Origin of the sequence: Phenylobacterium sp. RIFCSPHIGHO2_01_FULL_69_31 (genome assembly GCF_001824475.1) — a bacterium.
In the GTDB taxonomy this organism is placed as follows: domain Bacteria; phylum Pseudomonadota; class Alphaproteobacteria; order Caulobacterales; family Caulobacteraceae; genus Phenylobacterium.
Genome location: NZ_MHXN01000003.1, coordinates 204,496 through 260,978 on the forward strand (window position 1 = coordinate 204,496; position 56,483 = coordinate 260,978).

Annotated in this window: 55 protein-coding genes (2 of these 55 only partly in view); 28 read left to right on the top strand and 27 right to left on the bottom strand. The window is 70.1% G+C overall.

Going from position 1 to position 56,483, the window contains the following annotated elements:
• Positions 1–1,075, top strand: the 3' portion of a protein-coding gene (locus A2790_RS01190; RefSeq protein ID WP_293386882.1) for a sorbosone dehydrogenase family protein. Its footprint begins 284 nt before the window's first position; only the last 1,075 of its 1,359 coding nucleotides appear in the window; the start codon falls outside the window, past its left edge; the stop codon is at positions 1,073–1,075.
• Here A2790_RS01190 and A2790_RS01195 read toward each other — a convergent pair.
• Positions 1,062–1,433 carry a VOC family protein gene (locus tag A2790_RS01195; RefSeq protein WP_293386883.1) on the bottom strand — a complete coding sequence of 124 codons (372 nt, stop codon included), beginning with the start codon at positions 1,431–1,433 and terminating at the stop codon, positions 1,062–1,064. The genes A2790_RS01190 and A2790_RS01195 overlap by 14 nt on opposite strands.
• A gap of 123 nt (positions 1,434–1,556) precedes the next feature.
• On the opposite strand from A2790_RS01195, the gene A2790_RS01200 reads away from it, so the two are divergent.
• Positions 1,557–3,917, top strand: coding sequence for a penicillin acylase family protein (locus tag A2790_RS01200; protein WP_293386884.1), 2,361 nt, complete (start codon positions 1,557–1,559; stop codon positions 3,915–3,917).
• A gap of 4 nt (positions 3,918–3,921) precedes the next feature.
• Here the strand turns inward: A2790_RS01200 and A2790_RS01205 are convergent, their stop codons facing one another.
• From A2790_RS01205 to A2790_RS01215, 3 genes are all read right to left on the bottom strand, one after another.
• Entirely contained in the window at positions 3,922–6,474 is a 2,553-nt protein-coding gene (locus tag A2790_RS01205) for a TonB-dependent receptor (RefSeq protein WP_293386885.1), read from the bottom strand.
• A 167-nt stretch (positions 6,475–6,641) separates the two neighbouring features.
• Positions 6,642–7,334, bottom strand: coding sequence for an SDR family NAD(P)-dependent oxidoreductase (locus tag A2790_RS01210; protein WP_293386886.1), 693 nt, complete (start codon positions 7,332–7,334; stop codon positions 6,642–6,644).
• A gap of 78 nt (positions 7,335–7,412) precedes the next feature.
• Positions 7,413–8,585, bottom strand: coding sequence for an acetyl-CoA C-acetyltransferase (locus A2790_RS01215; RefSeq protein ID WP_293386887.1), 1,173 nt, complete (start codon positions 8,583–8,585; stop codon positions 7,413–7,415).
• Positions 8,586–8,786: 201 nt separating this feature from the next.
• Here A2790_RS01215 and A2790_RS01220 point away from each other — a divergent pair, with 201 nt between their 5' ends.
• Entirely contained in the window at positions 8,787–9,056 is a 270-nt protein-coding gene (locus A2790_RS01220; RefSeq protein WP_293386888.1) for a hypothetical protein, read from the top strand.
• A gap of 14 nt (positions 9,057–9,070) precedes the next feature.
• Here the strand turns inward: A2790_RS01220 and A2790_RS01225 are convergent, their stop codons facing one another.
• Positions 9,071–9,565: a GAF domain-containing protein gene (locus A2790_RS01225; RefSeq protein ID WP_293386889.1), complete on the bottom strand. Its 495-nt coding sequence runs from the start codon at positions 9,563–9,565 to the stop codon at positions 9,071–9,073.
• 46 nt (positions 9,566–9,611) lie between these two features.
• Entirely contained in the window at positions 9,612–10,028 is a 417-nt protein-coding gene (locus tag A2790_RS01230; protein WP_293386890.1) for a hypothetical protein, read from the bottom strand.
• A gap of 163 nt (positions 10,029–10,191) precedes the next feature.
• Here A2790_RS01230 and A2790_RS01235 point away from each other — a divergent pair, with 163 nt between their 5' ends.
• The 4 genes from A2790_RS01235 to A2790_RS01250 all read left to right on the top strand — a co-directional run bounded on the left by A2790_RS01235 (position 10,192) and on the right by A2790_RS01250 (position 14,152).
• A complete protein-coding gene (locus tag A2790_RS01235; RefSeq protein ID WP_293386891.1) occupies positions 10,192–10,353 on the top strand; it encodes a hypothetical protein in 162 nt (53 codons plus the stop codon).
• 102 nt (positions 10,354–10,455) lie between these two features.
• Positions 10,456–12,495 (top strand): S9 family peptidase, encoded by a 2,040-nt coding sequence (locus A2790_RS01240; protein WP_293386892.1) that lies wholly within the window; start codon positions 10,456–10,458, stop codon positions 12,493–12,495.
• Positions 12,496–12,587: 92 nt separating this feature from the next.
• Positions 12,588–13,550 (top strand): DeoR family transcriptional regulator, encoded by a 963-nt coding sequence (locus tag A2790_RS01245; RefSeq protein ID WP_293386893.1) that lies wholly within the window; start codon positions 12,588–12,590, stop codon positions 13,548–13,550.
• 182 nt (positions 13,551–13,732) lie between these two features.
• Positions 13,733–14,152: a helix-turn-helix transcriptional regulator gene (locus A2790_RS01250; protein WP_293387046.1), complete on the top strand. Its 420-nt coding sequence runs from the start codon at positions 13,733–13,735 to the stop codon at positions 14,150–14,152.
• A gap of 105 nt (positions 14,153–14,257) precedes the next feature.
• On the opposite strand, the gene A2790_RS01255 is transcribed toward A2790_RS01250, so the two are convergent.
• From A2790_RS01255 to A2790_RS01265, 3 genes are all read right to left on the bottom strand, one after another.
• Positions 14,258–15,805: a class I adenylate-forming enzyme family protein gene (locus A2790_RS01255; protein ID WP_293386894.1), complete on the bottom strand. Its 1,548-nt coding sequence runs from the start codon at positions 15,803–15,805 to the stop codon at positions 14,258–14,260.
• A 25-nt stretch (positions 15,806–15,830) separates the two neighbouring features.
• Positions 15,831–17,318, bottom strand: coding sequence for an MFS transporter (locus A2790_RS01260; protein WP_293386895.1), 1,488 nt, complete (start codon positions 17,316–17,318; stop codon positions 15,831–15,833).
• Between the two features lie 166 nt (positions 17,319–17,484).
• Positions 17,485–18,735, bottom strand: coding sequence for a TetR/AcrR family transcriptional regulator (locus A2790_RS01265; RefSeq protein ID WP_293386896.1), 1,251 nt, complete (start codon positions 18,733–18,735; stop codon positions 17,485–17,487).
• A gap of 110 nt (positions 18,736–18,845) precedes the next feature.
• Here A2790_RS01265 and A2790_RS01270 point away from each other — a divergent pair, with 110 nt between their 5' ends.
• Both A2790_RS01270 and A2790_RS01275 read left to right on the top strand, forming a co-directional pair.
• Positions 18,846–20,018 carry a CoA transferase gene (locus tag A2790_RS01270; protein WP_293386897.1) on the top strand — a complete coding sequence of 391 codons (1,173 nt, stop codon included), beginning with the start codon at positions 18,846–18,848 and terminating at the stop codon, positions 20,016–20,018.
• 96 nt (positions 20,019–20,114) lie between these two features.
• A complete protein-coding gene (locus A2790_RS01275) occupies positions 20,115–21,686 on the top strand; it encodes an FAD-dependent oxidoreductase (RefSeq protein ID WP_293386898.1) in 1,572 nt (523 codons plus the stop codon).
• A gap of 254 nt (positions 21,687–21,940) precedes the next feature.
• On the opposite strand, the gene upp is transcribed toward A2790_RS01275, so the two are convergent.
• The 3 genes from upp to A2790_RS01290 are packed head-to-tail and all read right to left on the bottom strand — an operon-like array spanning position 21,941 to position 25,017.
• Entirely contained in the window at positions 21,941–22,570 is a 630-nt protein-coding gene (upp, locus tag A2790_RS01280) for a uracil phosphoribosyltransferase (protein WP_293387048.1), read from the bottom strand.
• Positions 22,571–22,594: 24 nt separating this feature from the next.
• Positions 22,595–23,758: a DUF1688 family protein gene (locus A2790_RS01285; RefSeq protein ID WP_293386899.1), complete on the bottom strand. Its 1,164-nt coding sequence runs from the start codon at positions 23,756–23,758 to the stop codon at positions 22,595–22,597.
• A 2-nt stretch (positions 23,759–23,760) separates the two neighbouring features.
• On the bottom strand, positions 23,761–25,017 hold the full coding sequence (locus tag A2790_RS01290; RefSeq protein ID WP_293386900.1) for a GTP cyclohydrolase II: 1,257 nt from the start codon (positions 25,015–25,017) through the stop codon (positions 23,761–23,763).
• A 285-nt stretch (positions 25,018–25,302) separates the two neighbouring features.
• Here A2790_RS01290 and A2790_RS01295 point away from each other — a divergent pair, with 285 nt between their 5' ends.
• From A2790_RS01295 to A2790_RS01335, 9 genes are read left to right on the top strand one after another with little or no spacing between them, the layout of a single operon-like run.
• Entirely contained in the window at positions 25,303–26,064 is a 762-nt protein-coding gene (locus A2790_RS01295) for an urease accessory protein UreD (RefSeq protein ID WP_293386901.1), read from the top strand.
• The gene (locus A2790_RS01300) at positions 26,065–26,367 is read left to right on the top strand and encodes an urease subunit gamma (RefSeq protein WP_293386902.1); all 303 of its coding nucleotides are present in this window, start codon (positions 26,065–26,067) and stop codon (positions 26,365–26,367) included.
• Between the two features lie 9 nt (positions 26,368–26,376).
• Positions 26,377–26,607, top strand: coding sequence for a hypothetical protein (locus tag A2790_RS01305; RefSeq protein ID WP_293386903.1), 231 nt, complete (start codon positions 26,377–26,379; stop codon positions 26,605–26,607).
• Positions 26,604–26,909: an urease subunit beta gene (locus A2790_RS01310; RefSeq protein ID WP_363080188.1), complete on the top strand. Its 306-nt coding sequence runs from the start codon at positions 26,604–26,606 to the stop codon at positions 26,907–26,909. Before A2790_RS01305 ends, A2790_RS01310 begins: the two co-directional genes overlap by 4 nt.
• Positions 26,909–28,615 carry an urease subunit alpha gene (gene ureC, locus A2790_RS01315; protein WP_293386904.1) on the top strand — a complete coding sequence of 569 codons (1,707 nt, stop codon included), beginning with the start codon at positions 26,909–26,911 and terminating at the stop codon, positions 28,613–28,615. The genes A2790_RS01310 and ureC overlap by 1 nt, the downstream gene beginning before the upstream one ends.
• Positions 28,612–29,067 carry an urease accessory protein UreE gene (locus A2790_RS01320; protein ID WP_293386905.1) on the top strand — a complete coding sequence of 152 codons (456 nt, stop codon included), beginning with the start codon at positions 28,612–28,614 and terminating at the stop codon, positions 29,065–29,067. The genes ureC and A2790_RS01320 overlap by 4 nt, the downstream gene beginning before the upstream one ends.
• A complete protein-coding gene (locus A2790_RS01325; RefSeq protein WP_293386906.1) occupies positions 29,036–29,713 on the top strand; it encodes an urease accessory protein UreF in 678 nt (225 codons plus the stop codon). The genes A2790_RS01320 and A2790_RS01325 overlap by 32 nt, the downstream gene beginning before the upstream one ends.
• Positions 29,710–30,333 (top strand): urease accessory protein UreG, encoded by a 624-nt coding sequence (ureG, locus tag A2790_RS01330; protein WP_293386907.1) that lies wholly within the window; start codon positions 29,710–29,712, stop codon positions 30,331–30,333. Before A2790_RS01325 ends, ureG begins: the two co-directional genes overlap by 4 nt.
• A 52-nt stretch (positions 30,334–30,385) precedes the next feature.
• Positions 30,386–31,135 carry an NIPSNAP family protein gene (locus tag A2790_RS01335; protein ID WP_293386908.1) on the top strand — a complete coding sequence of 250 codons (750 nt, stop codon included), beginning with the start codon at positions 30,386–30,388 and terminating at the stop codon, positions 31,133–31,135.
• Here A2790_RS01335 and alc read toward each other — a convergent pair.
• From alc to puuE, 3 genes are read right to left on the bottom strand one after another with little or no spacing between them, the layout of a single operon-like run.
• Positions 31,132–32,121: an allantoicase gene (gene alc, locus A2790_RS01340; RefSeq protein ID WP_293386909.1), complete on the bottom strand. Its 990-nt coding sequence runs from the start codon at positions 32,119–32,121 to the stop codon at positions 31,132–31,134. The two genes, A2790_RS01335 and alc, sit on opposite strands and share 4 nt — an antisense overlap.
• Positions 32,122–32,132: 11 nt before the next feature.
• Complete coding sequence (gene uraD / locus A2790_RS01345; RefSeq protein WP_293386910.1) at positions 32,133–32,597, bottom strand: 2-oxo-4-hydroxy-4-carboxy-5-ureidoimidazoline decarboxylase; 465 nt, start codon at positions 32,595–32,597, stop codon at positions 32,133–32,135.
• Complete coding sequence (gene puuE, locus A2790_RS01350; protein WP_293386911.1) at positions 32,587–33,498, bottom strand: allantoinase PuuE; 912 nt, start codon at positions 33,496–33,498, stop codon at positions 32,587–32,589. Before puuE ends, uraD begins: the two co-directional genes overlap by 11 nt.
• Positions 33,499–33,609: 111 nt before the next feature.
• On the opposite strand from puuE, the gene uraH reads away from it, so the two are divergent.
• The 9 genes from uraH to A2790_RS01395 are packed head-to-tail and all read left to right on the top strand — an operon-like array spanning position 33,610 to position 44,022.
• Positions 33,610–33,951: a hydroxyisourate hydrolase gene (gene uraH, locus A2790_RS01355; RefSeq protein ID WP_293386912.1), complete on the top strand. Its 342-nt coding sequence runs from the start codon at positions 33,610–33,612 to the stop codon at positions 33,949–33,951.
• A 2-nt stretch (positions 33,952–33,953) separates the two neighbouring features.
• Entirely contained in the window at positions 33,954–35,387 is a 1,434-nt protein-coding gene (xdhA, locus tag A2790_RS01360; RefSeq protein ID WP_293386913.1) for a xanthine dehydrogenase small subunit, read from the top strand.
• The gene (gene xdhB, locus A2790_RS01365) at positions 35,380–37,698 is read left to right on the top strand and encodes a xanthine dehydrogenase molybdopterin binding subunit (RefSeq protein WP_293386914.1); all 2,319 of its coding nucleotides are present in this window, start codon (positions 35,380–35,382) and stop codon (positions 37,696–37,698) included. Before xdhA ends, xdhB begins: the two co-directional genes overlap by 8 nt.
• Before the next feature lie 16 nt (positions 37,699–37,714).
• Positions 37,715–38,635 (top strand): xanthine dehydrogenase accessory protein XdhC, encoded by a 921-nt coding sequence (xdhC, locus tag A2790_RS01370; RefSeq protein WP_293386915.1) that lies wholly within the window; start codon positions 37,715–37,717, stop codon positions 38,633–38,635.
• Complete coding sequence (locus tag A2790_RS01375; RefSeq protein ID WP_293386916.1) at positions 38,632–39,825, top strand: urate hydroxylase PuuD; 1,194 nt, start codon at positions 38,632–38,634, stop codon at positions 39,823–39,825. The genes xdhC and A2790_RS01375 overlap by 4 nt, the downstream gene beginning before the upstream one ends.
• A complete protein-coding gene (locus A2790_RS01380; protein WP_293386917.1) occupies positions 39,822–40,310 on the top strand; it encodes an ureidoglycolate lyase in 489 nt (162 codons plus the stop codon). Before A2790_RS01375 ends, A2790_RS01380 begins: the two co-directional genes overlap by 4 nt.
• Positions 40,307–41,629: a guanine deaminase gene (gene guaD / locus A2790_RS01385; RefSeq protein WP_293386918.1), complete on the top strand. Its 1,323-nt coding sequence runs from the start codon at positions 40,307–40,309 to the stop codon at positions 41,627–41,629. Before A2790_RS01380 ends, guaD begins: the two co-directional genes overlap by 4 nt.
• A gap of 36 nt (positions 41,630–41,665) precedes the next feature.
• Entirely contained in the window at positions 41,666–42,697 is a 1,032-nt protein-coding gene (locus tag A2790_RS01390) for a purine nucleoside permease (RefSeq protein ID WP_293386919.1), read from the top strand.
• Entirely contained in the window at positions 42,694–44,022 is a 1,329-nt protein-coding gene (locus A2790_RS01395; RefSeq protein ID WP_293386920.1) for an NCS2 family permease, read from the top strand. Before A2790_RS01390 ends, A2790_RS01395 begins: the two co-directional genes overlap by 4 nt.
• Here A2790_RS01395 and A2790_RS01400 read toward each other — a convergent pair.
• From A2790_RS01400 to A2790_RS01445, 10 genes are all read right to left on the bottom strand, one after another.
• Positions 44,019–45,485: an adenosine deaminase gene (locus A2790_RS01400; protein WP_293386921.1), complete on the bottom strand. Its 1,467-nt coding sequence runs from the start codon at positions 45,483–45,485 to the stop codon at positions 44,019–44,021. The two genes, A2790_RS01395 and A2790_RS01400, sit on opposite strands and share 4 nt — an antisense overlap.
• Before the next feature lie 52 nt (positions 45,486–45,537).
• On the bottom strand, positions 45,538–46,077 hold the full coding sequence (locus A2790_RS01405; RefSeq protein ID WP_293386922.1) for a Pycsar system effector family protein: 540 nt from the start codon (positions 46,075–46,077) through the stop codon (positions 45,538–45,540).
• 43 nt (positions 46,078–46,120) lie between these two features.
• Positions 46,121–46,723, bottom strand: coding sequence for a nitroreductase family protein (locus tag A2790_RS01410; RefSeq protein WP_293386923.1), 603 nt, complete (start codon positions 46,721–46,723; stop codon positions 46,121–46,123).
• A complete protein-coding gene (gene rutC, locus A2790_RS01415; RefSeq protein WP_293386924.1) occupies positions 46,724–47,113 on the bottom strand; it encodes a pyrimidine utilization protein C in 390 nt (129 codons plus the stop codon). It abuts the gene before it with no gap.
• 11 nt (positions 47,114–47,124) lie between these two features.
• Positions 47,125–47,847: a pyrimidine utilization protein B gene (gene rutB, locus A2790_RS01420; protein WP_293386925.1), complete on the bottom strand. Its 723-nt coding sequence runs from the start codon at positions 47,845–47,847 to the stop codon at positions 47,125–47,127.
• Positions 47,834–48,913, bottom strand: coding sequence for a pyrimidine utilization protein A (gene rutA / locus A2790_RS01425; RefSeq protein ID WP_293386926.1), 1,080 nt, complete (start codon positions 48,911–48,913; stop codon positions 47,834–47,836). The genes rutB and rutA overlap by 14 nt, the downstream gene beginning before the upstream one ends.
• Before the next feature lie 63 nt (positions 48,914–48,976).
• Positions 48,977–49,747, bottom strand: coding sequence for a TIGR00730 family Rossman fold protein (locus A2790_RS01430; RefSeq protein ID WP_293386927.1), 771 nt, complete (start codon positions 49,745–49,747; stop codon positions 48,977–48,979).
• A 57-nt stretch (positions 49,748–49,804) separates the two neighbouring features.
• Positions 49,805–51,100, bottom strand: a complete 1,296-nt coding sequence (locus tag A2790_RS01435) for a hypothetical protein (protein WP_293386928.1) — start codon at positions 51,098–51,100, stop codon at positions 49,805–49,807.
• Positions 51,101–51,109: 9 nt separating this feature from the next.
• Entirely contained in the window at positions 51,110–52,150 is a 1,041-nt protein-coding gene (locus A2790_RS01440; protein WP_293386929.1) for a hypothetical protein, read from the bottom strand.
• Positions 52,151–52,154: 4 nt separating this feature from the next.
• Complete coding sequence (locus tag A2790_RS01445; protein WP_293386930.1) at positions 52,155–54,374, bottom strand: TonB-dependent receptor; 2,220 nt, start codon at positions 54,372–54,374, stop codon at positions 52,155–52,157.
• Between the two features lie 161 nt (positions 54,375–54,535).
• Here A2790_RS01445 and A2790_RS01450 point away from each other — a divergent pair, with 161 nt between their 5' ends.
• Entirely contained in the window at positions 54,536–55,243 is a 708-nt protein-coding gene (locus A2790_RS01450; RefSeq protein ID WP_293386931.1) for a hypothetical protein, read from the top strand.
• A 248-nt stretch (positions 55,244–55,491) separates the two neighbouring features.
• On the opposite strand, the gene A2790_RS01455 is transcribed toward A2790_RS01450, so the two are convergent.
• Both A2790_RS01455 and A2790_RS01460 read right to left on the bottom strand, forming a co-directional pair.
• Positions 55,492–55,842 carry an endonuclease domain-containing protein gene (locus A2790_RS01455; RefSeq protein ID WP_293386932.1) on the bottom strand — a complete coding sequence of 117 codons (351 nt, stop codon included), beginning with the start codon at positions 55,840–55,842 and terminating at the stop codon, positions 55,492–55,494.
• A gap of 148 nt (positions 55,843–55,990) precedes the next feature.
• Positions 55,991–56,483, bottom strand: partial view of a hypothetical protein gene (locus A2790_RS01460; protein WP_293386933.1) — the 3' portion only. Its footprint extends 2 nt past the window's final position; the window shows 493 of its 495 coding nt (coding positions 3–495); only part of the start codon is in view: it crosses the right edge, with 1 base visible at position 56,483; its stop codon occupies positions 55,991–55,993.

The following is a 56,483-nucleotide window of genomic DNA, read 5'->3' on the forward strand; positions in this document are numbered from 1 at the left end:
GCTATCGGCCACCGAACCCAGCAAGGCCGGCAAGTCGAACCAGGGGATCAAAGGCTTCTTCCAGAAGATGCTCATGAAGAAGGTCGGCTCGGCCAAGCCCAGCGCCAACCGGATCGTCCTGATGCGCGACGCCGACGGCGACGGCGTGGCCGAGACCAAGACCAACTTCGCCAGCGGGCTCAAGCAACCCTTCGGCATGACCCTCGTCGGCGGGCTGCTCTATGTGGCCAATTCCGATGGGGTGGTGGCCTTCCCCTACCAGCCCGGCGCGACCGCCGTGCCCGGCTCGGGGACCAAGGTGTTCGACCTGCCGGGGCCGCCCATCAACCACCATTGGACCAAGAACGTCGTCGCCAGCCCCGACGGGACCAAAATCTACGCCACCGTCGGGTCGAACTCGAACATCGGCGAGAACGGGATGGAGAACGAGCAGGGCCGCGCCGCGATCTGGGAGCACGACCTGCGGACCGCGAAGACGCGCATCTTCGCCACCGGCCTGCGCAATCCGAACGGCATCGACTTCGAACCGACCACGGGCGTGATGTGGACGGTGGTCAACGAGCGCGACGAGATCGGCAACGACCTGCCGCCGGACTATATGACCAGCGTCCGCGAAGGCGGCTTCTACGGCTGGCCGTACAGCTACTGGGGACAAAACGTCGACGAGCGGGTCAAGCCGCAGAACCCCTCGCTGGTGGCCTCGGCGCTGAAGCCGGACTACGGCCTTGGGCCGCACACCGCCTCGCTGGGCCTGACCTTCTACCGGGCCGACGCGTTTCCGGCGGCGTACAAGGGCGGCGCGTTCATCGGCCAGCACGGGTCGTGGAACCGCAAGCCGCTGAACGGCTACCGCGTCGTGTTCGTACCCTTCGCGGGCGGGCGGCCCCAGATGCCCCCGCAGGCCTTCCTCACCGGCTTCCTCAACGACGACGACAAGATCCAGGGGCGGCCGGTGGGCGTGGTCGTGGACGCGCGGGGCGCCCTGCTGGTGGCCGACGACGTGGGCGGCATCGTGTGGCGCGTGGCGCCCGCCGCCGCAGCGGCAGGCGCCACGCCGGGCGTCAGCCCATCTTGAAGACGCAGACCTTGTTGCCGTCCGGGTCGCGGAAATAGGCGCCGTAGAAGGTCGGCAGGCGCTGGCCGGGCGGGCCGTCGCAGACACCGCCAGCCGCCATGGCCGCAGCGTAGGCCTCGTCCACCTGCTCCTTGGACGCGGCCGGCAGGCCGAACATGCTGCCATTGCCAGCGGTGGCCGGCTGTTCGTCGTAGGGCTTGCTGACGGCGATCATGCCGGGCGTCGCGCTGCTGCCGTAGAACTGCATCCGGTCGCCGTTGGCGAACGTGCGCTTGCCGCCCAGCGGGGCAAGCACGGCGTCGTAGAACTTGGTCGCCTTCTCGAGGTCGTTGGTGCCGATGGTCGCGTAGCCGATCATTTTGGGAATCCCCCTTTGAATTCGGCGACCCTAGCCGATGACCTGTGCGGAAGCGCAAGCGCTGCGTGACGGGAGGCCACGCGCCGGTCCACTATCGCCGCAACCATGCGACGGAGGGGCGGAATGAAGCGCGGCATGATGTGGGGTCTGGCGACGATGCTGCTGGCCGGATCGGCTGAGGCGGAGGTGTCCAGCGCCGTGCGCCAGGAGACGAGCGCCGTACCGGGGCTGGCCGCGCCGGCCGAACTGATCGTCGACCGCTGGGGCATTCCGCACATCTATGCGCAGTCGTCGCGCGACGCGTTCTTCCTGCAGGGCTGGAACGCCGCGCGCGACCGGCTCTGGCAGATCGACCTGTGGCGCAAGCGTGGCCTGGGCCGTCTGTCCGCGAGCCTGGGCCCCGCCTACGTCACGCAGGACCGGGCCACGCGCCTGTTCCTCTACCGGGGCGACATGGCCGCCGAATGGGCGGCGTACGATCCCGGCGGCAAGGAGGCGGTCGAGGCCTTCGCCGCCGGCGTGAACGCCTATGTGGCGGACGTCCGCGCCGGCAAGCGACCGCTCCCCGTGGAGTTCAAGCTGACCGACAGCCGGCCCGAGGACTGGAAGCCTGAGGACATCCTGCGCATCCGCAGCCACGCGCTGGTCTCCAACGTCGCCTCGGAAGTTGCCCGGGCCCGCACTATCTGCGCCGGGGGCGTGGAGGCCGACGCCCTGCGCCGCAAGCTCGAGCCGGCGCACAAGGTCACGATCCCCAAGGGGCTGGATCCTTGCGACGTGCCGGCGGACGTGCTGGCCGACTATGTGCTGGCAACCGAGCCCGTGAGCTTCAAGCCGCCGGCGCCCAGGACGCTTGCCCAGGTCATCGACGAGCGGTCGGCCGAGGGCTCCAACAACTGGACCATCTCGGCGGCGCGCACGGCCACGGGCCGGCCGATCCTGGCCAACGACCCTCACCGAGCGGTAGGGACCCCGTCGCTCCGCTATATCGCACACCTCGATGCGCCGGGCCTGTCGATCATCGGGGCGGGCGAGCCCGCCCTGCCGGGCGTCTCCCTGGGACACAACGGGACCGCCGCCTTCGGCCTCACCATCTTCTACATCGACCAGGAAGACCTCTACGCCTACGAGACCAAGGGGGACGCCTATCGCTACAAGGGCGCCTTCGAGCCGATGACGGTGGTGCGGGAGACCATCGAGGTGAAGGGCGAGGCGCCGCGCGAGGTCGAGCTGCACTTCACCCGCCACGGGCCGGTGGTCTTCCAGGACGACGCCAAGGGCCGCGCCTTCTCCATCCGAACGATCTGGAACGAGCCGGGCCTCGCCGGCTATTTCGGCTCCTCGCGCCTGTGGCGGGCCAAGGGCTGGGAGGATTTCCAGACCGCGCGCGACCGCTGGGGCGCCCCGCCGCTGAACCTCGTCTATGCGGACACCAAGGGCGACATCGGCTGGTCGGCCGCCGGCCGCACCCCGGTGCGGCCCAATTGGGACGGCCTGATGCCCGTGCCGGGCGACGGCCGCTACGAGTGGGCCGGTTTCGTGGAGGACGGCGGCCTACCCGTGGTGAAGAACCCGGCCGCAGGGTACTTCGCCACCGCAAACGCCATGAACATCCCCGCCGAACCAGCCTATCCCCGCGAGCGGCGCAAGCTGGGCTTCGAATGGGCGGACCCGTCGCGGACGCAACGCGTGCACGAAGTGCTGGACGGGCTGCCGAAGTCCACCCTCGCCGACTCCATGGCTTTGCAGGTGGACAGCGTCAGCCCGCAGGCGCGCCGCGGCGTGGCGCTGGTGAAGGGGCTGCAGAGCGCCGATCCGGACGTCGCGCGTGCGCTCGCCCTGCTCTCCGCCTGGGACGGGCACGAGAGCACCGACAGCGCCGCCGCCGCGATCTACGAGACCTGGGCGGTCAAGCACCTGGGCCGCCACACCGCCGCGGCCGCCGGCCTATCGGCCGATGCGCGGAAGCTGATCGGCGCAGGATCGCCCGACCCGGTCCTCACCTGGCTTGAGGCCCGGCCCGCCAAGGTCCGCGACCCGATCCTGCTCTCGAGCCTCGCGGACGCCGTGGGCGAGCTGAAGGGCCGCCTGGGCCCGGACATGGCCACCTGGACCTGGGGCCGCCTGCACAGGGCGACCTTCGTCCCGGCCGTCGCCGCCCTGGCCGACCCGCAGCTTGCCGCGCAGATGACGGTGGGTCCGCTCCAGGTCCCGGGGTCGTCCTCCACGCCGCGCGCCGCGACTTGGCGGGCCGAGGACTTCGCCCAGTCGGCCGGCGCCTCGGTCCGCCTCGTGCTCGACGTGGGGGCCTGGGACAACTCGATGGCGATCAACACCCCCGGCCAGTCCGCCGACCCGACCAGTCCGCACTACCGCGACCTGTTCCCGCTCTGGGCGGCCGGCGCTTACGTGCCCCTGCGCTTCAGCCGGGCCGCGGTCGAGGCGGACGCCGAGACGCTGATGCGCCTGACGCCGGCCCCTTAGAGGCTCAGCGCCAGCGGTAGGTCACGCCCACGCCCACCATCCGCGGGGCGCCGGCGATGAAGGTGGGCAGGCCCAGGCTGTCGCCCGTGTTGCCGGCGTCGATGATGTAGTCCTCATCCGTCAGGTTGGAGGCGAAGGCCTCCAGCGTCACCGGCGAGTCCTCGCGGCTCCAGGAGACGCGCAGGTTCAGGAGGCCATAGGCCTTCTGGAACTCGTCCTGGACTCGGTCGGGCACGAAGTTGTTCGCCTGGAACACCGCCCGGTCGTTGGTGTCGTCGAAGAACACCTTGGACTGCCAGGTGTAGCTGGGCCGGATCTCCAGTTCGCCGCCCGCGAGCGGCGCGCGCCAGGAGACCGCCACCGACAGCGAGTGGTCGGGCGACAGCCGGAAGCGGTTGCCGTCGTAGGCGCCGCCGTCGAACCGGGCGTGGCTGTAGGCATAGGTCGCCAGCAGGTCGAGGTAGGAGGTCACCGCCCAGTCCGCCTGGCCCTCGAACCCGTAGGCCTTGGCCTTGCCGGCGTTGGTGATGACGAACAGCGTCCCCTGCTGCTCCACGGTCTGGAAGTTGTCGTAGTCGTAGCGGTAGGCCGACAGGTCCAGGCGCAGGCGACGGTCCAGGAGGGCCAGCTTGGCGCCGGCCTCGTAGCTGTCGACCGTCTCGGCGTCGACCTGGCCGAACCGCGGGGCCGTCCCCGGCGACGCGGGGCCCGAGGCGGCCAGCACCCCGGGGCGGCGGCCCCGGGCGAACGAGGCGTAGAGGTTGGCGTCGTCCGAGGCCGCATAGCGCGCGACCAGGCGCCAGGTGACGCCGTCGTCCTTCAGGTCCTGCTCGAACACCTGGCCGTTGCCCGTGGTCGGCTGGAACGTGACGCCGAACAGCGGGAGTTGCGAGGCCGGGATCTGCTGCACGGTAGGCAGCGAGAGCGCGCCCAGGATCGCTTGCGCCTGCGCGAGAGCGGCCGGGGTCCCGGCCGCCGCGACGGTCGCCGCGCCGATGGCGCCGCCCAGGACGCTGCGACCGCCGACCACGCGCGAACCGAAGCCCGTGGTCTTGTCGTCGCGGGTGAACCGTACGCCGGCCGACACCTCCAGCTTGTCGGTCACCTTGAAGGTGCCATCGGCGAAGACGTCGAACGAGTCCAGGTCACTGGTGGAGCTGGTTTCTTCCACGTGGTTCGCGCGCAGGTTCGCGGCGATGGCCGTCGCCTGGGCCGTGCTCAGCACCACGCGGTTGCCGCTGATACTGGCCACCAGCCCGCGCAACAGGGCGCCGGTAAAGGCGGTGTTGGCGAACACCCCGGCCGGCGCCGGCGTCGTGGCGGCCAGGCCGAGACCCGCGGCGCTGGCGTTGAGCTGGCCGGTCACGACCGCCAGGCCGATGCGCTCGTCGAACTGCAGCGGGACGCGCTGCCGGTCCTTGGCCTTGAAGATGTCGCCGCCGACGAAGCCGCGGAAACGGCCGCCGTTGTCGTAGTTGAGCCGCAGTTCCTGGCTCCACTGCTCGCCGCGCGCATCGTTCAGGCCGGTGAGGATACCCAGGGCCGTCCCGTCGGGATCGAAGGTTTCCTCGCTGTCGTAGCGGCGATAGGCGCTGATGGAGTTCAGCGTCAGGGCGTCGGTCAGCTTGAACTCGGCCAGCGCCGTATAGCCGGTCACCATCCGCTCGAGGCCCAGCGGCCGGCCGCCCTCGAAGTTGGCCGGCGACGCCAGGGCCGCCGCGCTCTGCGGCCGCGTATCGCCCAGGACTTGGCCGGTGACCGGGTCGGTTGGTGAGAACCCGCCCGACTTGAACGAGGTGCCCGTGGGCTCGTCCTTCTGGTAGTTGGCGATAAGGTCGATGCCGACCCGCTCGTTCGGCTCGAACCGCAGCGCGGCGCGGAAGGCGCTGGTGTCCACCGACTGGAAGTCTTCGCCGCCCAGGGCGTTCTTCACATAGCCGTCGCGATACCGCAGCCGGCCGGACAGGCGCAGCGCCAGCTTGTCGTTCATGGGCAGGTTCACGGCCGCCTCGCCCATGCGGTAGTCGTAGTCGCCGGCCTCGACCTTGAAGTAGCCGTCGGCGCCGGCTGTGGAGGCCTTGGTCTGGATCAGGTTCACGCCGCCGATCAGGGCGCCGCGGCCGAACAGGGTGGACTGCGGTCCCTTGGCCACCTCGACCCGCTCCAGGTCGAACAGCTCCACGTATGAGCCCTGGGACTTGGAGATCGAGACGCCGTCCTGGAACACCGAGACCCGCGCCTCGGAATAGGGGTCCGTCGAGTCCGACGTGATGCCGCGCATCACGAAGCCGGGGTTGTTCGGCGACTGGTCCTGGACCTCGAAGCCGGGCGTGAACAGCGACAGATCGGCGAAGTCCTGGACGCCCAGCGCTTCCAGCCGCTCGGCGCCATACGCCGTCAGCGAGATCGGCACGTCGATGGCCTGCTGCTGGGTCTTCTGGGCCGTGACGACGATCTCCTCGACCGCCGAGGCTTCCTGGGCCAGGGCCGCGGCCGGGAGGGCGCACAGGCCAAAGGCGCTCGCCGCGGCCAGCAGCCGCGCACGTGACATGGTCATCTTCTATCCCCTACGCAAAACGCGTGGGGCGCGCCCTAGCGTGACTGTACGACGGATACGTGACGATCCGGGTGCGGGAGCCCGGCCCTGCCAAGATCGCCCACAGATGCGGCGCCAAAGCCGCAATCCCTTACGCCATAAGGTGTTGCTGCGATCCCGGCGATCGCTCAGACGCGGCCGGTGACCGGCACCAGCGCGCCCGTGACCGCCGTCGCCGCCTCGCTGGCCAGGAACAGCATCACGGCCGCCAGGTCGGCGGGCGCGACCCAGGTCGAGGGATCGGCGTCGGGCATGTCCGCGCGGTTGGCCGGCGTGTCGATGATCGAGGGCAGGACGGCGTTGACGGTGACGTTGTCGCCCTTCAGCTCCTCGGCCAGGGCCTGGGTCAGGCTGTGGACACCGGCCTTGGCGGCGGCGTAGGCGCCCATGCCCAGCGCGGCCTTCTGCGCCGCCGACGAGCCCACATTGACGATCCGCCCCGCCGCGCTGCGCTTCAGATGCGGAACGGCGGCCCGGCAGGCGGTCGCGGCGGTCAGCACGTTCAGCCGGTACATGGCCGGCCAGCTTTCGATCGCCCCGCCCTGCAGTGTCTCCCAGGTGAAGCCGCCCGCGATGTTGAGCAGCGCGTCGATACCGCCGAACCGGTCGGCGACCGCGTCCATCGCGGCGACCGCCTGGGGGGCGTCCGACAGGTCCACGCCGCCCAGCGCCAGGGCATCGGCCCCGGAGGGCAGGCCGGCAGGCGGGTCCTTGGCGAAGTCGATCAGCCCCAGCCGCGCGCCCTGCGCCGCCGCGGCCTTCGCCACCGCCTGGCCCAGGACCCCGAAGGCTCCGGTGATCACCACGACACGTCCGGCCATCCGCCCATCCCCAACACCAAGAAGGCGGCCGGGGTCTCCCCCGGCCGCCCCCTCAGAACCGCATTTCGCCGCGGAGCGCTAGAGGCGCTCGACGATCGTCACGTTCGCCATGCCGCCGCCTTCGCACATGGTCTGCAGGCCGTACTTCTTGCCGCGGGCCTTCAGCGCGTAGAGCAGCGTGGTCATCAGCTTGGTGCCCGAAGCGCCCAGCGGGTGGCCCAGCGCGATGGCGCCGCCGTTGACGTTGACCCGATCCGGATCGACGCCCAGCTTCTGGATGAACGCCACCGGCACGGAGGCGAAGGCCTCGTTCACCTCGTAGAGGTCGATGTCGTCCACCGACATGCCGGCCCGCTTCAGCGCGCGCTCGGTGGCCGGGATCGGGGCTTCCAGCATGATCACCGGGTCGTGGCCCAGCAGCGACAGGTGGTGGATGCGGGCCAGCGGCGTCAGGTTGTGCTCCTTCAGCGCCTTCTCCGACACCACCATCACGCCCGAGGCGCCGTCGCAAATCTGGCTAGAGGTCGCCGCCGTGATCCGGCCGCCCTCGCGCAGCAGCTTCACGCCGCGCATGCCGTCCAGGCTGACGTCGTAGCGGATGCCCTCATCGCTATCGTGGCGGACGGTGTTGCCCTCGGCGTCCAGGCCGTCGATGGCCAGGACCTCGTCCTTGAAGGCCCCGCCCTGGGTGGCGGCGATGGCGCGCTGGTGGCTGTGGTAGCCGAACTCATCCAGCTGGTCCTTGGTCAGGCCGTACTTCTCGGCGACCATCTCGGCGCCCATGAACTGGCTGAACTGGATGTTGGGATAGCGCTCCTCCATCCGCGGGCTCTTCGGGATGCCGAAGCCTTCCTTGGCCGGCAGCGAGACCGACAGGCCCATGGGGACGCGGGTCATGCTCTCGACGCCCGAGGCGATCACCACGTCCATGGTGCCGCTCATCACGGCCTGGGCGGCGAACTGCAGCGCCTGCTGCGAGGAGCCGCACTGACGGTCGACCGAGGTGGCCGGCACGCTTTCCGGCAGCTTCGAGGCCAGCACCGCGTTACGGGCGATGTTGGTGGACTGCTCGCCCACCTGCATGACGCAGCCCATGACCACGTCCTCGACCGCGGCCGGATCGACGCCGGTGCGGTCCATCAGCTCGTTCAGCACCACCGCGCCCAGGTCGGCGGGGTGCCAACCGCGGACCCGGCCGCCCTTGCGGCCACCGGCGGTGCGGGTTGCGGCGACGATGTAGGCCTCGGCCATTGCATAGCTCCCAATGCTCGTTCGCGCCGCATCCGGCGCTTCGCAGCGGGTCTTAGCGGGGCGCCCTTGCGTAAGACAACGGAGGTGACGGGGGCGTCATCCAACGCACGGGCGCGACCGCTAGACGCAAACCGGTCGCGGCCCGGCCGGACCTTGGGCAGCGTGAACCCCGAGGGGACACAGTTCGCCGAGGAGTTCCGTATGACCGCATTGCTGCTTGCCGTCCTTCTGCAGGGCACGGCGCCCGTCGCGACCTTCACCGCGCCGAATGTGCCCAAGCCCTATGCCGGGACGCCGGACAAGGATGGCGTGGTCTGTCGCAAGGAGGCGGTTCTGGGCAGCCGGATGAAGACGAAGGTCTGCATGCGGCCTTCGGAAGTGCTTCAGCGGGCCAAGGACGACCGCGATCTGGTGGACAAGGCCCAGGTGCTGCAGACGATCCGCGACCCATCCCTCGGCCCGCCGCCCTGATCAGGCGGGAGGCGTCACCGGAAGGTCGCGCCGAGGATCCGCTCGAGCCATTCGCGGTCCACCGCGTCGAAGGCGGCCGGCTGCTCTGAGTCCACGTCGAACACGGCGATCAGCTCGCCGCGGCCGTCAATGACCGGCACGACGATCTCGCTGGCCGAGCGGCTGTCGCAGGCGATGTGGCCGGGGAAGGCATGGACGTCCTCGACCACCTGGGTTTGGCGGGTCGCCGCCGCGGTTCCGCAGACCCCGCGTCCGAACGCGATGCGCATGCAGCCCAGGGTGCCCTGGTAGGGTCCGACCACCAGCTCGTCGCCCTTGGTCTCGTCGACCACGTAGAAGCCGGTCCAGAAGTAGTGGGGGAAACTGTTGGCGAGCATCGACGCCACTGTGGCCATCCGCGCCACCCGGTTCGGCTCGCCCTCGAGCACCGAAGCGATCTCGGCGGAAACCGCCGCGTAGCGCTCCGCCTTCTCCGCGGGCAGGGTGATCTCGTTGAAGGCTTCGGCCATGCGCGGGATGTAGCGAGGCGCGGGCGCGGCGGCCAGCCCCGGCCTGTCAGTCGACCGCGGCGACGCGCAGGGTCGCGTCCCGCAGCGGCGGCGTTGCGGCCCGCCAGGCGGTGCTGGCCGCCTTGGCCTCCGGCGCGCGCAGCTCGGCGGAGAGCGAACGGCCCTCGGTCCGGCAGGCGGCGCCGGTCTCGCCGACGACGCAGACGACGTCCTTGCCGAAGCCGACGCTCATCAGCTCCGCCCAGGTGGCGGCGGCCGGCGCGTCCTGAAGCTCCAGCTTCACCCAGGTGGCGGGATCGGGCGTCTGGGCGACGCACAGGGTGTGGCCGTCGATGACGTGAAGCACGGGTCCCCGGACCTGCTGCCCGACGGCGGCTTGCGGCGCCCGGCATGGGTCGTCCTGCGCCTGCGCGGCGCCGTGGAGCAGGACGCTCAGTCCCAGGGCGAGAAGAATCCGCTTCATGGCGTGCTCCTCCGCAAGGCCTGTGCCGCCAATTTGGCTAATGCGCGGACGGGCGATTGGCTGCGTCGTAGTGTGTCTTTTCAGGCCCAGGCGCGGCGACGGAACGCTATTGCGCAGCGCGCGCTTTAGGGGCCTCACAGTCAAGCCTTACAGGTCCCGCCGCATGTCCCTCCTGATCTTCGCCATCGTCGTTCTCGTCGTGGCCGCCCTCATCGCCTGGGCCGTCCAGAAGCTGCCGCTCCCGTCGCCCTTCAACCAGATCATCCAGGCGCTCATCCTCATCATCGCCGCGGTGGTGATCGCCCAGCGCGCTGGCCTGTTCTAGGCTCCTCCGCGCCCGGTGACGCCTGTTCGTCGAAGCGCTTCTGGACAAAGCCCGGCCGCGCCCCTCTCCTGACCGACCTGTTCGGTTCGGGGATTCCTCAATATGCGTCTGGCGGCTTTCGTCTCGGTGCTGGCTTTGGCGACGGCGGGAGCCGTCTCGGCCCAGGTGGCCGACGGCCCCTCCCGCATTTTCGGCGCGAGAGACCTGTTCGGCCTGCAGATGGCCAGCGACCCGCAGGTGCGGCCCGATGGCGGCGCGGTGGCCTATGTCCGCGTTTCCAACGACATCATGACCGACCGCGCCCGGCGCTCGATCTGGCTCGTGGACACCGCCACCGGCGCGCAGACGCCGCTGGTCGTGGACGAGGCCTCGAACCTGGCGCCCCGCTGGTCGCCGGACGGCTCGCGCCTGGCCTATGTGGCCGCCGGCCCCGACGGCGCGCAGCTCTACGTCCGCTGGATGGCCACGGGCCGCTCGGCCCGGGTCGCCAGCCTGGAGCAGGCGCCCAACGACATCGCCTGGTCGCCCGACGGCAAGACGCTGGCCTTCACCATGCTGACCGTGGACGAAGGCCGCCCCCTCGCCCCTTCGATCCGTAAGCCCGAGGGCGCCAAGTGGGCCGAGCCGCTAAAGGTGATCGATCGCATCACCTACCGCGCCGATGGCGAAGGCTTCCTCAAGCCCGGCTACCGCCAGGTGTTCGCCGTCGCGGCGGACGGTGGCCAGCCCCGCCAGCTGACGTTCGGCAAGTTCGACAACGCCGGGCCGATCAGCTTCGCCCGTGACGGACGTTCGGTGCTGTTCTCGACCAACCGGGCCGAGACCTGGGAGCGCGATCCCCAGGAAGCGGAGATTCACGCCGTCAGCCTGGAGGATGGCGCCCTCACCCGCCTGACCAACCGGGTTGGCCCCGACCTCGCGCCAACGGTTTCGCCGGATGGTTCGAAGATCGCCTACGTCGGCTTCGACGACCAGCGGCGGCGCGGCTACGAGAACCAACGCCTTTACGTGATGGACCGCGACGGTCGGAACAGCCGCGTCCTGACCGGCGGCCTCGACCGAAGCGTCGGCGCCCCGCAGTGGGCGGCCGACGGCAAGAGCCTCTATGTCAGCTACGACGACCAGGGCGTGACCAAGGTCGCCCGCGTCAGTCTGGACGGTAAGGTCGAGACGGTCCTCTCGGGCCTGGGCGGCGGCGGCCTGGACCGTCCCTACACGGGCGGCGAGTTCTCGGTGGGCCGCAACGGAGTCGTGGCCTTCACCGACGCGGCAACGAACCGGCCCTCGGACCTGGTCGTCGCGCGCGGCGGCAAGGCCCGGCGGGTCACCGACCTCAACGCCGACCTCCTCGCCGGCAAGTCCATGGCGCAGGTGGAGGCGCTGCCGGTGACGTCCAGCTACGACAAGAAGCCTATCGGCGCCTGGATCGCCTATCCGCCGAACTTCGATCCTGCGAAGAAGTACCCGCTGATCCTGGAGATCCACGGCGGCCCCTTCGCCGCCTATGGGCCCAGCTTCTCGACCGACGTCCAGCTCTACGCCGCCGCGGGCTATGTGGTGGTCTATTCCAACCCCCGCGGCTCCACGTCCTACGGCGAGGCCTTCGCCAACGAGATCGACCGCAACTATCCCAGCCACGACTACGACGACCTGATGAGCGTGGTGGACGCGGCCATCGCCAAGGGCGTGGTCGACGAGAAGCGCCTTTACGTGACCGGCGGATCGGGCGGCGGGGCGCTGACGGCGTGGATCGTCGGCAAGACCGACCGCTTCCGCGCCGCGGCCACCCAGAAGCCCGTCATCAACTGGTCCAGCCAGGTGCTGACCACCGACGGCTACACCTTCATGGCCAGCTACTGGTTCGGAAAGATGCCTTGGGAGGACCCGCAAGGGTACTGGGCCCGCTCGCCCCTCTCGCTGGTGGGCAATGTGAAGACCCCGACCCTGGTGGTGGTGGGCGAACAGGACGACCGCACGCCGCCGTCCGAGGCCGACCAGTACTTTGCGGCCCTCCAACTGCGGGGCGTGCCCACCGCCCTCGTCCGCGTGCCCGGCGCCAGCCACGGCGGCATCGCGGCGCGGCCGTCGCAGTCCGGCGCCAAGGCCGGCGCGATCCTGGCGTGGTTCGACCGATACAAATGAGGCGACCTTCCCCGTGTGTTACGGGTCGGATGCAATATCCCGCGTAACATGGTTTATTCGGCCGGCATGCCGAGGCGGGGAACATAGGGGCCATGGCGCGCCACGCGCCCAGCACCACCATCCGCGTGGCCGCGCGCCTCGCGAACGGCTTCGCCCTGGATCTGGTGAAGCTGGGCGGGTTCGGGCGCGACGTGATCGATGGCTTGCTGATGGTCGCCATCAGCCAGGCTAACGTCGCCCAGATCACCCGCAACGCCGCGCTTCAGCGCACCTACGCCACGCTCGACCAACCGCCGCCGGACGAGCTGCGTCGCCCGGTCAGCGTCAGCGCCATCGCCAATTCGCTGCGGATACCCTTCGAGACGGCGCGCCGCCGGATCTCCAGCCTCGTGGAGCTAGGCGTCGTGCGCACGGCCGAGCGCGGCGTGATCATCCCGACGGCGCCCCTCAACTCGCCCTTCTACCGGATGGGAGCGGAGGCGAACTACGCCCTGGTCCGTAATCTCTACTTCCGCCTGCGGGGCATCGGCCTGCTGGAGGACCTGCCCCGACCGACCGCCGGCGCCTTCGACCCGGAGCATCCGCCCGTCCGCCTCGTGATCCGCCTGTCGTCGGACTACCTGCTGCGCCTGGCCGAACCGATCACGATCCATATGGGGGACCTGGTGACGGGGCTCGTGCTCATGGACGTCGTCCACGCCAACACCGAACACCTGGACGACAGCCAGGGCGGCGAGGACGAGGAGGCGTGGACCGAGCGCGCCTTCGTGCCCGACAGCCTGCGCCGACCGGTCCGGACGACCACCCTGGCCGAACGGCTAGGCATCCCGCAGGAGACGGTGCGCCGCCACATCCACCGCCTGGTCGAGTCCGGCAAATGCGAACGCAGCGGGAACGGCTGCATCATCCCGGCCCGAGTCCTGGCCCGCCCGCCCTTCGTCCAGCACATGCTGGACAATCAGTCGCACCTGCATCGGTTGTACGCCGCACTGGGCGATTTCGGCATTCTCGCCGAGTGGGAACGCCAAGTTCTTGCCCTCCGCGGCGCAGCCTGACCGAAACGAGAACGTGGCATGGCCCCAAAATGGGTAGGCGTTCGTTTTCAAGCTGAGCTACGGCGCCTCAACTTATGGACGTACCTCGGGGGAGGTACGGGCGCGGGGGCTGCTCCATCGGGGGGTGAGGTGGCCCCCGCATCACCGGGTCGGGGAACATGACAAGGCCATTGGAACGCGAAATCGAGGGGGCTCCGCTCGCGGAAGCTCCCGAGGCCGGGCGGGGCGAAGGCCCCCACCCCGTCGACCGCCACGTCGGCCTGCGGATCCGCATGCGCCGCAAGGAGATGGGGGTGAGCCAGGAGCGTCTGGCCGAGGCCCTCGGGATCACCTTCCAGCAGGTCCAGAAGTACGAGCGGGGCGCCAACCGCGTCAGCGCCTCGAAGCTGTGGGAGATCGCCGCCGCCCTCAAGACGCCGGTGGCCTACTTCTACGACGGCCTCGGGGACCAGGACGCTCTGGCCGCTCAGCGCGACGCGGCGCAGGAGTTCATGCTCTCGACAGAGGGCATGGAGCTGATGGCCGCCTTCCCGCGCATCGCCGAGCCCGCCATCCGGCGCAAGATCGTCGAACTGGTCCGCGTCGTCGCCGACGAAGGCTAGAGCGCAATCCGCCGAAGTGGAAGCCGGTTCGGCGATCAGATTGCGCTCAAAATCAAAGAGATAGAGCCTTCTTATCCCCTTCAAATGATTTGAAGGGGGAAGGCTCTAGGCTGACGCTGGAGCCTTGTAGCCGTCGCGCAGCTCGCGCTTCAGCACCTTGCCAATGTGGCTGCGCGGCAGGGCCTCGACGAGCGTCAGGTCCGCCAGCCGCTGGGTCTTGCCGACCCGGCCGTTGACGAAGCCCTTCACCTCCTCGGCCGTGGCGGATGCGCCCGGCTTCAGCGCGACGAACGCCACCGGCGTCTCGCCCCAGGCGTCCGACGGCACACCCACCACCGCGGCCTCCAGCACCGCGGGGTGCTGGTGCAGCTCGGCCTCGAGGTCGCTCGGGTAGATGTTGAACCCGCCCGAGATGATCATGTCCTTCTTGCGGTCCATGAGCGTCAGGAAGCCGTCCTCGTCGAAGCGGCCGACGTCTCCGGTCCGGATGAAGCGCAGGCCCTCGGGGCTGTACCATTCGGCCTCGGACGTCTTGCCCGGCTGGTTGTGGTAGCCGACCATCATCGCGCCCGAGCGGCCGACCACCTCGCCCACCTCGCCCTGGGCCACTTCCTTGCCGTCCTCGCCGATCAGGCGGATGTCGTGGCCCGGCAGCGGCCGGCCGACCGTGTGCAGCTTGTCGGGAAACTCGTGGCACTGCAGCCCGCACGAGCCGCCGCCCTCGGTCATGCCGTAGAACTCGACCAGGCCGCCTGGCCACCGGTCCAGGACCTGCCGCTTCAGCTCGGCCGAGAACGGCGCGGAGGTGGCGAACTTCATCTGGTAGGACGCGAGGTCGTAGCGGTCGAAGTCCGGGTATTCCATCAGCCGGCGGTACTGCACCGGCACCAGCATGGCGTGGGTGGCGCGATGCTTCTGCGACAGCTCCAGGAACTGCTTCACGTCGAACTTCGGCATCAGCACCGCCGTGCCGCCGTTCGAGATCGTCGGCAGGTACGAGACCAGGGTGGTGTTCGAGTAGAGCGGCGTCGAGATCATCGTGACGGCATCCGCCGGATAGACCCCGCGCCGGATCTGGCCCCAGCGCATCCGGTGCGGCTGGACGATCCCCTTGGGCGCCCCCGTCGTGCCGGAGGAATAGATGATGTTGAAGCCCTGATCGGGCTCCACCGCGTGCAGCACGGGCTTGGCCCCTTCCGGCGCCAGCCACTGTTCGAAGGGCGTGCATGCGTCCGAGCCATCCAGCGAGACCCGCTTGGCCGTCACCTGGTCCATGACGCCGGCCATGTGCTGGGCGAGCTGGGCGTCCAGGAAGAAGACCTTGGCGCCGGAGTCCTTGAGCTGGATCACCAGGCTCTCGGGCGTGGACGACGGCGCCAGCGGCGCGACCGTGGCCGCCGCGCGCAGAATGCCGAAGAACGTCGCGCCATACTCGGCCGAGGTGGTGGCGCAGATCGCGGCCACGTCCGCGGGGCCCACGCCGTCCCGCTGCAGGGCCGCCGCGATGCGGTCCATCAAGGCGTCCAGTTCGCGGTAGCCGATGGTCCGCTTGGCATCCACCAGGGCCGGCTTGTCGCCATGCTCTGCGGCCTGGGCGCGGATGACGTCGGCAATGGTCCCGAACTCCTGGGACAGCAGCTCTTCGGCGGTCATGACAGCGAACTCCAACTTGCGGTCGTCAGGCCAGCCCGGACTTGCTGGACGCAGGCTCGCCCTCCTGCGCCAGGTCGGCGGCGGCGGCAAGTTTGCGCAGGGTCTCCATGTGGCTGGCGCGGCTGATGCCGTAGCCCATCAGGAGAAGCGCCGCGGTCCCGTAGAGCACGACCTGGGTGGGGGCGTAGATCAGGCCCAGCCCGCGCACGATCTCCTCCGGCACGCTGCCGGGCTTGGCTCCCGTCGGGAACTTGACGGCCGACACGATCAGGCCGGCCGCGAAAATGCCGAGGCCCGTGGTCGACTTGTTGGCGAAGGCGATGGCAGCGAAAAACAGGCCTTCCTGCCGCCGCCCGGTCTTGAGCTCGGCATCCTCCACCACGTCGGCGATCATCGACGAGAACAGGATGTTCGCCGTGACCCCGATGCCCACGTAGAGCAGGTTGGTCACGAAGATCGTGCCGAAGATCAGCGGCGAGTCGTTGGAGGGAAAAGCGCCCAGCAGGCGCAGGATGATCGGCCCGACCCCGAAGGCCACGCCCGTTGGGATCAGCACCATGGCCACCGGCTTCTTCTCGAAGCGCCGCGCGAGCCGGGGGGCGACGATGAAGGCCATGATCGCCGCCAGCAGGCTGGACACGCCGAACAGGGCGATCTCGCCGGTGCTGAATTCCCAGAAGTAGGTCGAGAAGTAGAGGGTCGTGGCGAAGCCCAGGCCGATGCCGGCGTAGAGGAGGAAGCCGGCTGCCAGGATCATCAGGAAATTGCGGTTGTTCAGCGTGCCGACCATCTCCCGGGCCAGACGGCCGAACGTGATCCGCTCCGACGGCGGACTGCGCAGGTGCGGGATCTGCCGATGGGTGCCCAGCGACGTCACCAGGATCGCCAGCAGCATGAGGCCGGCGCCGAACAACCCGTGCTGCGCATAGCCCTCCGGATTGAGCTGGCCGGCCGGATACTCGGCGGTGGGTTTCAGGAACACCGCCGTGGTCACGGCATAGGCGACCAGCCCCCCGCCCCAGCCGAAGAGGTAGCGGTAGCTCAGCAGCCGGGTGCGCTCGTCGTACTCGGTGGTCAGCTCTGCCGCGAGCGCCGCGGACGGGATCTCGTAGCAGCTGATGAAGCTGCGGATCAGCACCGCCACGGCGACCAGGTAGGCCACCTGCGCCGGCTGGCTCCAGCCCGCCGGCGGGTTCCAGATGAGGATGTAGGACAGCCCCACTGGGATCGCCGCGGCGTACATCCAGGGATGCCGCCGGCCCCACTTCGAGCGGGTGTTGTCCGAGAGCTGCCCCACGATCGGATCGATGAAGGCGTCGAGCAGCAGGGCGACCATGATCGCCAGACCGACGGTCTGGGCCGGCAGCCCCACCACCTGGGCGTAGAAGAAGGCCAGGAAATACGAGAAGCCGTTGTCCTTCACCCCGAAGGCGACGGACCCGAACCCATAGAAGAATCGGGTCGAGAAGCTCAGGCGGCGCGCGCCTGCCTGCGCCGGGGCGTCGGTGGACAAGGGGTATCCTCCAGGGTGCGCGGCGTTCGCCATCTGCCGATCGAGGGCGGAACCTGGGATAGCCGGCCGGCTACGTCAATCCGTTTGAGCGCGCGGTACGGATCGTTTCGCGAACCCGCGTGCGCCCTAGTTGAGCGTCTGGTATGACGTGACAGCCGCGACGCCGTCAGGCGGCGGCGGGGGACGTCAGGCCTTCGAATAACGGCCGCACATAGCGCTGGACCACGGTGTCGGGGGCCATGCCGGGGGTCCAGTAGTGCAATTCGGCGGCCGCGTTGATCGCGGTGCTGATGATCTGCGAGGCGATGTTGACGTCCACCGGCGCGATGGAGCCGTCGGCGACACCGTCGCAGAGGATCGAGGCGAAACGGTAGGACAGGCGGTTGAACCGCTGCATCAGTTCGGGCCTAAGCGGCTCCGGCACCGCGCTGAGGGCCGAGGTGCGCAGCAGCGGCGCCTCGCCGCTGATCTGATGCTCGATCAGCGCCGCAACGGCGGACGCCAGCACCTCCAGCCCGGAGCCGCCGGCGTGCTCTGCCGCGTGGATCGCCCGCCACATGATGTCGAAGGTGCGCTGGAAGCACGCCACCACAAGGTCGTCCTTGGTCTCGTTGTGGTGGTAGAAGGCGCCCTTGCTGACATTCAGCCGCGCCGAGATCCGCTCCACCGAGGCGCCGTGATAGCCCTCCTCGTTGATCAGGCAGGTGGCGGCCTTCAGGAAGAGCTCGGCCGATGCACTGGCCGCGGGTCCATCGTCGCGCACCAGGCTGAGCGGTTTCAGCGCCGGCCACGCGCCGCCCTCCGGCACGAGGCCATGGGTCAGGATCGCCGCCATCCGGTCGGCCGTGCGCGGATAGTCCGAGACCTCGATCTGGTGCTGCCAGGCCGCGGTCCAGAACATCTCCGACAGCAGGATATGCGCGCGCGCGTTCCGGTGCAGACGCGGCAGGATCTCCGGCCCGGCCAGCAGGTTCCGGAAGCTGCGGAACATGTCGACATAGGCCGCATTCACGCGCCCGGAGTTGAGCGCGCGGACATCATTGAACGCCGGCAGGGGATCGGCCTCGCCCTGGACCACCCGCGCGGCATAGTCGAACCAGCCGTGGATGAAGGCCGTGAGGCGGTCGGCAGCCGTCGCCTCCCCCGCCGCGGCGGCGATCAGGGCCTCATAGGTCTCGACCCCGGTCAGGAAGGCGGCCGCGGCCAGCTCCTCCTTGTTGCGGAAGTAGTAGATGACGCCGGTCGGAACGAGATCGAGGCGGGCCGCCACGTCCCCCAGGGTCATGCCACGCACGCCCTTGCGGTTCATCTCCTCGACCGCGGAGCGGACGATGGCGTTGCGCTTGGCCTCGAAGCGTCGCGTGGGCCGGCGCGCCCCCGCCTGACCACTCGACGAGGCCCCATCGTCGACTGTCATCCCCATGTCACCTGTCTTAGCGTGGTTCGTCCCGGGCCTCCATGGCCCCTTCCGCAAGGTCATCTGTGGCAAGCCGGGGCCGCACTTTGCTTCTGCGTCGGAGGATCCCCATGCTGCTCGAGGGCTTGAAGGTGGTGGAGATGGCCACCTGGGTGGCGGGACCCAGCGCCGCGGCGGTCCTGGCCGACTGGGGCGCCGACGTCGTCAAAGTCGAGAGCCCGATCGGCGACGCGACCCGGGTCTACTATCCCGACACCGCCGAGGAGCCGGGCAATCCCGTCTTCACCAACGAGAACCGCGGCAAGAAGGGGGTGGTCCTCGATATCTCCAAGCCCGCCGGCCGCGAGGCCCTGAAGACCCTGCTCCGCCAGGCCGACATCTTCGTCACCAATGTCCGGCCGGGGTCCATGAAGCGGCTGGGGCTGGACTACGACAGCCTGAAGGCCGAGATGCCGACCCTGATCTACGCCGCGGTCACGGGGTACGGCCTGGTCGGCCCGGAGGCCGACACGCCGGCCTTCGACATGACCGCCTTCTGGACCCGCTCCGGCGTCGCGCACGCCACGATCCCGCCCGACCAGGAGCCCTTCGCCTCGCGCCCGGGGTTCGGCGACCACGTGACGGCGCTGGCGACCGTCTCGGCGATCCTGGCGGCGGTTCACGAGCGCCATTCGACGGGTCGGGGCCGCCTGGTGGAGACCAGCCTGCTGCGCGCAGGCGCCTATGCGATCAGCTGGGACCTGGCGATCCAGCTCCGCTACGGCCAGGTCGTGACCGCCCAGCCGCGCGACGAGCGGCCGGGGCCGATCTCGGGGTTCTTCCGGACCAAGGACGATCGCTGGCTCCTGCTGCTGCCCCGCACCCTGGACTGCTTCACACAGCTGATGATCGCCCTGGACCGGCCCGACATCCTGGCCGAGCCGCGTTACGATCCGCCGGTGACCGACATGGACACGGTCCGCGAGATCCGGGCCATCGTGGACGAGGCCTTCGCGCAGATGACCCTGGCCGAGGTCGGCGAGCGGCTGACCGCGGGCGACCTGGCCTGGGCGCCGATGGGCACCCTGGCCGAGCTGGCCGAAGCGGACTTTGCCCGGGATGCCGGCTGTTTCGAGTTCGTGGACGACGGCTGGGGCCAGACCTTTCGCGTGCCGGCGTCGCCCGCCCGATTTCCGGAGGGCGCGCCGAAGGTCAGCCGACCGGCGCCCAAGCTGGGCGAACATACCCGCGAGGTGCTGGAGGCTGCGGGCCTGACCCCGGACCAGATCGAAGAGCTGCTCTAGCGGGCGCCTTCGCCCGCGATCGACCGTTGATCTCGTTGCGCCTTGTGCAACGCCCGCGCCGGCGCGAACCTCCTCGCCTCGGCAGGGGGATCGAGCATGGGCATTTCGCGGCGGGCGTTCCTGGAACGCGTGGGCAAGGCCGGCGGCTACGGCGCACTGTTCGTCACCATGCAGGGCCTCGGGCTGCTGGCGGCGCCTCGCGCCTATGCCGGTCCGCCCAAGCTGCCGGCCGGGAGCGGCAAGGGCGTGAAGGTGGCCATTCTCGGCGCCGGGATCGCGGGCCTGGTCGCAGCGTACGAACTGCGCAAGGCGGGCTACGAGGTCACCGTGCTGGAGGCCCAGGACCGTCCGGGCGGCCGGGCCTGGAGCGTTCGCCGCGGCACGGTGATCCGGCAGATGGACCGGCCGGACCAGATCGTCGACTGGGAGGATGGCCGCCACCACTACATGAACGCCGGCCCCGCCCGGATCCCCCAGACCCACCACGCGATCCTGGGCTACTGCCGCGACCTGAACGTGCCCCTGGAGGTCATGGTCAACGGCAACCGCACCGCCAAGCTGGACTTCGGCGGCAAGGTCGTCACCAACGGCCAGGCGATCAACGACACCCGCGGCGCGTTCTCCGAACTGCTGGCCAAGGCCATCGACAAGGGCGCGCTCGACCGCGAACTGACCGGCGTCGATAAGCAGCGGCTCATGGGCTATCTCGGCGCCTACGGCGACCTCGATCCCAAGCACGTCTACTCCGGCGCGGGCGCCCGGTCGGGCTTCAAGAACCACCCGGGCGGCTATGCCCATCCGCCCAGCGGCGTCGATCCCCTCCGGCTGTCCGACCTGATGCAGGCCCAGTTCTGGGGCATCTCGGGCTTCTTCGAAGAACTGATCGAGATGCAGGCCACCATGCTGCAGCCGGTCGGCGGCATGGATCGCATCAGCTACGCCCTCTACGACCAGGTGAAGCCGTCGGTGACCTTCGGCGCGGTGGTGAAGGAAATCCGCCGCGCCGGCCAGGGCGCGAAGATTGCCTATTCGGTTGGCGGCGCGGCCCGCACCCTGGACGCCGACCACGTCGTGGTCACGATCCCCCTGCCCGTCCTCGCCAAGATCCCATCCGACTTTTCGCCCCGGGTGCAGCAGGCGATCGTCGCGGGCGGCAAGACCTATCCGCACGGCACCAAGGTGGGTTGGCAGAGCCGCCGGTTCTGGGAGCAGGACGACTACCAGTTCGGCGGCCTGGGCTGGACCGACCAGCCCAGCGAGCTTGTCTGGTACCCCTCCGGCGGCTTCGGCGAGAAGACCGGCGTGATCGTGGGCGCCTACTCCATCGGCTTCTCAGGGATCCTCAATCCGCCGAGGTACGCGGGCATGTCGTTCGAGGAGCGCTACGCGGTCTCCCGTGCGGTGATCGACAAGTTCCATCCCGGCCGCGGCAAGGAGCTGGAAAAGCCCTTCACTGTCTCGTGGAAGCAGACCCCCTATGCCGAAGGGGTCTCGGTCGGCTGGAGCGAGAACCAGCGCTCCACCGACTATGCCGAGCTCTGCAAGCCGGACGGCCCGTTCTACTTCGCGGGCGAGCACATGAGCTACATCAACGCCTGGCAGGAAGGCGCGGCGCTGGCGGCGCACGAGGCCATCAAGCTGATCCAGGCGCGGGTTTCCGCGGCCTGAGCCGTCTCGATCCCGCAACGAAAAAGGGCCGCGCGGTTCGCCGCGCGGCCCGAAGTTCGAGGAAGGAGAACGCCCCGAGAGGGCAAGGCCACTGTGTGACCGGCGTTCACCTGCCGACAGGGGACACCGGTGTCGCGAGTCGGATTTGCCACAAGACGCCCAGGATCGAAGCACGATCGACCCTCGCTGCCTGAATCCACGGCAAGGCCCGGCCCCGGCGCTAGGCTGGGCCGCGAAGGCCGATCCGCGCCGCCTCAGCGCGTGCCGTACATGCGGTCCCCGGCATCGCCCAGGCCGGGCAGGATGTAGCCATGATCGTTCAGCCGCTCGTCGATGGCGGCCGTCCAGAGGCGGACCCCCGGGTGGTGGCCGTGGAACTTCGAGACCCCCTCCGGCGAGGCCAGCAGGCAGGCCATGCGGATATCCTTGGCCCCCGCTTCCAGCAGCCGGTCAACCGCCGCGATGGCCGTGTTGCCGGTGGCCAGCATCGGGTCGATCACCACGACGGTGCGTTCGGAGATGTCGGCCGGCGCCTTGAAGTAGTACTCCACGCAGGCCAGCGTCTGGGGATCGCGGTAGAGGCCGACGTGGGCGACCCGCGCGGCGGGAACCAGCTCCAGCATCCCGTCCAGCATGCCCATGCCCGACCGCAGGATCGGCGCGAACACCAGCTTCTTGCCCGCAAGCTGCGGCGCCGTCATTCGCGACAGCGGCGTCTCGATCTCGACCTCCTCCATCGGCAGGTCGCGGGTCACCTCGTAGCAGAGCAGCGCGCCGATCTCCTTGAGCAGCTGGCGGAAACTCTTGGTCGAGGTGTCCTTCTTCCGCATCAGGGTCAGCTTGTGCTGCACCAGCGGGTGGTCGACGACGGTGACGCCCTTGATCTCCCGAACCATCTTCAAGTCCCCTCAGAAAACCGTGCCGTCGGAGATGACGGCGATGGGCGGCGACAGGTCGGGCCGCTTCGCCTGGGCGATCCGCCGGCCCGCAGCCCATGATCCGCCCTCCAGGACCCGCGCCAGCGGGAAGTCCTCGGCGCTGACGCCCAGGCGTTCGCGCACCAGGGGCGCCAGCTTGTCGAGGAGGGCCACGGTCAGCGAGCGCCAGCCCACGACCAGCGGGCTGTCGACGGCATGGCCGCGGGATGCATCCTCGGGGCGCTTGAGGACCAGCACGCCCGTGTCTACGAACAGGCCGCCGTTCCGGTACTCGGCCAGGCCCGTCAGGCCGTCGATCTCGACCACCTGGACGCCCGCCGCCTCCAGCGGCTCGATGAGGGAATAGCTCATCCACTGGCTGAGCTTGTGCAGGGGCACGTAGCCCTCGACGGCGGGATGGGTCCAGCAGTCGCCCAGCGGCACGCGGCCCAGGGTCAGGCGTCCCGGCCAGATCGGGCCCAGCGCCTGCAGCAGGACCTCGAGGATGACCGGCGCCGGAAGCCGGCCGTCCACGGCGCGCCCGGCCATGACGTCGAACAGCGCGCCCGGCCGACCCACCGCCTCGCCAAGCCGCCGCAGAAGCGCCGCGCGCCCCTCCAGGCCGACGAGCGGGTTGTCGGCGGAGACCTGGAACGCCGCCCCGATCATCGCCGCATCCACCTTGTCCAGCGCATCGGCGCGCAGGGGATCGGCCGGGTCGGACGACAGGGCGCCGGACTCGAAGAACCGCAGCGAGGCCACGCCCAGCCCTTCGGACCGGCCCAGCACCGCGCCGGTGGCGGCGTCGCGGTAGCGCCAGGCCGCGCCGGCGCCGGCGTCCAGCAGCACCGAGGGGATCACCAGGTCGAAGGCCGCGCGTCCCAGGGCCGCCGGATCGGACGGCTTCGCCCGCTCGGCCCACAGGTCGCGCCCCTCGACCACGAAGTGCCGCCAGCGGGCGTGGAACGGGACCTTCAGGTCCGGATAGTTCAGCCGCACGGTCTCGGCCGTCAGGTCGGCCGCCGCCGCCAGCCGCCCCATGTCCACGCGCCATTCCGCCAGGCCGCCCGCTTCGGCGATGGCCAGCATCTCGTGGGCGCGGCTTCGCACCGCCGCCGCGGACAGCAGCCCGCGGGCGGTCTCGCTCTCGTTCACGCCTAGAATTCCTTCAGGTCCCGGCCGACGGTCTTCTTGAGGTCCTCCTCGGACGGCGCGCCCTCCGGCGTGAAGTAGCCGGCGGCCTTCTTGGCCTCCATCTCCACGCTGGCGTCGGGCGGGACCAATTCGTCGGGGATCGGGACCCGCTCGCCGATCTCGATCCCGCCGCCGACCAGGGCGTCGTACTTCATGTTGGACATCGAGACGAAGCGGTCGATCCGGCGGATCCCGAGCCAGTGGATGATGTCCGGCATCAGCTGCTGGAAGCGGGCGTCCTGGACCCCCGCCACGCATTCGGTGCGCTCGAAGTAGGTTGCCGCCTGATCGCCGCCCGGCTGGCGCTTGCGCGCGTTGTAGACCAGGAACTTGGTCACCTCGCCGAGCGCCCGGCCTTCCTTGCGGTTGTAGACGATCAGGCCGGTCCCGCCGTCCTGGGCCTGCCGCGTCGCCTCCTCGATCCCGTGGGTGAGGTAGGGCCGGCAGGTGCAGATGTCCGAGCCGAAGACGTCCGAGCCGTTGCACTCGTCGTGAACCCGGCAGGTCAGCGGCACGCGGCGGTCGCCCAGCTTCGTGGCGTCGCCGAAGATGTAAAGCGTGATCCCGCCGATGGGCGGCAGGAACACCTGCATGTCGGGCCGGGTCACCAGCTCGGGATACATGCCGCCGGTCTGTTCGAAGAGCGTGCGGCGCAGGGTCTGCTCGTCCACGCCGAACCGGGCCGCGACGCCGGGCAGATGCCAGACGGGGTCGATGGCGGCCTTGGTCACGGCGATGTCGCCGGTTTCGTACAGCACCTTGCCATCCGCCTTCAGCCGGCCGGCGCGCATGGCGTCGGCGATCTCAGGTAGCGTCAGGCGCGCCTTGGTGACCGCGATGGTCGGCCGGATGTCGACGCCCTCGGCGATCTCGGCGGCGAAGTCCTCGGCGATGCGGGCGCCCCAGGGGTCCAGCGAGACAATCTTGCCCGCCTCGCTCCACTGCGGGTGCGGGCCCACCGGCACGACCGGATGTGTGTTCACCAGCTCCGGGCGGATCATCGGATCCATGGCGCCCGAGGCCACCGCCAGCGCCCGGTAGACGGAATAGGCGCCGCCGTGGGCGCCGATGGCGTTGCGGTCGGTCCCGGCGTTCGCCGTGGCGATGACCGGGCCGCGCTCGCGGGCGGTGGGCGCATCCCAGACGATCGGGAAGCGGCTGGCCGCGCCCGTGCCCGGGTGCGACGTCAGGCGAATATGCGATGTCCTGTTGCCGGACATAGGGCGCGAACCTCCAGAGTCGAAAAGGCCCTGTCGCCGGGTTCGCCGGCGCAGGGCCTTTGAGAGACGAGCATGATCCTGGCGCCGCGACTTGGCAAGAAATCCCGAAGCCGGGCGCGGACGCGGCGCCTAAAAACCGGGCGCCGGCGGTTGACGCGTGTGCGCACCCCAGCGTTGTCTGGACACCTTCGACGCGCGCCTCAGGGTGAGCCGGTGATCCAGGGGCCAGCTTCTCTGCCGGAACTGCCAAAACTGCAGCGCGCTCGCGGCGCTGGGCGCATCGTCGTGGCCGCCGACGGCGGGCGCACGCGGTTGGTGCGCCTGTTCCAGGACGGCTGCGGCAAGGTCCGCCTGCCGCGGGACGCGCGCGCCGTCGGGCTGGAGGCCGTGCTCATCAATTCGTCCGGCGGCCTCACCGGCGGCGACTACATGGAGTGGCTGGCCACCGTCGGCGACGGCGCCCGCCTGACCCTTTCGACGCAAGCCTGCGAGAAGGTGTACCGCGCCCGCGATGGCGAGGCCCGGCAGCGGGTCGGCCTGATCCTGGGCGATGGGGCCCGCCTGGACTGGCTCCCCCAGGAAACGATCCTGTTCGACGGCGGCGCCCTGTCTCGCACACTGGAGGCGGACCTGACCGCGGACGCGCGCCTGCTGGCGGTCGAGGCGGTGATCCTCGGCCGCACCGCCATGGCCGAGACCGTGCGCCACGGCCTGCTGCGCGATCGCTGGCGCATCCGTCGCGAAGGCCGGCTCGTGTTCGCCGACGACCTGCGCCTGGACGGCGCCATCGCCGAGCTCACCGCCAAGGCGCCGGTGCTGGGCGGCGGCCGCGCCTTCGCCTCGCTCCTGCTGGTGGACGACGGTGCGGGGCGCTTGCTGACCCCGTTGCGGGCCGTACTGGGAAGACATGGCGGGGCCAGCTTTTTCGATGGCAAGCTGTTCGCCCGGGTCGTGGCGCCGGATGGCTTCATCCTCCGCGAGGCGCTGCTGCCGGCGCTGGAGATCCTGCGCGACGGCGAGCCCCTGCCCCGGGTCTGGAGGACCTGAATGAACCTGACCCCCCGCGAGAAGGACAAGCTGCTGGTCGCCATGGCCGCCGAGGTGGCGCGCAAGCGCCTGGCCCGCGGCGTCAAGCTGAACCATCCCGAGGCCATCGCCCTCATCACCGACTTCGTGGTCGAAGGCGCCCGCGACGGCCGCAGCGTCGCCGACCTGATGGAGGCCGGCGCCCACGTGGTCGGCCGCGGCCAGGTCATGGAAGGCGTCGCCGAGATGATCCACGACGTCCAGGTCGAAGCCACCTTTCCGGACGGCACCAAGCTGGTGACCGTCCACCACCCGATCCGCTGAGGAAACGCCATGCAACGCAAGACCTGGAACAGGATCATTCCCACCGTCGCCGCCCTGTCGGCTACGGTCGTCGCGGCCCTGCCCGCTTCCGCCCACGAAGGCCGCCACGAGCAGATGCAGACCCTGCAGGCGCTGCGCCATCTCGTGTCCCAGCCGGACCACCAGATCGCGTTCGCCGCGCTCGTCGGCCTCGCCGCGGCCGCGGGCTGGGGCTGGCGCCGGGCGAAGGCGCGCAAGTGATCCCGGGCGAGGTCATTCCGGCCGACGGCGAGATCGAGCTCAACGCCGGAGCCCCCGCTGTGACTCTGCGCGTGGCCAACACGGGCGACCGGCCGATCCAGGTGGGCAGCCACTACCACTTCTTCGAGACCAACCCGGCCCTCGCCTTCGATCGGGCCGCCGCCCGCGGCATGCGCCTGGACATCCCGGCGGGCACGGCCGTCCGTTTCGAGCCGGGCCAGGCGCGTGAGGTGACCCTCGTGCCGTTCGGCGGCGCGCGCGTCGTCTACGGCTTCCGGCAAGACGTCATGGGCGGACTCTGATGGCCCGGATCCCGCGCGCCGCCTACGCCGACATGTTCGGCCCCACGACGGGTGACCGGGTTCGCCTGGCCGACACCGAGCTGTTCATCGAGGTCGAGCGCGACCTGACCATCTACGGCGAGGAGGTGAAGTTCGGCGGCGGCAAGGTGATCCGCGACGGCATGGGCCAGAGCCAGGCGACCCGGGCCTCGGGCGCCGCCGACACCATCATCACCAACGCCCTGATCGTCGACCACTGGGGAATCGTGAAGGCGGACGTGGGCCTGCGGGACGGGCGCATCCTGGCCGTCGGCAAGGCTGGCAACCCCGACGTCCAGCCTGGCGTGACCATCGTCATCGGTCCCGGCACCGAGGTCATCGCCGGCGAGGGCAAGATCCTGACCGCGGGCGCGATGGACGCCCATATCCACTTCATCTGCCCCCAGCAGATCGAGGAGGCGCTGATGGGCGGCGTCACCACCATGCTGGGCGGCGGCACCGGCCCGGCCACCGGCACCAACGCCACCACCTGCACGCCGGGCGCCTGGCACCTTCAGCGGATGATCGAGGCCGCCGAGGCGTTTCCGATGAACCTCGGCTTCGCGGGCAAGGGCAACGCCAGCCTGCCCGAAGCGTTGGTGGAGCAGTTCGCCGCCGGCGCCTGCGCCCTGAAGCTGCACGAGGACTGGGGCACGACGCCCGCGGCCATCGACTGCTGCCTGTCGGTCTGCGACGACCTCGACGTCCAGTGCATGATCCACACCGACACGCTCAACGAGAGCGGCTTCGTCGAGGACACCATCGCCGCCTTCAAGGGCCGCACGATCCATGCCTTCCACACCGAGGGCGCGGGCGGCGGGCACGCCCCGGACATCCTGAAGGTCGCGGGCCTTCCGAACGTGATTCCGTCGTCCACCAACCCGACCCGGCCCTACACCCGCAACACCCTGGCCGAGCATCTCGACATGCTCATGGTCTGCCACCACCTGGACCCGTCGATCCCGGAAGACGTCGCCTTCGCGGAAAGCCGGATCCGCAAGGAGACCATCGCCGCCGAGGACATCCTGCACGACCTGGGCGCGCTCTCGATCATCTCCTCCGACAGCCAGGCCATGGGCCGGGTGGGCGAAGTCTCGATCCGCACCTGGCAGACGGCGGACAAGATGAAGAAGCAGCGCGGTCCCCTGCCCGGCGACGGCCCGGCCGACAACAACCGGGTGAAGCGCTACATCGCCAAGATCACCATCAACCCGGCCATCGCCCACGGGATGAGCGCCCACATCGGCTCCATCGAGCCGGGCAAGCGGGCGGACCTGGTGCTGTGGAGTCCCGCCTTCTTCGGCGTGAAGCCGGACCTGGTGCTGCTAGGCGGATCCATCGCCGCAGCCCCCATGGGCGACCCCAACGCCTCGATCCCGACGCCCCAGCCCGTGCACTATCGGCCGATGTTCGCCGCCTACGGGCGCAGCGTGACCCGCTCGTCCGTCGTCTTCACCTCCAAGCTGGCCATCGAGAGCGGTCTGCCGGCGAAGCTGGGCCTATGGAAGGAGCTGGTCCCGGTCGAGAACGTCCGCGGCGGCCTCTCCAAGGCCTCGATGCTCCACAATTCCGCGACCCCGGCGATCGACGTCGATCCCGAAACCTACGAGGTCCGCGCCGACGGCGAGCTGCTCACCTGCGAGCCTGCCGAGGTGCTGCCCATGGCCCAGAGGTATTTCCTGTTTTGACCACGATCACCGACATCCTGCCCGCCGGCGCCTGGACGGGAGATCCCACCGACCGGGTCACCCTGGACTACGACGGCCGCCATCGTCGGCGGATCGTGCTGACCGGGGCGTCCGGCGCCGAATACCTGCTGGACCTCGCCGAGGCGACGCACCTCAAGGATGGCGATGGGCTGCAGCTGCCGGGCGGCGGCGTGGTGGCTGTGGTGGCGCGGCCCGAACCGCTTCTGGAAATCACCGCCCATACGCCGGCCGAACTGATCCGCCTCGCCTGGCACATCGGCAACCGGCACCTCGCCGCCCAGGTCTTCGCCGACCGCATCCTGATCCGCCGCGACCACGTGATCGCCCACATGCTCCAGCACCAGGGCGCGCATGTCTGCGAGGTCATGGCGCCGTTCGATCCCGAGGGCGGGGCCTATCATGACCATGGGGCCCACGATCATGCCCACTGAAGCGCGGCTGCTGCGCCTTCTCACCTGGCTGTCGCCGGCCTTTCCCGTCGGCGCGTTCGGCTTCTCGCACGGGCTGGAGACCGCAATCCGCGAGGGCGTCGTCAGCGACGTGCGCTCGCTCACCGGCTGGATCGCCGCCCTGCTGGAGAACGGCTCAGCCTGGACGGATGCGGTCCTGGCCAAGGCCGCCTGGACCGCCGTGACGGCCGAGGACCATGTCGCCCTCGACGAGATCGCCGAACTGGCCGAGGCGATGGCCCCCTCCCTGGAGCGTCGGCGCGAGACCATGGCCCAGGGCGAGGCCTTCCTGACCGCCGTGGCGGCCTGGAGCCCGCCGCCCATCATCCGCGCGCCCTATCCGGTCGCCCTCGGCGCCGCCGCGGGCGCGGCGTGCCTGCCCCTGGAGCCGGCCCTGATGGCCTGGTTGCACGCCTTCGCCGCCAACCTGGTGAGCGTGGCGGTCCGCGCCGTGCCGCTGGGCCAATCCGACGCCCTGCAGGTGATCGCCGCCCTGGAGCCCGTCATCATCCGGGCAGCGGCCCGCGCTGCGGAGTCCACCCTGGACGACCTCGGCTCGGCCACGCTCAATTCCGACATCGCCGCCATGCGGCACGAAACCCTGGACGGAAGGCTGTTCGGCTCATGAGCAACGGCCCCCTGCGCGTCGGCATCGGCGGCCCGGTCGGCTCAGGCAAGACGACCTTGACCGAGAAGCTGTGCAAGGCGATGCGCGACCGCTGGTCCATCGCGGTGGTCACCAACGACATCTACACCCAGGAGGACGCCCAAATCCTCACCCGCCTCCAGGCCCTGCCGGAGGATCGGATCCTCGGGGTGGAGACCGGCGGCTGCCCGCACACGGCGATCCGCGAGGACGCCTCGCTGAACCTGGCGGCCATCGCGGATCTGAACCGCCGTCATCCGGACCTGGACGTGATCTTCATCGAGAGCGGCGGCGACAACCTGGCCGCCACCTTCAGCCCCGATCTCGCGGACCTCACCCTCTACGTCGTCAGCGTCTGCCAGGGCGAGAAGATCCCCCGCAAGGGCGGCCCGGCCATCACCCGCTCCGACCTTCTGATCATCAACAAGACAGACCTGGCCCCGCACGTCGGCGCGGACCTCTTGGTCATGGACCGCGACGCCCGCGCGGCCCGCGGCGAGCGGCCCTATGTGTTCACCGACCTGACCCGCCTTCTGGGGGTCGACGACGTCATAGCCTTCCTCGCCAAGGCCGGGGGGCTGCCGGTCGCCAAGGCGGCCTGACGAGAAGCGCTGCTGCCAGGAAGCTGTCAGCAGGCCTGCGCGAAAGCAGGTCATGACCGACCCCCTGCCCAACCGCCGCACCTTGCTCGCCGCCGGCGCGGCCCTGGCCGCCACGCCGTCGAGAGCCGCAGCCGACGATCACGTCGTCGAATTGCGCCAGTACACCTGCCACCGGGGCGGGCGGGATCGCCTGATCCAGCTTTTCGAGCGCGAGTTCGTCGCACCGCAGGACGCGCTGGGTGCGCATGTGCTCGGGACCTTCCGCGACCGGGACGACCCCGACCGCTTCGTCTGGCTCCGCGGCTTCGAGGATTATGCGGCGCGGCCGGAAGCCCTGACGACCTTCTACCGCGGCCCCGTCTGGAAGGCCCATCGCGAGGCGGCCAACGCCACCATGCTGGATTCCGACAACGTGCTGTTGCTCAAGCCGGTGGACCCGTGGCGCAGGTTGCGGTCCGCCCTGCCGGGCGAAATCCTGGTCTACATCCACTATCTCGACGACGCCCTGGTCGCGCCTTTCGCGGCCTTCTTCGCGGGGACGATGCGGCCGCAGATCGAGGCGGATGGCGGGGAGATCCTGGGAACCTTCGTCAGCGAGACGCGCGCCAACAACTTCCCGCCTCTGCCGGTGCGCGAGCGCGACCGGGTCTTCGTCTGGGCGGCGTATTCGAGGGGCGGTGAAGCCGCTTTTCTGGCCCGCCGCCACGCGCGGACAGGCTGGCGCGAAACGGCGGGCGAGGCGTTGCTCCCGGCGCTGATGCGCAAGCCGGAACGGCTGCGGCTTGCCGCGACGCCCGGCTAGCGAGCCACGGTCCCCATCAGCCGCAGCCGGCTGACGCCCCCGTCGGGATAGATGTTGAGCCGGACGAACCGGATCGGCCCGAGGTCGGCCACCTCGTCCCGGAAGGTGTGGATGTGGTCGGGCTGCAGCTTCACCTCCGGCAACAGCACGGGCCAGCTCTCGGCCTGGGCGGCCAACTCGTGCGGCGCGCCGTGGGCCCGGGCGGTGGCCTGGATGGAGCAGCGGTCGGGATAGTTGCCCTTGAAGTGCGCCGTATCGACGATGACCTCGCCGACCCGGCCGAAGGTCCCGAGTTCCAGGATCGCCCAGTCGTGGCCCGGCTCGCGTCGCCGGCGCGTCTCCCACCCATCGCCCATGTCCACGCCGCGGCCGGGCGCGGTCATGTTCTCGACCCGGCCGAAATGTTCGTCGTTGGCAACGATCCCGCGGCCGCCCCAGGCCATGGCCATCAGGTCGATGACGTCGCCGTCCGCGACCTTGCTCCAGTCGGGATCCACGCGGCCCCAGACCCGCAGCCGCGCGACCCCGCCGTCCGGATAGATGTGCAGCCGCACATGGGTGGCGGAGGTGGCGTGCTCCACCGGGAACCAGGCGCGGTCGTTCCCCTTCAGCTCCAGCCGCCCCGTCGCCTTGACCCAGCCGGCGTCGTCGCCGGGGATCGTCTCGTCCGAGACGCACAGCTCGACCTCCGCGCCGGGCGGGTAGTTGCCGGTGAAGTGGCGCGTGTCGATCTCGAAGCCCGCGACGATGCCGGGCCCGCCCAGCTTGATCACGCACCAGTCGTGGCCGGGCACGCGCTTGCGGCGGCTCTCCCAGCCATCCATCCATTTGCCGTTCTCGTCGTACTTGCCGGGGATGAACACCGGCTCGGTCGGCGCGATCAGCCGCGACTTGTCGGCGAAGAAGTCGTCCGTGGCGTAGACCACCTCCGAGCCCAGGCGGGGCTGGGCGAGATCCACGAACTGGCGGCGAAGGTCATCGAACATGGGCTTGGTCTCTAGATCAGGTCGGCGAGGCGGAAGCCGGCGATCCGGTGGATCTGGGCGATAGCCGTCTCGAACTCGGTTTCCGGGTCGTTGGCGAGGCGGCTCTCGAACGCCGCCAGGATATCGCCGCGCGTCGCCCCCTTCACCGCGAAGATGAAGGGGAAACCGAAGCGGGCGTTGTAGGCGGCGTTCAGACGCTGGAACGCCTCGAACTCCTCCGGGCTGCACTGGTCGAGCCCGGCGCCCGCCTGCTCCTTGACCGAGGCGTCGGCCATCTTCGTGCGGCTGGCCAGTTCCGGGTGGGCGCGGATCAGGGCCAGCTTCCGTTCCCGCGGGGCGGCGTCGACCACCGCCGCCATGGCCTTCGCCAGGCTTTCGCGATCGGCCGGCGGATCCGGCCACACGCCCTCCGCCACCCAGGGCGAGGCCTCGTAGACCGGCCCGAACCGGGCGACGAAATCCTCCTTAGCGCCCATGCGGATGCCGCTCCCGCCAGTGCCTGGCGATCTCTACCCGCCGGCAGAACCAGACGTCCTGGTGACCCAGGGCATAGCGGATGAACCGCTCCAGCCCAGCCATCTTCCCCGGCCGCCCGACGATGCGGCAGTGCAGCCCGATGGACAGCATCTTGGGCCGCTCCTCGCCCTCGGCGTAGAGCACGTCGAAGGCGTCCTTCAGGTAGGAATAGAATTGCTCGCCGGTGTTCAGGCCCGTCCCCGAGAAGCGCATGTCGTTGGCCTCCAGGGTGTACGGCACGATCAGGTGCGGACGCCGCCCCACCTCCGTCCAGAACGGCAGGTCGTCGGAATAGTCGTCGGCGTCGTAGAGGAACCCGCCCTCGGACGCGACCAGCGCCCGCGTATTGGGGCTGGTCCGGCCGGTGTACCAGCCCAGCGGCCGCTCGCCCGTCAGCCGCTTGTGGATGTCGATGGCGCGGAACAGGTGCTCGCGCTCCACCCGCTCGGGCACGTCCTGGTAGTTGATCCAGCGCCACCCGTGGCTGGCTATCTCGTGGCCGGCCTCCAGCATGGCCTCGACCACGGCGGGGTTGCGCTCCATGGCCATGGCCACGCCCAACACCGTCACCGGCGTCTTGTACCGGTCGAACAGCCGCAGCAGCCGCCAGACCCCGGCCCGGCTGCCGTACTCGTAGATCTGCTCCATGCTCATGTGCCGCGCGCCCGGGATGGCGGGCGGATTGATCATGTCGGAAAGGAAGGCCTCGGACGCTGGATCCCCGTGCAGGATGCAGTTCTCGCCGCCCTCCTCGTAGTTCAGCACCATCTGGATCGCGATGCGCGCCCCGCCCGGCCAGTCGGCGTGCGGCGGGTCCTTGCCGTAGCCGATAAGGTCGCGCGGATAACTGGGCTCGGGCATGACTGACCGCTTAGCAGGCTTCGCAGGGGCCGCACCGTCGCAATCCTGCGCCACGGTTGCAATTCCTGGCCTCAGGGCGGATTCTGGGCGGCTGGATTTTCGGAGTCTTCCTTGAGCGGCCTCACCACCCACGTCCTCGACACCATGCACGGCCGCCCGGCGGCGGGCGTCGGTCTGCGTCTGTCTCGGGGCGGGCTGGCGCTGGCGTCGGTGGTGACGAATTCCGACGGGCGCGTGGACCAGCCGCTTCTCGCCGGGGAGGCGCTAACGCCCGGCGCCTATCGGCTTGAGTTCGACGTCGGTGAGTATTTCCGGAGTCTCGGCGTCGCCCTTCCGCGGCCGGCGTTCCTGGAGACCGTGGTCATCGACTTCGGCGTCTCCGAGGCGGGCGCCCACTACCACGTCCCCCTGCTGGTCAGCCCCTTCGCCTACTCCACCTATCGGGGTAGCTGACCATGGGCCGCCCGATCCGATTCCTGCTGGACGGCGAGGTGCGCGAGCTGCCCGCCGACACCGACCCGACCCTGACCGTCCTGAACCTCCTGCGCTACCACCTGCGCCGGACGGGCACGAAAGAAGGCTGCGCCGAGGGCGACTGCGGCGCCTGCACCGTGGTGCTGGGCGAGCTCACCGAGGACCGGGTCCGCTTCCGCGCCGTGAACGCCTGCATCCTCTTCGCGCCCATGCTGGATGGGCGTGCGCTGTTCACGGTGGAGAGCCTGGGCCGCGAGGGCGCGCTGCATCCCGTGCAGCAGGCCCTGGTGGACCACCACGGCAGCCAGTGCGGCTTCTGCACTCCGGGGTTCGTCATGAGCCTCTACGCCGTGCAGCGCGAGGGCGCGCCGACGGACACCGCCAGCCTGAAGGATGCCCTCGCAGGCAACCTCTGCCGCTGCACCGGCTACGGCCCGATCCTGGCTGCGGGGCAGGCCATGGGCGAGGCGCCGGCCACGGACATCGCCACGGCTCTCGAGGCCATCCAGCCGACTGAGGGGCTCGCGCTTGAGTACAAGGGCCGGCGGTACTTCGCGCCGCGTTCGGCCGACGAACTTGCGGCCGTGCTCGCGGCTCATCCCGAGGCCACGATCCTCGCCGGCGGCACCGACGTCGGCCTGTGGGTGACCAAGCAGCAGCGCGTCCTGCCGACCCTCGTCTCGTTGAACGACGCTGCCGACCTCAAAGGGGTCGAAGACCTTGGCGACGCCATCCGGATCGGCGCCGCCGTCCGCTACGTCGACGCCCAACCTGCGCTGACAGCGCTCCATCCCGCGTTCGGCGACCTCATGCGCCGGCTGGGCGGGCTGCAGGTTCGCAATCTCGGCACCGTCTGCGGCAACATCGCCAATGGATCGCCCATCGGTGACATGCCGCCGGCGCTGATCGCGGCGGGCGCCACGCTGGTCCTGCGGCAGGGGGACGCGCGGCGCGAGTTGCCGCTGGAAGCCTTCTTCCTGGCCTACGGCAAGCAGGACCGCCGGCCCGGCGAGTTCGTCGAGGCGGTGATCGTCCCGAAGATTGGCAGGGGTCGGATTTTCAAGATCGCCAAGCTTTCCAAGCGCTTCGACCAGGATATTTCGGCGGTGTGCCTGGGCCTGTCCGTCGGCGTCGAAGCCGGCCAGGTGACCGACGCCCGCATCGCCTTCGGCGGCATGGCGGCGACGCCGAAGCGTGCGGCGGCGTGCGAAGCGGCGCTGGTCGGCAGGCCCTGGACCCGCGAGACCGTGGAGGCCGCCGCCGCCGCCCTCGCGGAGGATTTCACGCCGATCAGCGACATGCGCGCCTCGGCCGGCTACCGACTGGACGCCGCGCAGAACATGGTCCGCCGCGCCTTCCTGGAGAGCGCCGGCGCATCGCGCGTCCCCGACGCCGAGGCGGTGGCGTATGGCTGACAGCGGCGGCGCCACGCGCCAGATCCCGGTCCTCCATGCGCCCATCGGCCACGACAGCGCGCCCCGCCATGTGAGCGGCGAGGCGCTCTATATCGACGACATCCCCGAGCCGCCGGGCCTCCTGCATCTCTATGTCGGCCAGGGCGCCAGGGCCCATGCCCGAGTGACGAAACTCGACCTCGCTGCGGTCCGCGCCGCACCCGGCGTCGTGGCGGTGCTGACGCCTGCCGACGTCCCCGGCAAGAACGACATCAGCCCCTTCGCCGGCGACGACCCGCTGTTCGCGGAGGGCGAGGTCAAGTTCCGGGGCCAAGCGCTGTTCTGCGTGGTCGCCGAGACCCTACCCAAGGCCCGCGCCGCCGCCGCCCTGGCCGTGGTGGAGTACGAGGACCTGCCGGCCCTGCTGACGGCGGACGCCGCCGTGTCGGCCGGCGCCTTCATCGAGCCCACCCAGGCCATCCGCCTGGGCGACGCCCGCGCCGCCATCGCCGCGGCGCCGCATCAACTTTCCGGCCACCTGCAGGTCGGCGGCCAGGAGCACTTCTACCTCGAAGGCCAGGTGGCCCTGGTGGTCCCCGGCGAGGGCCGGGACCTGCACGTCTGGACCTCCACCCAGCATCCCACCGAGACCCAGCACATCCTGGCCCGGGTGCTGGACTGCCCAGACGTGGACATCACCGTGGAGGTCCGCCGCATGGGCGGCGCCTTCGGCGGCAAGGAGACCCAGTCGGTGCAGTGGGCCGCCATGGCCGCCATCGCCGCGAAGCTGACCCGGCGCCCGGCCAAGATCCGCCTCGACCGCGACGACGACATGGTCATGACCGGCAAGCGGCACGACTTCGAGATCGACTGGACCCTCGGTTTCGACGGCGACGGCCGGCTGCACGGGGCCGCCTTCGAATTCGCCTCCCGCTGCGGCTTCTCCGCCGACCTCAGCCACGCGATCAACGACCGGGCGATGTTCCATGCGGACAACGCCTATGCCCTGCAGGCGGCCGAGATCGTCAGCCACCGCGCCCGCACCCACACCGTCTCCAACACCGCCTTCCGCGGTTTCGGCGGGCCGCAGGGGATGATGGCCATCGAGCGGGCGCTGGACGCCGTGGCCCTGTCGCTAGGCAAGGATCCGCTGGATGTGCGCCTGGCCAATCTCTACGGCGTCGTAGGCGACCTGACGCCCTACGGCCAGACGGTCACCGACGCGGTCGCCCACGAGATCATGACCGAGCTGGAAGCCAGTTCGGACTATCGCGCCCGCCGCGCGGCCATCGCGAAATGGAACGCCGCCAACGACCACCTGAAGCGCGGGATCGCCCTGACGCCGGTGAAGTTCGGCATCTCCTTCACCACCACCTATCTGAACCAGGCCGGTGCCCTGGTGCATGTCTACACGGACGGCTCGATCCATCTGAACCATGGCGGGACCGAGATGGGCCAGGGGCTCAACATCAAGGTCGCCCAGGTCGCCGCGGACGCCTTCCAGGTCCCGCTCGCCAGCGTGAAGATCACCTCCACGCGCACCGACAAGGTGCCCAATACCTCTGCCACCGCCGCCTCCTCGGGCAGCGACCTCAACGGCATGGCGGCGCTGGACGCCTGCGAGCAGATCAAGGCCCGTCTCGCCGAATGGGCGATCCGGAACTATGGCCATCCGCCCGTCTACACGGGGGGCGGCGTGCGCCTGGGCGCCGAGCTCTTGAGCTTCCGCGACTTCGTGCACGAAGCCTATGTGGCCCGCGTCTCGCTGTCGGCGGCCGGCTTCTACAAGACGCCGGACATCCACTACGACCGGGTCACCCACAAGGGCCGGCCGTTCTACTACTACGCCTATGGCGCGGCCTGTTCGGAGGTGGTCGTCGACACCCTGACCGGCGAGAACAAGGTCGTCCGCGTCGACATCCTCCACGACGTGGGCCGGTCACTGAACCCGGCCATCGACCTGGGCCAGATCGAGGGCGGCTTCATCCAGGGCATGGGCTGGCTCACCACCGAGGAGTTGGTCTTCGACGACAAGGGCGCCCTGCGCACCCACGCCCCGTCGACCTATAAGATTCCCACCGCCGGCGACCGGCCGGACGCGTTCAACATCGCCATCTGGCGGCCGGGCGAGAACCGCGAGAACACCATTCACCGCTCCAAGGCCGTGGGCGAGCCGCCGCTGATGCTGGCGATCTCCGTCTTCTCGGCGCTCACCGACGCGGTGGCGAGCGTGGCCGGCCACAAGGTGATGCCGAACCTCGACGCCCCCGCCACGCCGGAACGCATTCTGGCCGCCGTGAACGATGTGCGCAGGCGGGCGGCCAATGCCTGATTGGATCGCTGAAGCTGTGGCTTCCGCCCGACGGGGCGAGGCGCTGGCGATGGTGACCATCGTGGGCGCCCAGGGTTCCACGCCGCGCGAGATCGGCGCGCGCATGCTGGTCTGGCCGGACCGTTTCACCGGCACCATCGGCGGCGGCTCCCTCGAACGCCAGGGCTTGGACCAGGCCCGCCGGCTGCTGACCCAGACCGCGCGCCGACACGCCCTGCAGGACTACCCGCTCGGCCCCCTGCTGGGCCAGTGCTGCGGCGGCCATGTGCGGCTGCTGGTCGAGCGCGTGGACGCCGAGAGCCTGCCCTGGCTGGAACCCGCGGCCGACGCCCGGGCCCCCTTCGCCCTCACGGCCCGTTTCGAGGACGGCGGCATGATCCGCGCCATCGAGGCCGAAGCTCCGGCCTCCGACAGCCCGCGCATTCCGATCCCGGAGGTCCGCCGCGTGTCCGAACTGATCCGTCCCACCCTGCCGCGCCTCGTCATCTTCGGCGCGGGCCATGTGGGCCAGGCGGTGGCGCGCGCCTTCGCCCCCCTGCCCTTCCACCTGGACTGGCTGGCCAGCCGCGAGGACCTGCGGCCCGAGGCCAGCGGCACGCGCGCCACCATCCTTAGCGAGGACGAACTGGTGGAGGCGGTGGAGGCCGCGCCGGCCGACACCTTGTTCGCCATGTTCACCCACAGCCACGACCTGGACTACCGCCTGACCCGGGCGGTCCTGGCCCGCGGGGACTTCCGCTACCTCGGCCTGATCGGCTCGCGGACCAAGCGCGCGCGCTTCGAAAGCCGCCTGCGGGCCGATGGCGTCGCCGACGCCGACCTCGCCCGCCTCACCTGCCCCATCGGCATCGCCGAGCTGAAGAGCAAGGCGCCCGCGGTCATCGCCGTGGCCCTGGCGGCCGAGCTACTGAAACTGACCGAAGACCCCGCCGAATGATCGCCGACATCGAAGCCTGGGCGAACCTGGCGATCCGCTGGCTGCACCTGGTCGCCGGCATCGCCTGGATCGGATCGTCCTTCTATTTCATGTGGTTGGACAGCCATCTGAAACCACCGAAGGTCCCGCGCGGCGAGGGCGTGGCCGGCGAGCTGTGGAGCGTCCACTCCGGCGGCTTCTATCACCAGATGAAGTTCATGGTGGCCCCGGCCGACATGCCGGAGGAGCTGCACTGGTTCAAGTGGGAGGCCTACACAACCTGGATCTCGGGCTTCCTGCTGCTCAGCCTGATCTTCTACGTCGGCGCCGACCTCAACCTTATCGACAAGACCAAGGCCGATCTCGCCACCTGGCAGGCGATCCTGCTGGGCCTCGGCAGCCTGGCGGCGGGCTGGCTGGTCTACGACGGCCTCTGCCGCTCGCGGGTCGGCCAGAACCTGAGGTTGTTCGGCGCGGTCTGGTTCCTGGTCCTCACCGCCGCCGCCTACGGCCTGACGCGGGTCTTCTCCGACCTCGGCGCCTTCATGCACGTGGGCGCCATCATCGGCACGGTCATGGCGGCCAACGTCTTCCTGATCATCATCCCGAACCAGCGGAAGGTGGTGGCCCAGGTCCTGGCCGGCCAGGCGCTTGACCCGTCGCTGGGCAAGCAGGCCAAGCAGCGCAGCGTCCACAACAACTACATGACCCTGCCGGTGCTGTTCATCATGATCAGCAACCATTACCCGATGATCTTCGCCGCCCCGCTGAACTGGCTCTGGCTGGCGGGGCTGGGGATCGCCGGCTGGACCATCCGCCACTTCTTCAACCTGAAGAACGCCGGGCGGGTGGAGCCCCAGGTCCTGCTCTATGGCGCCCTGGCGTTCGTGACCGTGGCGGTGCTGAACGAGAGCGCGCGGCCCAAGCCGCCCACCGTGGCGGAGGTCCCCGCCTATGCCACCGTCCGCGCCATCGTCGACAAGCACTGCATCACCTGCCACGCCGCCCATCCGACGCACCGCGGGGTGCCGGTCGCGCCCAACGGTACGATGTTCGATACCGACGCCGGCCTGCAGCAGCACGCCGAGAAGATCTACACCCGCGCGGTCGCCACCCAATCCATGCCACTGGGCAACGAAACCCAAATGACCGAAACCGAACGCGCCCAGCTCGGCGCCTGGATCAAGGCCGGCGCGAAGGTGGGTTCGTGAGGACCATCACCCCCGAGCCCCTGACCGCTGACGCCTTCGCCCCGTTCGGCGATGTGATCGAGGCTTCCGACCGGGCCGAGGTCATGCCGATCAACTACGGCTGGACCACCCGCTTCAACGCCCTGGCGGACGTGGCGGTGGGCGACGGGCACGCCATCCTCAGCATTTTCCGGTCCAAGCCTCTGACGCCGCCGGTGCTGAAGATCTTCGAGCGCCATCCCCTTGGCAGTCAGGCCTTCATGCCGTTGAACGGACGGCCGTTCCTGCTCGCGGTGGCGCCCCCAGGCGAGTTTGATCCCGCCGCCGTGCGGGTCTTCCGCGCCGCCCCCACCCAGGGCGTGAACTACGCCAGGGGGACCTGGCACCACTTCCTGCTGGCCCTGGAAGCCGAGAGCGACTTCCTGGTCGTCGACCGCGAGGGACCCGGCGACAACCTGGACGAGGTCGAACTGGCCGAGGCGGACTGGATCGCCGTCGCCCCATGACCCGCCACGCCTACCGCGCCGCCCTCCTCCACATGCTGGACGACCCCTCGCGCGTCCCGGCGGCGGAGGCGCACGCCTACCATCCCGACGGCCTGCTGGTGGTCGAGGACGGCCATGTGGCGGCGTTCGGCGCCTGGGCGGACCTCGCGCCGAGCCTGCCTGAGGGGACGCCGGTCGAGCACCTGCCGGGCCGGCTGATCACGCCCGGGTTCGTGGACGCCCACGTGCATTATCCGCAGGTGGACGTGATCGCAGCCTGGGGGACACAGCTCCTCGACTGGCTCAACACCCACACCTTCCCCGCCGAACAGGCTTTCGCCGACCGGAGCCATGCGGACGCGGTGGCCCAGGTGTTCCTGGACCAGCTCCTGGCCAACGGGACCACCAGCGCTCTCGCCTTCTGCACCGTCCACAAGACGTCCGCCGAGGCGCTGTTCGCGGCGGCCCTGGACCGCAACATGCGCCTCATCGCCGGCAAGGTGCTGATGGACCGCGCGGCGCCGGCCGGCCTGACCGACACTGTCGACAGCGGCCGCGAGGACACCGAGGCCCTGATCCGCGCCTGGCGGGGCCGCGGCCGGCTGGGCTACGCGGTTACGCCCCGCTTCGCCGTGACCTCCACCGACGCCCAGCTCGCCATGGCCGGCGAGGTGCTGGCCGCCCATCCCGACGTCCTGCTCCACACCCACATGTCCGAGAACCGCGCCGAGATCGCCCGCGTCGGCGAGCTGTTCCCCTGGGCGCGCGACTACCTGGACGTCTACGACCGCTTCGGCCTCGTGGGTCCGCGCTCGGTCTTCGCCCACTGCGTCCACTGTGACGAGGCAGTCATGGGGCGTATGGCCAAGGCGGGCGCCTCGGCCGCCTTCTGCCCCTCCTCCAACCTGCTGCTGGGCAGCGGCCTCTTCAGCCTAAAGCGCGCCTGCGCGTGCGGGCTGCACACGGCGCTGGCCACCGACGTGGGCGGGGGCGGCAGCTTCTCCCTGCTCCACATGATGGGCGAGGCCTACAAGGTCGGCCAGCTTCAGGGCGACAACCTCGATCCGCTCCACGCCTTCTACCTGGGCACGCTGGCGGGCGCCCGGGCGCTGCACATCGACGGACGCGTCGGCAACCTCCTGCCCGGCAAGGAGGCGGACTTCGTGGTCCTGGACCTGGCCGCGACGCCATTGCTGGCTCGTCGCACCGCCCGAACAAGGACCCTGGCCGAGACCCTGTTCGTGCTCGCCGTGCTGGCAGACGACCGCCTGGTCGAGCGCACCTACCTGATGGGCCGGCCGGCGCACCAACGAGGACTTGCGGCGCAGCCTACGGCCTGACGACTATGGCCCCGCTGTTTCCCGGGGGGAGTCCGCTTGCTTCGTTTCGCCGCCATCGTCGCCCTCCTCCTCGCGCCCCTGCCGGCGCTGGCGCAGCCCACGCCGATCCCGATCAAGGTGGTGGTGATCGCCGCGTTTGAGATCGGGGCGGACACGGGCGACAAGCCCGGCGAGTTCCAGCATTGGGTCGAGCGCTACCCGCTGGCCGAGACGGTGAAGATCCCCAGCGTCGAGCGCCCGGCGCGGCTCTCCAAGGACGGCGTCCTGGGAATCACCACGGGCATGTTCGGCCGGGCGCGGGGCTCCATGGCCGCCCTGCTGTCCGACCCGCGCTTCGACTTTTCGCGGAGCTACTTCCTGATGGCCGGCATCGCCGGGGTCGACCCGAAGGCCGGATCGATCGGCAGCGCGGCCTGGTCCGACTGGGTGGTCGACGGCGATCCGGTCTACGAGATCGACGACCGCGAGATCACGCCCGGCTGGCCCTGGGGTCTCTACGCCTTCAACGCCAACAGCCCGGCCGAAAAGGGCAGCGGCGAGGGCGCCAGCGGCATGGCCTGGCGGCTGGACCCGGGGCTGACCCAATGGGCCTACCAGCTGACCCGCGACACGCCCCTGCCGGACGGTCCCAAGCTGGCCGCCGAACGCGCCGGCTTCCGGGCTGAGCCCACGGCCCAGAAGCCGCCCCACGTCTTCGTGGGCGCCAGCCTGGCCACGGTACGCTTCTGGCATGGCCCCCGCCGGACCCAATGGGCGCGCGAATGGGTCCGGCTGCAGACCGACGGCGCCGGCGTCTTCGCCATGAGCGACGGCGAGGACCAGGCTGTGCTCGACACCCTCGCGCTGTTCGCCCAGGACGGCCGGGTCGACCCGCGCCGGGTGCTCGTGCTGCGCACGGCCAGCAACTACACCTGGCCCGGCGAGGGCAAGCCGATGCGCGTCGAGTTCGCCGACGGCGGGTCGGACGCCGCGTTCGAAGCCGCCTATCGCGTCGGCGCGCCGGTCGTGAAGGCCCTGGTCGCGGGTTGGCCCACGTACGAAACCACCCTTCCGAAGGCCCGGCCGTGAGTTTCCTCGAAAAGACCTTCCAGCTCCGCGAACGCGGAACCAGCGTCCGGACCGAGGTGCTGGCGGGCGCCACCACCTTCCTGACCATGGCCTACATCGTGCTGGTGAACCCCTCGATCCTGGGGACCACCGGGATGCCCGTGGCCGGCGTGGCGGCGGCGACCTGCCTGGCGGCCGGGGTCGGCTGCCTGCTGATGGGCTTCCTGGCCAACTATCCGATCGCGCTGGCCCCCGGCATGGGCCTCAACGCCTACTTCGCCTTCACCGTGGTGGGGGCCATGGGCGTGCCCTGGCAGACCGCGCTGGGGCTCGTCTTCATCTCGGGCGTCCTGTTCATCGTCCTGACGGTGGCCGGGGTCCGCCAGCTCATCGTCAGCGCCATACCGCGGGCCCTGTTCTCGGCGATCGCCGCCGGCATCGGCCTCTTCATCGCCTTCATCGGCCTTCGCGGCTCCGGCCTCGTGGTCGGCAATCCGGCCACCCTCGTCACCCTGGGCGACGTCCATGCGCCAGCCACCCTGTTGGCGCTGCTAGGCCTGGCGATCCTTTCGGTCCTGCTGGTGCTGAAGGTGCGCGGCGCGATCTTCATCGGCATCGTCGCCACGGCCGTCCTCGGCTGGGTCCTGGGCCTCGCCACCTGGGCGCCGCAGCCTTACAGCCTGGACGAGATGACGGGCACGGCCCTGAAGCTCGACATCCCCGCCGCGCTCGGCATCGGCGGCCATGGCTTCGGCCTGGCCCTCCTGGAGATCCTCTTCGTCTTCCTGTTCGTCGACCTGTTCGACAACGTCGGCACCCTCGTCGCGGTGTCCAAGAAGGCCGGGCTGATGCGGCCGGACGGCTCGATCCCGCGCCTGAACCGCATCCTCTTCGCCGACGCCGGCGCGACGGTGGTGGGCTCGCTGGCCGGCACGTCCACCGTCGTCAGCTACATCGAGAGCGCCTCGGGCGTCTCCGCCGGCGGCCGGACGGGCCTGACCGCCGTCGTCACGGGCCTCCTGTTCCTCGCGACCCTGTTCGTCGCGCCCTGGGCCCAGGTGATCCCGGCCGCGGCCACGGCCCCCGCGCTGATCCTCGTCGGCGCCATGATGATGGGGCCCCTCACCGAGATCGACTGGGACGATCCGGTGGTGGCGATCCCCGCCTTCCTCACGCTGGTGACGATCCCGCTCACCTTCTCGATCGCCAACGGCCTGGCCTTCGGCGTCATCGCCTATGCGGTGCTGAAGCTCGCCAGCCGACGCGTCGCGAAAGCCGACTGGCTCCTCTTCGCCCTCGCCGCCCTGTTCATCGCGCGGTTCGTCTACATGGCGGTGGAGGGCTAACGCGCGGCTTCGAACGCCTTCAGCAGGTGCTCGTGCCGCCATTGCTCGCGGGCCTTGTCGCTCTTGGCGACGAACGCGGCGCAGGCGCCCTTGGGCTCGGCGTTCCCGACTTGGCCCCGGCAAGCCGCCACAGGCTTGCGATAGACGTTGGGGTCGCTCCACAGCCCCTCGCCCGCCAGGAAGCTGTAGGCGATGCCATTGCGCGCCGCAGTCTTGAGGTCGGCGTAGGTCGCGCCGGTCTTCACCGCCAGGACGTAGTCCGCCGACAGGTCGCTGCGCAAGATGCCGGCATCATCGGTGGACAGCGCCACCGGCACGCCCCGCTGCCGCAGCCAGGCATAGGGGTGCTCCTCCGGCTTCACGCCCAGGATCTCGCGGTTCGAGATCGGATTGACCTCCACCAGCACGCCCTTGGCCGCCATTTCCGCCGCCAGCGCCTCGGCGCCCGTCTCGTGGGGCAGCGCCACCCCGTGCCCGATGCGCCGCGCCCCCGCCACCCGCACGGCGGCGCCGACGTGGTAGCTGAGGGTCTCGGGCGTGGCGACGTCGAGGCTCAGTTCGCCGGCGTGCAGCGCCACGGGTGTCTTGCGGCCGCGGTCGGTCAACAGCTCCACGATCTTCATGTGGGTGTCGTAGTGGGTCACCGCGTCCTGGCTGTCCTCGGGCGCCACGAGCTGCAGGCCGACCCAGCGCGGGTCGGCGGCCACCGTGGCCACGCCGAGCTGGAGCTGGGCCATGGTCTCCTCGGGCCGACCCTGGCGGATGGCCTGGAAGAGGAAGCGCACGGTCACCCGGCAGCCGGGCCGGGCCTCCGCCGTGCCGCACTTCAGCACCTCGCGGGCGCGGGCCTGCATGGCGTCGGTGTTCGCGATCACCGTGGGAACGAGCCGCTCCAGCCCCGCCTCGCTCAGCGCTGTGCGGGTCGCCGCCGGATCGCCCTTCCACCCGACCCGCGCGCCCAGGCTGCGGGACGGGAAGAACTGCGGCGTCACCATCAGCTCGAGGTAGAAGGTATTCTGCCGCGCGAGGTCGCCCATCACCACCGCCAGGGCGTCGCCCTCGCGGCTGGGCTTCATGCCCATGCGGCCGAAGGACGAGAAGAACTGGTCATGGCCAGAGCGATCCCGAAAGCCGGGGTGGCGGGTGCTGAGGCTGTCCACCACCAACGACCGCAACGCCTCGTCCGCAATGACGGCCGGCGCCGGCTTGGAGTCCGGCCCCGCGCACGACGGCCGGATCGCTAGCTCCCGCATGTCCACGCACAGGCCGTCCTCGGCCGCCCAGTTGAGCAGGGTCTCGCCGTAGATCGCGCCGGACAGGTGGTTGTGAAGCTCGCCGCCCTTGGGGAACGCCTTCATGAAGGCGGTAAGCTCGCCGGCGGTCATCTTGGCCAGGTCCGGCGCCGCGGCGGCGGGCGCGGCCAGGGCCAGGGCGGCGGACACGCCGATCAGGATTCGTTTCATGGGGCACGAAGGCGCCTGACGTCGCCCTCGCGGTCAAGCCACGCCCCGATGCTTACCGCGCGAAGAGAGGCAGGACGTAGGGCGCCACGAAGGCGAACAGGCTGGCCACCAGCCCCGCCAGCAGGATGCGGTAGGCGTAGCCCAGGTAGAGGTACTTCTTGAACGCGAGCACCTTGCCGTTCTGGTAGATGTCGCGCGCGAAAGCCTCGTAGACCGTCCTCGGATCGCCCAGCACGGTGAACAGGCGCTCCAGGAATTCCTCCTCCGGGACCTGGGTGAACGAGCCGAAGAACAGCAGGTTGGCCGGCCCGTCGGGCCGCGGCGGCGTCTTCACCGACGGCAGCACCGCCAGGATCGCCAGGAAGGCCGAGGCGAACGCCGCGCCGCCCAGGATGAACAGGGGCAGCGGCCGGGCCACGTTGTGGATCTGGCTGATCGAGACGGTGAAGATCACGAAGGTGGCGGCCAGCACCATGTTGGCCTTCTGATCGGCCATCTGGCTGAGCTGGTACTGCACCTGCTGGGCGGTGCGCAGCAGGTGGACCCCGTCGACCGCGAAAGTGGGCCGTGGCCCGGCCGCTTGGTCTTGCATCGTATTCCCCCAGAACCCCGGCGATTGGCGCGAGCCCTCGCCTCTATGCCCTGAACCGCCCCTCGAAGGCGAAGCTGGAAACCGGGTTACGCGGACTCGGCGTCTCGCGCGACCTGTAGGGCTCGTCCAGGATCTCCTTGTCGGCCGGCCGGCCGACCGCGATGGCCGCCTCGACGCGATACTGATCTTCGGGGACGTCCAGCACCGCGTAGGACCGCTCGAGATCGAAGCCGGCCATGCCGTGCGCCGCCCATCCGACCTTATGCGCCTGCAGCGCGAGATAGGCCCAGGCCGCGCCCGCGTCGAAGGAATGGCTGTGGACCGGGGCCGGCTCTCGCCCCTCGACCCGCCGGAACCGGTCCGAGACCACGTACATCAGCACCGAGGCGTGCTTCACCCAGGCCTGGTTGTAGGGGATCAGCAGGTCGAACAGCCGGTCCCACTCCGCCGTGCCCTTGTGGCCATAGACGAACCGCCACGGCTGGCCGTTGTAGGCGCTGGGCGCCCAGCGCGCGGCCTCGAACAGGCTCATCAACAGCGCGTCCGGCATCGGCTCGCCGGTGAAGGCGCGCGGCGACCAACGCTCCAGGAACATCGGATCGACGTCGTGGTCCGCCGACCGCCCGTTGGCCTCGGGGCCCGCCACCTACGCCTTCCCGATGTGGGCGATGGAGGCGATCTCGACCAGGAAGTCGGGCCGCACCAGACCGCACTGGATGCAGAACCGCGCCGGCTTCTCGCCGGGGAAGTACTCGGCATAGACCTTGTTGATGGCCGCGTAATCCGCCCAGTCCTTCAGGAAGATGTGGTTCATGGTCACGTCGTCCATGGTCCCGCCCGCGGTCTCGATGACGGACTTGATGGTCTCCAGCACCTGGCGCGTCTGCGCCGCCGCATCGCCGACGTGGGCGACGTTGTTGTCCTTGTCGAAGGCCAGGGTCCCGGAGACGTAGACCACGCCGTCGGCCAGCGTGCCGGGCGAGAAGGGCGCGATGGGCGTGCCGGTCCCCGGCGGGGTGATGACGGTCTTGGGCATCTGTCTTCCTCTTAGGTTCGGGGCGGGGTCTGGCCGATGGCCCCGCAGAAGTCGGCGGTGTTCGACACCCAGCCGAAGAATTTCTCGACGTTGTAGACCGTGGCCTCCTGCAGGAAGGCGGGGCCGGCCTGATGGGTCGCGTCCTCCAGCAGCACGCCGAAGTACTCCCGGTGATAGCCGTCGCGCAGCGTGCTTTCCACGCAGACGTTGGTGGCGATACCGCAGAAGGCCAGGCTGCGGATGCCGCGGGCCCGCAGCATCGAGTCCAGGGCGGTGTTGTAGAAGGCCGAGTAGCGCGGCTTCTCGATCACGATGTCGCCGGCCTGCGGCTGCAGGCGGTCGACCAGGGCGTAGTCCCAGGTCCCCTTGGCCAGCAGCTTGCCCTCGAGTTCGGGCCGCTCGCGCATGGTCTTGAGCGCGTTCGACTTCCACCAGTTGGGCGAACCCGGCCCGCCCGCCTCGACGTAGCCCGCGTCCCAGCCGTTCTGGAAGAACACCACCTGCACCCCGGCCTTGCGCGCGGTCTCGACCAGCACCGCGATCCGGTCGATCACCGCCGCTGCGCCGCCGATGTCGAACCCGGCGATGTCGAGATAGCCGCCCTGCGAGGCATAGGCGTTCTGCATGTCCACCACGATCAGCGCGGTGGCCTGCGGATCGATGGGCAGGTTCTCGGGCCGCGCCGGCAGGGTGACCGCGCCGTCTACGGGGATGGTCGGCCTAGGCTGCGACATGCTTGCGGCTCTTCATCCGCGGCTGGATCTTCGTGCCGAAGTCCTCGACGCCCTGCACGAAGTCGTCGAACACCAGGAGCACGCCGGCAGTCCCCGGCACCTCGGCCACCTCGTCCAGCATCCGGGCGACGCTCTCGTACGAGCCGACAAGCGTGCCCATGTTCAGGTTCACCGCCGACTCCGGCGCGGCGAGCTGGGTGGTGTTGGTGTTGGTCGTGCCGCCCGCCGCGGCGTTGGGCGCGGCCTGGTTGGTCAGCCAGGCCAGGGCCTCCTGGTCGGCGCCGTCGCGGTAGAGCTGCCACTTGGCCAAGGCGGCCTCGTCCGTCTCGTCGGCGATGATCATGAAGAGGATGTAGGCGGCGACGTCGCGGCCGGTCTTCGCTTTCGCCGCCTCCAGCCGCTTGTTCACCGAGGCGAAGGCCGTAGGCGTGTTCGTCCCCTTGCCCAGGGCGAAGCTGTAGTCCGCATACTCCGCGGTGAAAGCCAGGCCCTCGTCGGACGAGCCGGCGCAGATGATCTTCACGCCGGGCGTCGGCTTCGGGCTGACCCGGCAGTCGTTCATGGTCAGGTACTTGCCCTTGAAGTCCGAGACGCCGGTCTCCATCAGGCCCTTCAGCACCGTCGCGTACTCGGCGAGGTAGTTGTAGCGGTCCGAATAGTGGCTCTCGCCGGGCCACAGCCCCATCTGGTCGTACTCGGCCTTCTGCCAGCCGGTGACCAGGTTGATCCCGAAGCGCCCCGGGGCGATGGAATCGATGGTCGAGGCCATGCGCGCCACGATCGCGGGGGGCATGGTCAGCGTCGCAGCCGTCGCGAAGATGTTGATCTTCGAGGTCACAGCCGCGAGCCCCGCCATCAGCGTGAAGCTCTCGAGGTTGTGCTCCCAGAACTCCGTCTTACCGCCGAAGCCCCGCAGCTTGATCATGGAGAGCGCGAAGTCGAAGCCGTAGCCCTCCGCGCTTTGGACGATCCGCTTGTTGAGCTCGAAGCTCGGCATGTACTGCGGCGAGGTCTCCGAGATGAGCCAGCCGTTGTTGCCGATCGGAATGAAGACGCCGATGTCCATGGGCCCCGCCCCCTCTGCACGGCCGTCCAGTTGGCGCCGCGCGGAGGCGGCGCGCAAGCCGGGTCAGCGGAATTCCTCGCCGGCGGCAGTGGGGGGTTCCGGAATGTCCTCGTAGGGGCGAAGGCCACCCGCCAGCAGGCATTTCCAGACATCCTCCGGGGTCTCTGCAAAGCGGAAGAGGTCGAGGTCGGCCTGGGCGACCATCCCCGCGGCGACCAAGGCGTCGAAGTTCACGATGGATCGCCAGTAGCCCTCGTCGAACAGCACGATCGGCATGGGGGGCGACTTGTCGGTCTGGCGCAGCGTCAGGATCTCGAACAGCTCGTCCAAGGTCCCGAACCCACCCGGGAACACCACCAGGGCGCTGGCCCGCATCGCGAAGTGCATCTTGCGCATCGCGAAATAGTGGAAGCGGAAGGTGAGCTCGGGGGTGGAGTAGCCGTTCGGGTACTGTTCGTGCGGCAGGGTGATGTTCAGGCCGACCGACGGGGCGCCGACGTCCGTGGCCCCGCGGTTGGCGGCCTCCATGATGCCGGGGCCGCCGCCGGTGCAGATCACGTTGAACCGCTCGCCCTTGGCCGACAGGTGCGCCCCGCCCCGCTTCGAGGCGATGGCGGCGAACTCGCGGGCGGCGGCGTACCAGCGCGGATGCGGCTCGGGCCCGTCCTCGCGGATCCGCGCCGAGCCGAAGACGACGATGGTGGAGCGGACGCTCCAGTTGCGCAGCGCCTCGTCGACCTTGGCGAATTCCAGCAGGAAGCGGACCCCGCGCATGGAGGGGCCCATGATGAAGTCCGGGTCCATGGAAGCCAGTCGGTAGGTCGGCGAAGCCATCTGCGGCGCCGCCGGATGGGGGGATTGAGTCTCGGTCATCCCGCCAGTCTAGGCGGATCAGGCCGCCTTCGTCAGCGCGCGCGCGATCACCTTGGCGAAAGCGTCGGCCACGGGCGGGATCAGGGCCGGCGATACGCAGCTGAGGTCGTCGCCGCGGGCGTGGTGGAAGCGGTGGGCTCCGAAGATCCCCATGACCGGATCGTAGCCCGCGCTGAGGATGCTGGAGAGCTCGCCGGCGGCGCGCTTGGGGTCGGCGGGATAGGTCTGCTCCAGTCCGGGCTGGCCGGCGAAGGCGGCCTTGCAGGCCTCGACCAGCGGCGGGCTGGCCAGCAGGAAGCGCTGGGGGTCGGCGCTGGGCAGGGGTCCGAGCTGCAGCCCCCGCTCGTGCCAGTCCCGGGCGGCGACATTGGCCCCAAGGTGGACCCAGAGGGCGGTGGCGGCCGGCTTGGGCGCTGCGTGAGCGATATAGGTCTCGCCCCCTGCGTATTCATACTCATGGCCGCTGGTTGCGACCAGGGCGAGGTCCACGGGCAGTTTGGACCTTGCGGCCCAGGCGGCGAGCTGGAGCCAGGCGGCCAGGCCGCTGCCCCGCTCGCCCACGCAGCCGAACCAGCCGGATCGGGGGGTCGACAGTACGAGTGTCTTGGGCGCGCCACGACTTAGGGTTGCGGTGACGTTGAAGGCGGGGCGGCGGAACGAGCGGCCGGGCATGCGCAGGGTGGCGGGCGCCCCCTTTGCGGCCGCTTCGACGAAGGGATCGGCGTCGCGCGGCGCGAGGACGGCGACGGGCACGTCGAACAGCGGCTTGTCGGCCGGGGTGTTGAGCGCCAGGGCCTGGCCGGTGGGGCCGGTGGTGACCAGCACCACGGCCTTGGCGCCGGCCTCGGTCGCCGCCTTTACGCGGCGCTCGACCTCGCCCTTGGCGGTGGACCAGCGGGCGTGGGGCAGCACGAGGAGCGCGATCTCGCCCTCGCCGCGCTGGGGAACGAACAGGCGTCCGGTCAGCCCCGGCGTCGGCTGGACGATCGCCTGCGGGATCAGCGTCGCCCGCGCGCCGTCGATAGAGAGGCTGGGGGCCTCGCCCTCGTAGGCCGGGACCTCGAAGGGCTGGCGCTCGCAGGCGTAGCCCAGGGCCTTGAGCTCGCCCTCGATCCAGGCCCCGCAGGCATCGTCTCCCGCCCCGCCCGCGGCCTTGTCGCCGAAGCCGGCATAGCGCTCCAGGATGCGCCTGGCGTCCGCCTCCGAGCCGCCCGCCCCGGCCTGAGCGCCGGTCACAGGCGCGGCGGCCAGAAGGGTCGCGCCGACGCCGAGGACGGCGCGGCGGGAGGCGGAGAGCGGGGCGTTCTGATCCATCCGCCGAAGCTAGCGGAGGCCGTCGACGGGCGCGATGGGCGTCGGCGGACCACAGCGCGCGGCCTTCGCATAGCCGTCTCCGGCGGGGTCGATCCGCTTGGGCAGTTCGCACAGCTCGCGCGCCGCCGCCCCGTCGCCCTTCAGATAGGCGCGCCAGAACCGGATCGTCTCGGCCTTCACGATCTCCATCTGCGGCGGATCGGTGGGCTTCAGCACGCCGCCGGCCCCTCGCCGCCCGCCGAACAGGCCGTGGTCGGCGCCGTCCAGCACGATCAGGAACTGGTCCGCGCCCTGGATCGCCTGGAAGGGCGTGGTTCGCTCGAACGGAGACTTCTCCAGATCGAAGGGCGTCACGTCCGCCGTGCCGGTGAAATGCAGCATCGGGGTCTTCACGGCCGCGAAAGCGATCTTGGGATTGTCGCCACGCGGCTTGTTCGGACTATAGGCGACGGCGGCGCGTATGCGCGGCTCGGCGAACCGCGTCGGCGGCGCGGCGCCAGGCACGCGCTGCCCGACGGCCACCAGGGTCGACAGCGCGCCATAGGAATGGCCGGACATGCCGACGCGGCTCATGTCCGCCTTGGCGGCCAGGCGCGGGTCCTTGGCGATCTGGTCCAGCGCGAACGGCAGGTCGCCGTACCGCGCCTGCGCCACCTGGGGGTTGATGGCCGTCCCGCCGGTGGCGACGACGCCGGCGGTGGTCGTGGGCCGCCCCCGGCCGCCCAGGATGCCCGTGTCGGAGCCGGCGTGTTGCAGGCAGACCACCAGGAAGCCCGCTTCGGCGACAGCCTGCAGGATGAAGACCGACGTCTCCCGGCTGCCGCCCAGGCCGTGGCTGTGGACCACCACCGGAAACGGCCCCGCGCCCTTGGGCGCATAGGCCTTGAATGGCACGACCCGGCCATCGCGGGCCGGATCGGTCCATTCCCCATAGATCACCTCGACGGCCGATGCCGACGCCGCGGCCCCGGCCGGCTGCGCGACCGCCCCGGCCGGCGCCAGGCCGGCCAGCGCGGCCAGAACGAGGAGGGCTGCGCCGCGCCGGCTCATCCGCTTACCAGGAGTACCGGAGCTGGGCGCCGTAGGTGCGCGGCATGTTCCAGCGCCGGGTCGTGGCCGCGTTGAACACGATGTAGGACTCATCGCCCACGTTGTTCGAATAGACCGCGAACTCCCAGCCATTCTTCTGCAGGCCCACCCGCACGTCGAAGATCTGGTAGTCGTTGAGCTCCGGCGTCTGGGCGATCTCCTGCACGCCGCCCCAGCGTCCGGTCCCCTTGATGTTGAAGAAGCCGACGTAGTCGTCGCGCAGGTCGCGGCGGTAGTTGAGGTTGAAGGTGCCGGTCCAGTCGGGACGCTGCGGCCCCTTCTTGCCCTCGTCCGGACCCGACGTGATCTTGCCGCCCTGGCGGGAGCCGCCGATCGAAAGGCGCGCCGTGCCGCCCAGCACCTCGGCGGCGCCGGTCAGTTCGGCCTCGAGGCCCCAGAGTTCGGCCTTGCCGGCGTTGTAGACGAACGGCGTCGCCTGCACCGGGCAGACGGTCGAGCCCACCGCACAGCCGTTGTCGGTCTGGACCAGCAGGTCCTTCACGTTGGTCTGGTAGGCGGACAGGCTGAGGAACACCCGCGGCGCCAGATTGCCCTTCAGCCCCACCTCGTAGGCCGTGGCCTTCTCGTCGTCGAAGGTGGTGGGGATGGGCCGCGGCTGGCGCGGATCGCCCAGGGCCAGGTTGAAGCCGCCGGCGCGATAGGCGGTGCCGACCTTGCCGTAGGCCAGCCAGCCCGCGAGCTTGTAGGCCGCCGTGACGTTGTACGAGAAGTCGCTGGTCTCGCGGCCGGTGTCGATATCGAAACCGACCCCCGACGGCCGGCCCGTGCCGAAGTCGAGACGGGTGGACAGCAGGTCCTTGTCGTCGCGGGTGTAGCGGCCTTCCGCCGTGACGTTGAAGGCCTCCGTCAGGTCGTAGCCGACCGAGCCGTAGGCGGCCCAGGAGACGAAGTCGAGGCGGCTGACGCCGACCGTGCCGAACGAGCGGCCGTTGGCGGCGGTCGGCGGCCCGGCCAGGGTGTTCTGGTACTTGTCGTTGAGGTCGTAGTACTCGAACCCGGCCAGCCAACTGAAGCCCGCCGTCTTCTCGCCGACCAGGTGGACGTCCTGGAAGAGCACCCGGGCGTAGTCGTTCTGCGAGCCGCCCAGGTCGGGGCTGCCCTGCACCTGCCCCGGCGCGACCAGGCCGGCGGCGGCCACGCGCTGCAGGAACGAGGGCGAGGTGGCGTCGCGGTCGTAGGCGTTCTGCGAGCGGCGCTCGCGCAGGGCCGTGGTCGACGTCAGGGTCGCGAAGCCGAAGTCGTACTCCAGCACCAGCTCGGCGTAGTTCACCTGCTGCTTGGCGGACGACGGGTGGTTCCACTCGATGTCGTATTTGTCCTGGAAGACCCCGCGCGGATAGATGGCGCTCGTGCCTGCCGGGATCATCAGCTGGTACATCAGGCCGGGAAGCTGGTCGCGGCCGTGCTCCAGCAGGAGGTTGGCGCTGAACGGGCCGTTCTCATAGCGAACCTGGCCGCGGTAGATCTCGGACTCCTGGCGGTCGAAATACTCGTCGCGGACCGGGTTGTAGAAGAAGCCCTTGCGCTGCTTCATCAGGTTAGCGCCCAGGCGCACCGACCAGTTGTCGTTGATCGGCTGGTTCCAGACGAGCTGGCCCTCGTAGCGGGCGTTGTTGCCGCCATCGAGGACGAAGAAGCCCTCCTGGCGCTGGGTCGGCCGCGCGGAGACCACGTTGATCGAGCCGCCCACCGCGTTGCGCCCGTTCAACGCCCCTTGCACGCCGCGCAACACCTCGATGGTGCGCACGTCGAAGAAGTCGGGCTTGGAGAAGGTGCGGCCGCCCACATAGCCGCCGCCGATATAGACGCCGTTCCGATAGAGGCCCACGGCCGCGTCCGCCGCGGTCGCCCGGCTGGTGCCCGAGCCCCGGATCGAGATCTCGGAGGTCACCGGGTTGGAGGTGTTGGCGAAGTTCACCGCCGGCACGTTGGACAGCAGCGCCTGGGTGTTGGCGATGCCGCCCATGGCCTGGATCTGTTCGGCGCCCAGCGCCGTCCCGGCGGCCGGGATCTCGCGCAGGCTCTCCTCGCGCTTGCGCGCCGTGACCAGCACCTCGTCCAGTTCGGGAGCGGCGGCCGCCGTCGTCTGGGCATAGGCCGGCGCGGCGATCGCGCAGGCGATCACGGCGATGGACGCGCTTTTGAGGATGTGGCGCTTCATCATGGTCTTCCCCCTCGTCCCGCAGTGCTCTTGGTGTGTTACCGCGCGGTGACAGTGAGGCGTGAAGCTAGCGACAGACCCTTTGCATTTCCAATGCCTGCAAGGCTTGGAGCCATAGCGCCGTGTCCGCTTGACGATACGGAACGTGCTCCCAGAGTGGGACCATGACCGTCGACCGCAGACGCTGGATCGCCGGCGCAGGCGCATCCATCCTGGCCCCCGCCACGGCCGAAGCCGCCGGAGGGGCGCCGATGTACGACTATCTGTTCCTGGATCTCGAGGCGCCCGCCGGGACGCCGCCGGCGAAGGCCTATGCCGACCAGGTGCGCGCCCGGGCAGGCGGGATCGCGGCGGCGGGCGGCCAGGTGCTGGGCCTGTTCACGCCCCAGCTCGGCTGGCGGTCACGGCAGGCGGCGCTGCTGGTGGGCTGGCGGCCGGATGCGCCGGGGCGCCAGGCGGAGATGGAGGCGCTGGCGAAGCTGGAGGGCGTGGGCAAGGCCGAGCGCCAGCGCATGGCCGCCACCGCCCGCCCCACCGCGGGCGATGCGCCGAAGCCGGGCGGCATCTACGTCCACCGCTGGTTCGTCATCGGCGCCGAGAGCCTGGACGAGGTGGTGGCCCTGTCGACCGAGGGCTGGCGCGATTTCGAGGCCAGGTTCGACACCAACATCTTCGGCCTGTTCGCCGCCGAGCGGTCGGCGGCGGACGCGGCGGCGGGCGTCACGCGCCTGCTGCTCATCACCCGCTACAAGGACCACGGCGTCTGGGAGACCTCCCGCGATCCCTCCACCGCCGCCATGGCCACCTTCATGCGCCGCCAGAAACTCACCCGCGACACCTGGGCGGCAAGCACGCTGCTGACGGGGATTTAGGGCCGGGAGTCGATTGCGGGACGGACCGGGGTTCTCTCAGCCGAACTGATCGCCCGAGCCTCAGGCTCGCCCACTCCACCAACCGCTCTCCACTTTGCTCGGCGATTGGTCCCCTCCCGCCGCTTCGTGGGAGAGATGAACGCGAACCTCATTCCTCCCCCGCGAAGCGGCGGGAGGGGGACCGCGGGCGGAGGGCGGCGCAGCCGGCCGTAGAGCGCGGGGTGGAGGGGGCGAGCGGCCGCCCAGGCCTACCCACCGCGCTTCGAGTTTTCGATCTGCAACAGGATCTCGTCCATGACCCCGTCCAGGTCATGGTAGATTCGCGACGCGGGAATGCGGACGGTGTGCACGCCTTGGCCTGCCAGCCAGCGGTCGCGGGCGGCGTCCCTGAGTTGAGCCTCGTCATCCCAGTGCGTGGCGCCATCGACCTCGATCGCGAGACGCACGGAGGGGCAATAGAAGTCGAGGATGATCGATCCGAACGGATGCTGCCGCCGGAAGGTCGGGCGGTCCTCCGCGCGTCCGCGCAAGCGGGTCCACAGGATCACTTCCGGCTCGGTCATCGCCTTGCGCATGGCGCGGGCGCGGGTGGTGATCATGGTCCGTCGCAAGGCTGTGCCGGCCGCTTGCCCCCTCCACCACGCGCTCTCCACCACTTCGTGGTCCCCCTCCCCCGCCTTGCGGGGGAGGTGAAGAACATTGCAAGAACCTATTGAGCGATCAAGGGCAGACTTACGCCCGCCGCCCCTACGGGGCGAAGCTGGAGCGGCCCTGGATGCCCCAGCGGCCGTCCTGGCGGGTGACGATGTAGATGCTGTCGAAGCCGCCGATGACCGAGCCGTCCTTGCGGAAGCGGCTGAAGCGGGTATCGATGTGGACCTTGTCGGCGCCGGCGTGGATCACCTCGCGCCGCTGCCAGGCGGAGTGGTCCCAGTCGCTGAGCGCGCCGGTGGTGAACATCTCCGGCTTGTGGAAGCCCGGGTTGATCACGGTCACCTTGCCCGAGGCGAAGCGCACGTGCGGGAAGTTGAAGGTGGCTTCGAAGGCGGCGAGGTCGCGGGCGTTGAAGGCCGCCATGAAGGCGTCGAGCCGTTCCTGGGCGGCGGCGATCTCGGCGGCGAACTTCGCGTGCTCGGGCTTCACCGGCGGCGCGGCGGCCGACTGGCCCAGGGCCGGCGATCCGGCGGCGAGCGATGCGCCGGCGGCCCCGGCGGCGATGATGGCGTCCCTGCGGCTGACC

Bases quoted from the DNA above. Each gene is read 5' to 3' on its own strand.
- A2790_RS01405 (WP_293386922.1), bottom strand. From the start codon at position 46,077: ATGCAAGACCAAGCGGCCGGGCCACGGCCCACTTTCGCGGTCGACGGG.
- A2790_RS01430 (WP_293386927.1), bottom strand. From the start codon at position 49,747: ATGGCTTCGCCGACCTACCGACTGGCTTCCATGGACCCGGACTTCATC.
- ureG (WP_293386907.1), top strand. From the start codon at position 29,710: ATGAGCAACGGCCCCCTGCGCGTCGGCATCGGCGGCCCGGTCGGCTCA.
- A2790_RS01435 (WP_293386928.1), bottom strand. From the start codon at position 51,100: ATGGATCAGAACGCCCCGCTCTCCGCCTCCCGCCGCGCCGTCCTCGGC.
- A2790_RS01195 (WP_293386883.1), bottom strand. From the start codon at position 1,433: ATGATCGGCTACGCGACCATCGGCACCAACGACCTCGAGAAGGCGACC.
- A2790_RS01205 (WP_293386885.1), bottom strand. From the start codon at position 6,474: ATGACCATGTCACGTGCGCGGCTGCTGGCCGCGGCGAGCGCCTTTGGC.
- A2790_RS01275 (WP_293386898.1), top strand. From the start codon at position 20,115: ATGGGCATTTCGCGGCGGGCGTTCCTGGAACGCGTGGGCAAGGCCGGC.
- A2790_RS01335 (WP_293386908.1), top strand. From the start codon at position 30,386: ATGACCGACCCCCTGCCCAACCGCCGCACCTTGCTCGCCGCCGGCGCG.
- A2790_RS01300 (WP_293386902.1), top strand. From the start codon at position 26,065: ATGAACCTGACCCCCCGCGAGAAGGACAAGCTGCTGGTCGCCATGGCC.
- alc (WP_293386909.1), bottom strand. From the start codon at position 32,121: ATGTTCGATGACCTTCGCCGCCAGTTCGTGGATCTCGCCCAGCCCCGC.
- A2790_RS01265 (WP_293386896.1), bottom strand. From the start codon at position 18,735: ATGACAGTCGACGATGGGGCCTCGTCGAGTGGTCAGGCGGGGGCGCGC.
- A2790_RS01450 (WP_293386931.1), top strand. From the start codon at position 54,536: ATGACCGTCGACCGCAGACGCTGGATCGCCGGCGCAGGCGCATCCATC.
- A2790_RS01220 (WP_293386888.1), top strand. From the start codon at position 8,787: ATGACCGCATTGCTGCTTGCCGTCCTTCTGCAGGGCACGGCGCCCGTC.
- ureC (WP_293386904.1), top strand. From the start codon at position 26,909: ATGGCCCGGATCCCGCGCGCCGCCTACGCCGACATGTTCGGCCCCACG.
- A2790_RS01235 (WP_293386891.1), top strand. From the start codon at position 10,192: ATGTCCCTCCTGATCTTCGCCATCGTCGTTCTCGTCGTGGCCGCCCTC.
- A2790_RS01445 (WP_293386930.1), bottom strand. From the start codon at position 54,374: ATGATGAAGCGCCACATCCTCAAAAGCGCGTCCATCGCCGTGATCGCC.
- A2790_RS01215 (WP_293386887.1), bottom strand. From the start codon at position 8,585: ATGGCCGAGGCCTACATCGTCGCCGCAACCCGCACCGCCGGTGGCCGC.
- xdhA (WP_293386913.1), top strand. From the start codon at position 33,954: ATGGGCCGCCCGATCCGATTCCTGCTGGACGGCGAGGTGCGCGAGCTG.
- rutC (WP_293386924.1), bottom strand. From the start codon at position 47,113: ATGCCCAAGACCGTCATCACCCCGCCGGGGACCGGCACGCCCATCGCG.
- A2790_RS01375 (WP_293386916.1), top strand. From the start codon at position 38,632: ATGATCGCCGACATCGAAGCCTGGGCGAACCTGGCGATCCGCTGGCTG.
- A2790_RS01200 (WP_293386884.1), top strand. From the start codon at position 1,557: ATGAAGCGCGGCATGATGTGGGGTCTGGCGACGATGCTGCTGGCCGGA.
- A2790_RS01290 (WP_293386900.1), bottom strand. From the start codon at position 25,017: ATGTCCGGCAACAGGACATCGCATATTCGCCTGACGTCGCACCCGGGC.
- rutA (WP_293386926.1), bottom strand. From the start codon at position 48,913: ATGGACATCGGCGTCTTCATTCCGATCGGCAACAACGGCTGGCTCATC.
- A2790_RS01230 (WP_293386890.1), bottom strand. From the start codon at position 10,028: ATGAAGCGGATTCTTCTCGCCCTGGGACTGAGCGTCCTGCTCCACGGC.
- A2790_RS01305 (WP_293386903.1), top strand. From the start codon at position 26,377: ATGCAACGCAAGACCTGGAACAGGATCATTCCCACCGTCGCCGCCCTG.
- rutB (WP_293386925.1), bottom strand. From the start codon at position 47,847: ATGTCGCAGCCTAGGCCGACCATCCCCGTAGACGGCGCGGTCACCCTG.
- guaD (WP_293386918.1), top strand. From the start codon at position 40,307: ATGACCCGCCACGCCTACCGCGCCGCCCTCCTCCACATGCTGGACGAC.
- A2790_RS01400 (WP_293386921.1), bottom strand. From the start codon at position 45,485: ATGAAACGAATCCTGATCGGCGTGTCCGCCGCCCTGGCCCTGGCCGCG.
- A2790_RS01440 (WP_293386929.1), bottom strand. From the start codon at position 52,150: ATGAGCCGGCGCGGCGCAGCCCTCCTCGTTCTGGCCGCGCTGGCCGGC.
- puuE (WP_293386911.1), bottom strand. From the start codon at position 33,498: ATGCCCGAGCCCAGTTATCCGCGCGACCTTATCGGCTACGGCAAGGAC.
- A2790_RS01240 (WP_293386892.1), top strand. From the start codon at position 10,456: ATGCGTCTGGCGGCTTTCGTCTCGGTGCTGGCTTTGGCGACGGCGGGA.
- uraD (WP_293386910.1), bottom strand. From the start codon at position 32,597: ATGGGCGCTAAGGAGGATTTCGTCGCCCGGTTCGGGCCGGTCTACGAG.
- A2790_RS01325 (WP_293386906.1), top strand. From the start codon at position 29,036: ATGACCATGGGGCCCACGATCATGCCCACTGAAGCGCGGCTGCTGCGC.
- A2790_RS01255 (WP_293386894.1), bottom strand. From the start codon at position 15,805: ATGACCGCCGAAGAGCTGCTGTCCCAGGAGTTCGGGACCATTGCCGAC.
- A2790_RS01210 (WP_293386886.1), bottom strand. From the start codon at position 7,334: ATGGCCGGACGTGTCGTGGTGATCACCGGAGCCTTCGGGGTCCTGGGC.
- A2790_RS01455 (WP_293386932.1), bottom strand. From the start codon at position 55,842: ATGATCACCACCCGCGCCCGCGCCATGCGCAAGGCGATGACCGAGCCG.
- A2790_RS01225 (WP_293386889.1), bottom strand. From the start codon at position 9,565: ATGGCCGAAGCCTTCAACGAGATCACCCTGCCCGCGGAGAAGGCGGAG.
- A2790_RS01245 (WP_293386893.1), top strand. From the start codon at position 12,588: ATGGCGCGCCACGCGCCCAGCACCACCATCCGCGTGGCCGCGCGCCTC.
- xdhB (WP_293386914.1), top strand. From the start codon at position 35,380: ATGGCTGACAGCGGCGGCGCCACGCGCCAGATCCCGGTCCTCCATGCG.
- A2790_RS01270 (WP_293386897.1), top strand. From the start codon at position 18,846: ATGCTGCTCGAGGGCTTGAAGGTGGTGGAGATGGCCACCTGGGTGGCG.